The organism is Streptomyces sp. NBC_00250, assembly GCF_036192275.1.
Classification (GTDB): Bacteria; Actinomycetota; Actinomycetes; order Streptomycetales; family Streptomycetaceae; genus Streptomyces.
In genome coordinates this window covers 5,331,517-5,389,187 of the sequence record NZ_CP108088.1, presented here as the reverse complement: position 1 = coordinate 5,389,187, position 57,671 = coordinate 5,331,517, and the positions used below count along the sequence as shown (strand labels likewise).

At 70.9% G+C, this 57,671-nt stretch carries 46 protein-coding genes and 1 pseudogene (2 of these 47 only partly in view); 28 read left to right on the top strand and 19 right to left on the bottom strand.

Annotated elements, in window-relative coordinates; all coding sequences use genetic code 11:
• A protein-coding gene (galU, locus tag OG259_RS24495) for a UTP--glucose-1-phosphate uridylyltransferase GalU (protein WP_266892873.1) crosses the window boundary here: on the bottom strand, positions 1–38 show its 5' end (the start). It extends 874 nt beyond the left edge of the window; the window shows 38 of its 912 coding nt (coding positions 1–38); its start codon is at positions 36–38; its stop codon lies off the left edge, out of view.
• Between the two features lie 104 nt (positions 39–142).
• Here galU and OG259_RS24490 point away from each other — a divergent pair, with 104 nt between their 5' ends.
• Positions 143–736, top strand: coding sequence for a 5-formyltetrahydrofolate cyclo-ligase (locus OG259_RS24490; RefSeq protein WP_266892875.1), 594 nt, complete (start codon positions 143–145; stop codon positions 734–736).
• Here the strand turns inward: OG259_RS24490 and OG259_RS24485 are convergent, their stop codons facing one another.
• Positions 737–3,484 carry a penicillin acylase family protein gene (locus tag OG259_RS24485; protein ID WP_328944217.1) on the bottom strand — a complete coding sequence of 916 codons (2,748 nt, stop codon included), beginning with the start codon at positions 3,482–3,484 and terminating at the stop codon, positions 737–739.
• A 303-nt stretch (positions 3,485–3,787) separates the two neighbouring features.
• Here OG259_RS24485 and OG259_RS24480 point away from each other — a divergent pair, with 303 nt between their 5' ends.
• The 6 genes from OG259_RS24480 (at position 3,788) to mscL (ending at position 9,550) form a co-directional block, all read left to right on the top strand.
• On the top strand, positions 3,788–5,311 hold the full coding sequence (locus OG259_RS24480) for a potassium/proton antiporter (protein ID WP_328944216.1): 1,524 nt from the start codon (positions 3,788–3,790) through the stop codon (positions 5,309–5,311).
• 252 nt (positions 5,312–5,563) lie between these two features.
• A complete protein-coding gene (locus OG259_RS24475; RefSeq protein ID WP_328944215.1) occupies positions 5,564–6,835 on the top strand; it encodes an MFS transporter in 1,272 nt (423 codons plus the stop codon).
• Between the two features lie 68 nt (positions 6,836–6,903).
• Positions 6,904–7,236 carry an FmdB family zinc ribbon protein gene (locus OG259_RS24470; protein WP_328944214.1) on the top strand — a complete coding sequence of 111 codons (333 nt, stop codon included), beginning with the start codon at positions 6,904–6,906 and terminating at the stop codon, positions 7,234–7,236.
• Between the two features lie 135 nt (positions 7,237–7,371).
• Positions 7,372–8,217 (top strand): S-methyl-5'-thioadenosine phosphorylase, encoded by an 846-nt coding sequence (locus OG259_RS24465; protein WP_328944213.1) that lies wholly within the window; start codon positions 7,372–7,374, stop codon positions 8,215–8,217.
• 124 nt (positions 8,218–8,341) lie between these two features.
• Positions 8,342–8,917 (top strand): hypothetical protein, encoded by a 576-nt coding sequence (locus tag OG259_RS24460; RefSeq protein ID WP_443052006.1) that lies wholly within the window; start codon positions 8,342–8,344, stop codon positions 8,915–8,917.
• Positions 8,918–9,031: 114 nt separating this feature from the next.
• Positions 9,032–9,550 carry a large conductance mechanosensitive channel protein MscL gene (gene mscL, locus OG259_RS24455; protein WP_328944211.1) on the top strand — a complete coding sequence of 173 codons (519 nt, stop codon included), beginning with the start codon at positions 9,032–9,034 and terminating at the stop codon, positions 9,548–9,550.
• A 19-nt stretch (positions 9,551–9,569) separates the two neighbouring features.
• Here mscL and OG259_RS24450 read toward each other — a convergent pair whose 3' ends face one another.
• From OG259_RS24450 to OG259_RS24410, 8 genes and pseudogenes are all read right to left on the bottom strand, one after another.
• Entirely contained in the window at positions 9,570–9,791 is a 222-nt protein-coding gene (locus OG259_RS24450) for a hypothetical protein (RefSeq protein WP_266966588.1), read from the bottom strand.
• Between the two features lie 78 nt (positions 9,792–9,869).
• A complete protein-coding gene (locus OG259_RS24445) occupies positions 9,870–10,310 on the bottom strand; it encodes a hypothetical protein (protein WP_328944210.1) in 441 nt (146 codons plus the stop codon).
• Positions 10,307–10,966, bottom strand: a complete 660-nt coding sequence (locus OG259_RS24440; protein ID WP_328944209.1) for a Rieske (2Fe-2S) protein — start codon at positions 10,964–10,966, stop codon at positions 10,307–10,309. Before OG259_RS24440 ends, OG259_RS24445 begins: the two co-directional genes overlap by 4 nt.
• Positions 10,963–11,562 (bottom strand): 4Fe-4S dicluster domain-containing protein, encoded by a 600-nt coding sequence (locus OG259_RS24435; protein WP_328944208.1) that lies wholly within the window; start codon positions 11,560–11,562, stop codon positions 10,963–10,965. Before OG259_RS24435 ends, OG259_RS24440 begins: the two co-directional genes overlap by 4 nt.
• 7 nt (positions 11,563–11,569) lie before the next feature.
• Positions 11,570–13,882, bottom strand: coding sequence for a molybdopterin oxidoreductase family protein (locus tag OG259_RS24430; protein WP_328944207.1), 2,313 nt, complete (start codon positions 13,880–13,882; stop codon positions 11,570–11,572).
• Complete coding sequence (locus tag OG259_RS24425; protein ID WP_443052005.1) at positions 13,879–15,030, bottom strand: MFS transporter; 1,152 nt, start codon at positions 15,028–15,030, stop codon at positions 13,879–13,881. Before OG259_RS24425 ends, OG259_RS24430 begins: the two co-directional genes overlap by 4 nt.
• Positions 15,031–15,235: 205 nt before the next feature.
• A pseudogene (locus OG259_RS24415) lies at positions 15,236–16,699 on the bottom strand (pyruvate formate lyase family protein); the annotation flags it as partial.
• Positions 16,700–16,864: 165 nt separating this feature from the next.
• Positions 16,865–18,286, bottom strand: a complete 1,422-nt coding sequence (locus OG259_RS24410) for an MFS transporter (protein WP_328944206.1) — start codon at positions 18,284–18,286, stop codon at positions 16,865–16,867.
• A gap of 359 nt (positions 18,287–18,645) precedes the next feature.
• On the opposite strand from OG259_RS24410, the gene OG259_RS24405 reads away from it, so the two are divergent.
• The 3 genes from OG259_RS24405 (at position 18,646) to OG259_RS24395 (ending at position 21,957) form a co-directional block, all read left to right on the top strand.
• Complete coding sequence (locus tag OG259_RS24405; RefSeq protein WP_328944205.1) at positions 18,646–19,845, top strand: low temperature requirement protein A; 1,200 nt, start codon at positions 18,646–18,648, stop codon at positions 19,843–19,845.
• Between the two features lie 88 nt (positions 19,846–19,933).
• The gene (locus tag OG259_RS24400; protein ID WP_328944204.1) at positions 19,934–21,022 is read left to right on the top strand and encodes a P1 family peptidase; all 1,089 of its coding nucleotides are present in this window, start codon (positions 19,934–19,936) and stop codon (positions 21,020–21,022) included.
• Positions 21,023–21,105: 83 nt separating this feature from the next.
• A complete protein-coding gene (locus OG259_RS24395) occupies positions 21,106–21,957 on the top strand; it encodes a DUF6227 family protein (RefSeq protein WP_328944203.1) in 852 nt (283 codons plus the stop codon).
• Positions 21,958–22,002: 45 nt separating this feature from the next.
• Here OG259_RS24395 and OG259_RS24390 read toward each other — a convergent pair whose 3' ends face one another.
• Positions 22,003–23,094, bottom strand: coding sequence for a glycosyltransferase (locus tag OG259_RS24390; RefSeq protein ID WP_443052004.1), 1,092 nt, complete (start codon positions 23,092–23,094; stop codon positions 22,003–22,005).
• Between the two features lie 279 nt (positions 23,095–23,373).
• On the opposite strand from OG259_RS24390, the gene OG259_RS24385 reads away from it, so the two are divergent.
• Positions 23,374–24,633, top strand: a complete 1,260-nt coding sequence (locus OG259_RS24385) for a hypothetical protein (RefSeq protein ID WP_328944202.1) — start codon at positions 23,374–23,376, stop codon at positions 24,631–24,633.
• Between the two features lie 392 nt (positions 24,634–25,025).
• Here the strand turns inward: OG259_RS24385 and OG259_RS24380 are convergent, their stop codons facing one another.
• Positions 25,026–26,564 (bottom strand): MFS transporter, encoded by a 1,539-nt coding sequence (locus OG259_RS24380; RefSeq protein WP_328944201.1) that lies wholly within the window; start codon positions 26,562–26,564, stop codon positions 25,026–25,028.
• Between the two features lie 62 nt (positions 26,565–26,626).
• Here OG259_RS24380 and OG259_RS24375 point away from each other — a divergent pair, with 62 nt between their 5' ends.
• Complete coding sequence (locus tag OG259_RS24375; protein WP_328944200.1) at positions 26,627–27,586, top strand: helix-turn-helix transcriptional regulator; 960 nt, start codon at positions 26,627–26,629, stop codon at positions 27,584–27,586.
• Between the two features lie 74 nt (positions 27,587–27,660).
• On the opposite strand, the gene OG259_RS24370 is transcribed toward OG259_RS24375, so the two are convergent.
• On the bottom strand, positions 27,661–28,686 hold the full coding sequence (locus OG259_RS24370; protein WP_328944199.1) for a sigma-70 family RNA polymerase sigma factor: 1,026 nt from the start codon (positions 28,684–28,686) through the stop codon (positions 27,661–27,663).
• A 406-nt stretch (positions 28,687–29,092) separates the two neighbouring features.
• Here OG259_RS24370 and OG259_RS24365 point away from each other — a divergent pair, with 406 nt between their 5' ends.
• Positions 29,093–30,139, top strand: a complete 1,047-nt coding sequence (locus OG259_RS24365; RefSeq protein WP_328944198.1) for a questin oxidase family protein — start codon at positions 29,093–29,095, stop codon at positions 30,137–30,139.
• 51 nt (positions 30,140–30,190) lie between these two features.
• On the opposite strand, the gene OG259_RS24360 is transcribed toward OG259_RS24365, so the two are convergent.
• Complete coding sequence (locus OG259_RS24360; RefSeq protein ID WP_328944197.1) at positions 30,191–30,979, bottom strand: dioxygenase family protein; 789 nt, start codon at positions 30,977–30,979, stop codon at positions 30,191–30,193.
• Positions 30,980–31,166: 187 nt separating this feature from the next.
• Between OG259_RS24360 and OG259_RS24355 the strand changes: the two genes are divergently transcribed.
• Positions 31,167–31,655, top strand: coding sequence for a MarR family winged helix-turn-helix transcriptional regulator (locus tag OG259_RS24355; RefSeq protein ID WP_328944196.1), 489 nt, complete (start codon positions 31,167–31,169; stop codon positions 31,653–31,655).
• A gap of 37 nt (positions 31,656–31,692) precedes the next feature.
• On the opposite strand, the gene OG259_RS24350 is transcribed toward OG259_RS24355, so the two are convergent.
• Positions 31,693–33,222, bottom strand: a complete 1,530-nt coding sequence (locus tag OG259_RS24350) for an MFS transporter (protein ID WP_328944195.1) — start codon at positions 33,220–33,222, stop codon at positions 31,693–31,695.
• A 107-nt stretch (positions 33,223–33,329) separates the two neighbouring features.
• On the bottom strand, positions 33,330–33,992 hold the full coding sequence (locus OG259_RS24345; protein WP_328944194.1) for a TetR/AcrR family transcriptional regulator: 663 nt from the start codon (positions 33,990–33,992) through the stop codon (positions 33,330–33,332).
• 295 nt (positions 33,993–34,287) lie between these two features.
• Here OG259_RS24345 and OG259_RS24340 point away from each other — a divergent pair, with 295 nt between their 5' ends.
• Complete coding sequence (locus tag OG259_RS24340) at positions 34,288–35,559, top strand: M6 family metalloprotease domain-containing protein (RefSeq protein WP_328944193.1); 1,272 nt, start codon at positions 34,288–34,290, stop codon at positions 35,557–35,559.
• A 9-nt stretch (positions 35,560–35,568) separates the two neighbouring features.
• On the opposite strand, the gene OG259_RS24335 is transcribed toward OG259_RS24340, so the two are convergent.
• Positions 35,569–37,227, bottom strand: a complete 1,659-nt coding sequence (locus OG259_RS24335) for a class I adenylate-forming enzyme family protein (RefSeq protein WP_328944192.1) — start codon at positions 37,225–37,227, stop codon at positions 35,569–35,571.
• 139 nt (positions 37,228–37,366) lie between these two features.
• Between OG259_RS24335 and OG259_RS24330 the strand changes: the two genes are divergently transcribed.
• From OG259_RS24330 to OG259_RS24320, 3 genes are read left to right on the top strand one after another with little or no spacing between them, the layout of a single operon-like run.
• On the top strand, positions 37,367–37,972 hold the full coding sequence (locus OG259_RS24330; protein WP_328944191.1) for a winged helix-turn-helix domain-containing protein: 606 nt from the start codon (positions 37,367–37,369) through the stop codon (positions 37,970–37,972).
• A 58-nt stretch (positions 37,973–38,030) separates the two neighbouring features.
• Positions 38,031–39,284, top strand: a complete 1,254-nt coding sequence (locus tag OG259_RS24325; protein ID WP_328944190.1) for an MFS transporter — start codon at positions 38,031–38,033, stop codon at positions 39,282–39,284.
• 22 nt (positions 39,285–39,306) lie between these two features.
• Positions 39,307–39,996, top strand: a complete 690-nt coding sequence (locus OG259_RS24320; RefSeq protein WP_328944189.1) for a hypothetical protein — start codon at positions 39,307–39,309, stop codon at positions 39,994–39,996.
• 100 nt (positions 39,997–40,096) lie between these two features.
• Here the strand turns inward: OG259_RS24320 and OG259_RS24315 are convergent, their stop codons facing one another.
• On the bottom strand, positions 40,097–44,254 hold the full coding sequence (locus OG259_RS24315) for a NocE (RefSeq protein WP_328944188.1): 4,158 nt from the start codon (positions 44,252–44,254) through the stop codon (positions 40,097–40,099).
• A gap of 140 nt (positions 44,255–44,394) precedes the next feature.
• On the bottom strand, positions 44,395–44,943 hold the full coding sequence (locus tag OG259_RS24310) for an AMIN-like domain-containing (lipo)protein (protein ID WP_328944187.1): 549 nt from the start codon (positions 44,941–44,943) through the stop codon (positions 44,395–44,397).
• Positions 44,944–45,739: 796 nt separating this feature from the next.
• Here OG259_RS24310 and OG259_RS24305 point away from each other — a divergent pair.
• The 10 genes from OG259_RS24305 to OG259_RS24260 all read left to right on the top strand — a co-directional run.
• Positions 45,740–46,273 (top strand): hypothetical protein, encoded by a 534-nt coding sequence (locus tag OG259_RS24305; RefSeq protein WP_328944186.1) that lies wholly within the window; start codon positions 45,740–45,742, stop codon positions 46,271–46,273.
• 49 nt (positions 46,274–46,322) lie between these two features.
• The gene (locus OG259_RS24300; RefSeq protein WP_328944185.1) at positions 46,323–47,159 is read left to right on the top strand and encodes a DUF4097 family beta strand repeat-containing protein; all 837 of its coding nucleotides are present in this window, start codon (positions 46,323–46,325) and stop codon (positions 47,157–47,159) included.
• Positions 47,160–47,307: 148 nt separating this feature from the next.
• On the top strand, positions 47,308–47,898 hold the full coding sequence (locus OG259_RS24295) for a hypothetical protein (RefSeq protein WP_328944184.1): 591 nt from the start codon (positions 47,308–47,310) through the stop codon (positions 47,896–47,898).
• A gap of 120 nt (positions 47,899–48,018) precedes the next feature.
• Positions 48,019–50,271, top strand: a complete 2,253-nt coding sequence (locus OG259_RS24290) for an MMPL family transporter (protein WP_328944183.1) — start codon at positions 48,019–48,021, stop codon at positions 50,269–50,271.
• 367 nt (positions 50,272–50,638) lie between these two features.
• On the top strand, positions 50,639–51,670 hold the full coding sequence (locus OG259_RS24285) for an ATP-binding cassette domain-containing protein (RefSeq protein WP_328944182.1): 1,032 nt from the start codon (positions 50,639–50,641) through the stop codon (positions 51,668–51,670).
• Entirely contained in the window at positions 51,667–52,500 is an 834-nt protein-coding gene (locus OG259_RS24280) for an ABC transporter permease (protein WP_328944181.1), read from the top strand. Before OG259_RS24285 ends, OG259_RS24280 begins: the two co-directional genes overlap by 4 nt.
• Positions 52,501–52,867: 367 nt before the next feature.
• Positions 52,868–53,395 (top strand): AMIN-like domain-containing (lipo)protein, encoded by a 528-nt coding sequence (locus OG259_RS24275; protein WP_328944180.1) that lies wholly within the window; start codon positions 52,868–52,870, stop codon positions 53,393–53,395.
• 77 nt (positions 53,396–53,472) lie between these two features.
• Complete coding sequence (locus OG259_RS24270; protein WP_328944179.1) at positions 53,473–53,994, top strand: DUF2690 domain-containing protein; 522 nt, start codon at positions 53,473–53,475, stop codon at positions 53,992–53,994.
• An 8-nt stretch (positions 53,995–54,002) separates the two neighbouring features.
• Entirely contained in the window at positions 54,003–57,104 is a 3,102-nt protein-coding gene (locus OG259_RS24265; RefSeq protein WP_328944178.1) for a transglycosylase SLT domain-containing protein, read from the top strand.
• A protein-coding gene (locus OG259_RS24260; RefSeq protein WP_328944177.1) for a hypothetical protein crosses the window boundary here: on the top strand, positions 57,104–57,671 show its 5' portion. Its footprint extends 218 nt past the window's final position; the window shows 568 of its 786 coding nt (coding positions 1–568); it begins with the start codon at positions 57,104–57,106; the stop codon falls past the right edge of the window. Before OG259_RS24265 ends, OG259_RS24260 begins: the two co-directional genes overlap by 1 nt.

The window sequence follows — 57,671 nt, the reverse complement described above, 5'->3', positions numbered from 1 at the left end:
TTGCTGATCCGGCCCAGCCTGGGGAGCGAGTGATTCATGCCGAGCACTTTAGTCGTTCGGAATGAGAGAAAGATGTGGCTCCGATTAACTTCCTCCACATAAAGACAGTTACGAGAGTTTAGTGAATTCGCATGGGGCCGACATGACACCTGAGATGTCCGAAAAGACCGTGCTGCGCAGCCGACTTCTGGCCGCCCGCGCCGCGCTGAGCACCGATTCCCTGGCCCGCACGGCCGAATCCCTCGCCCGTCGGGGACTGGAACTGGCCGAACTCGCGGAGGCGTCCACGGTCGCCGCCTATGTGTCCGTGGGCCGCGAGCCGGGCACGCGCGCGTTGCTCGACGCGCTCCACGCGCGCGGGGTGCGGGTCCTGCTCCCCGTCCTGCTCCCCGACAACGACCTGGACTGGGCGGCGTACGAGGGTCCGGAGGGGCTCGCGAAGGCCGGCCGGGGCCTGCTCGAACCGGTCGGGCCCCGGCTCGGACCGGAGGCCGTGTGCGCCGCCGACGCCGTCCTGCTGCCGGGCCTCGCGGTCGACGGGCGCGGGATGCGGCTGGGGCGGGGCGGCGGCTCGTACGACCGGGTGCTCGCCCGGCTCACGCGCGCGGGGGCGGATCCCGCGCTCGTGGTGCTCCTGTACGCGGACGAGGTGGTCGCCCGGGTCCCGGAGGAACCGCACGACCACCCCGTGCACGCGGTGGTGACCCCGGAGGGGGTCACCCGTTTCCGGCCCTGATCAGGGCTTCAGCCTCAGCGTGTCCTTCGTCGCCGCGTCGACGGCCGCCTTGCCGTAGGCCCAGTCGTACAGGTCGCCCTTCGCCCACGCATCCGTCTGGTCGGTGTAGTGGGAGTTGAAGGCGTGGCCGGAGGCTCCGGTGAGGTTGATCCACCGGGACTTGTCCCAGTCGCCGACGTTGACGACCATGCGCATCGACGGCACCCAGATGACCTCGTAGCCGCCGGCCGCGTTCCAGCCGGTGGCGTCGACGGCCGCCTCGCCGCCGCCCAGGTTCCACGGGCCGCGGTTGAGGAGCTGCTGCACGACGCCGGGACCGGCGGTGCCGAGGGTCTGGTTCTTCAGGGTCAGCTGGTGCAGCCGACCCCAGCTCCAGGTGGAGACGTCCTTGCCGAGCTTGGCGGTCAGCTCCCAGCGCGCGTCCTTCATGGCGCGGGCGAGCAGCTGGTCACGGGTCTCGGTGGCCTGGTCGGTGCGGTTGCCGGGGGTGACCCACCACTCGCTCTTCTCCTGCTTGAGGAGCGGGCGGACCACCTCGTACCAGCGGTCGCCGCCGTCCGGCTGCGCCGAGTCGGGGTCGCGCTGGCCGCATTCCCGTACGAGCTTGTTCTGCTCGTCGACCGGGCCGGTGGCGTCGGCCGGGCGCACGTTGATGCATTCGCCCTCGACGCGGAGCTCCTTGGGCAGCTTGTCGCCGAAGGACAGCTTGAGGACGTTGCGCCAGACCGCGTTGAAGTAGGCGGCGGCGGCCGAGTCCGGCTCCTGGGTGTAGTCCCAGCCTTCGAGCAGTTTCTGCGCCTCGCGGACGTACGGGTCCGAGATGTCGATCTTCAGCAGCAGCGGGTTCAGCAGGGTCGCGATCTCGCTGCGGTTGTCCGTCTGCATGGTGCGCATGTCGTCCGGCGAGATCTTTCCGCCGTCCTTGATCTTCGACTCGATGAGGTCGTTGATCCGCTGGCTGCGCGAGCCGTATCCCCAGTCCTTGGTGAGCAGGTCGGGGTATGCCTTGGAGTCGATCACGGCCTGGTTGGCGGTGACGATGTAGCCGCGCTTCGGGTTGTACTCGTACGGCAGCCGGTCGAAGGGGATGTAGCCCTTCCACCGGTACGAGGAGTCCCAGCCGGGCGCCGGGAGGGTGCCGTCCCCCTTGCTGCGCTGCGGGATCTTGCCCGGGGACTGGTAGCCGATGTTGCCCTGGGTGTCGGCGTAGATCAGGTTCTGGGACGGGACCTCGAAGTTCTCGGCCGCGGCCCGGAAGGTGGTGAAGTCCTTGGCGCGGTCGAGGGCGAAGATCGCGTCCATCGACTTGCCGGGCTGGAGCGCCGTCCACTGGAGGGAGACGCCGTAGCCGGCGCCGCGGTCGGGGGCGGCGTTGCCGACGGGGGCCTTCTGGCCGACCTTCTCCAGCTCGGAGGAGCGGTCGGAGACGAGCGGGCCGCGGTCGGTGGCGCGGATGGTGATCGTCCGGTCCTCGCCGCCGGCGACCTTGATGATCTCGTCGCGGACCGTGAAGGGCTTGACCTTGCCGTCGACGAGGTAGCCGTCGGGGCCGATCTTCTCCAGGTAGAGGTCGGTGACGTCGGCGCCGAGGTTGGTGAGACCCCAGGCGATCTTGTCGTTGTGTCCGATGATCACACCGGGCATGCCGGAGAAGGTGTAGCCGGAGACGTCGTAGCGGCAGGTCGCCGAGACCGAGCGGCAGTGCAGGCCCATCTGGTACCAGAGGGACGGCAGCTGCGGCGCGAGGTGCGGGTCGTTGGCCAGCAGCGGCTTGCCGGAGGTCGTGTAGTCGCCGGAGACGACCCAGGAGTTCGAGCCGATGCCGTTGCCGTTGGGGCCGAGGAGGGCGGGGACGCCGTCCAGGACCTCGGAGAGCGCGCCGAGCTGGGACTCGATGCCCTGCGAGGAACCCGAGGAGCCGGAGGAACCGGAGGCCGGGGTCTCGCCGGTGGTCAGACCGTCACCGTCGCCGGGCTTCGTCTTCGGGTCGAACTTCCCGGTGGACTCGTCGACCGCACCCCGGTCGACGATCGGCTGGTGGAGCGCGTACGGGTACTCCGGGTACAGCGTCTTGATCTGGCTCGCGCTCAGCCGGCTCGTCATCAGCGAGCGGTCGATCTCGTCCTGCATGTTGCCGCGCAGGTCCCAGGCCATCGCCTTGAGCCAGGCCACCGAGTCGACCGGGGTCCAGGGCTCGATCGCGTAGTCGTTGGTGAAGGCCAGGGCCGCGTACTCGACGGAGATGTCGGCGGGGTCCCGGTCCTTCAGATAGGCGTTGACGCCCTCCGCGTACGCCTGGAGGTACTTCTTCGTCTCCGGCGTCAGGACCTTGTCGTACTCCTGCTGCGCGACCCGGCGCCAGCCGAGCGTGCGCAGGAAGGTGTCCGTCTCGACCTGGCTCTCGCCGAACATCTCGGAGAGCCGGCCCGCGGTCACGTGCCGCCGGACGTCCATCTCGTAGAAGCGGTCCTGCGCCTGGACGTAGCCCTGGGCGCGGAAGAGGTCCGTCTCGTTGTCCGCGTAGATCTGCGGGACGCCGTTGGCGTCGCGCTTGACCTCGACCTCACCGGAGAGGCTGTCGAGCCGGATCTCGCCCGTGGTCTGCGGGAACGAGGCCCGGACGGTGCTCACACCCCAGAACCCGCCGTATCCGACACCCGCGACCAGGGCGAGGACCAGGACGAGGAGGATCAGGCGGGCGCGCCGCCCTTTCTTCTTGGCGGGAGGCGCGGTCGTGTTGGAGGGCATCGCTGTCCTTCGAGGGGCAGGGTGGTCCTGGAGTACGGGAGCAACCTTAGGCGCAGCGTCCGGACGGCCCGGACGCGGTGTCAGGAAGACAACCGTGAGGAGAACCGTACTGGTGAGCGAGGTGCGCAAAGAGGGCGTCAAGAAAACGTTAAAGATTAGGTAAGGTAACGAAGTGTCGGCCGCTGGAGGAACGATCCAGCTGCCTGTGACGGCTGCCGGAAGAACGATCCGGCTGCACGTGAGGGGAAGGAACGGCCACTGACTGTCCACGAGCTCAACGAACTCCTGCTCATCAGCTCCCTCGTGCTGCTGATCGCGGTCGCGGCCGTCCGGATCTCGTCCCGGAGCGGGCTCCCCAGCCTGCTGCTCTACCTCGGCATCGGCGTCGCCATCGGCCAGGACGGCATCGGCAACGTCGCCTTCGACAACGCGGAACTGACGCAGGTCATCGGCTACGCCGCCCTCGTCGTGATCCTCGCCGAGGGTGGCCTCGGCACGAAGTGGAAGGAGATCAAGCCGGCGCTGCCCGCCGCGGTCGTCCTCTCCACCGTCGGCGTCGCGGTGAGCGTGGGCATCACCGCCGCCGCCGCCCACTACCTCGTCGGTCTCGACTGGCGACAGGCCCTGATCATCGGTGCCGTCGTCTCCTCCACCGATGCCGCCGCGGTCTTCTCCGTGCTGCGCAAGGTGCCCCTGCCCTCACGGGTCACCGGTGTCCTGGAGGCCGAGTCCGGCTTCAACGACGCCCCCGTCGTCATCCTCGTCGTCGCCTTCTCCACCGCCGGACCGGTCGACGACTGGTACGTCCTCGTCGCCACGATCGCCCTCGAACTGGCCATCGGCGTCGCCGTCGGTCTCGCCGTCGGCTTCCTCGGCGCCTACGGACTGCGACACGTCGCCCTGCCCGCCTCCGGCCTCTACCCGATCGCCGTCATGGCCATCGCCGTCGTCGCGTACGCCGCCGGTGCCATGGCCCACGGCTCCGGCTTCCTCGCCGTCTACCTGGCGTCGATGGTCCTCGGCAACGCCAAGCTGCCGCACGCGCCCGCGAACCGCGGCTTCGCCGAGGGACTCGGCTGGATCGCGCAGATCGGCATGTTCGTCCTGCTCGGCCTGCTCGTCACCCCGCACGAGCTGGTCCACGACTTCTGGCCCGCGGTCGTCATCGGCCTGGTCCTGACCGTGGTCGCACGGCCCATGGAAGTGCTGGTCAGCCTGCTGCCCTTCCGCATCCCCTGGCAGGAACAGGCCCTGATGTCCTGGGCCGGCCTGCGCGGAGCCGTCCCCATCATCCTCGCCACCATCCCGATGGTGTCCGACATCGACGGCAGCGAGCGGATCTTCAACATCGTCTTCGTGCTCGTCGTCGTCTACACCCTCGTCCAGGGGCCGACCCTGCCCTGGCTGGCGAAGGCCCTCAAGCTCGGCGACTCCGGAGAGGCCGCCGACCTCGGCGTCGAGTCGGCACCCCTGGAACGGCTGCGCGGCCACCTCCTCTCCGTCGCCATCCCGGAGCACTCCCGGATGCACGGCGTCGAGGTCGCCGAGCTGCGGCTCCCCGCCGGAGCGGCCGTCACCCTCGTCGTACGGGAGGAGACGAGCTTCGTACCGGGGCCCGCCACCGTCCTGCGGCGCGGCGACGAACTCCTCGTCGTCGCCACCGACCCGGTACGGGACGCCACCGAGCGGCGACTGCGCGCGGTCGGCCAGGGCGGCAAGCTCGCCGGCTGGCTGGGGACCGGGGGCGCCACGGCGGCCTCGACCCCGACGGACACGTCCCTGCGCTTCCATCGGCAGGGCGAGCATCACAAGCGAACATCCGGTTAATCCGAGGCATTAATTCAAGGGCAGGAGCGTTTTCCCAGGCAGGAAGACGATCCTCCCTGTAGCATGAAGGCACACCTGATCGAACCAACTCTGCCTGACGCAGAGCTGGCGCGACCGTATGGCGGCCGTGGCGCCCCTCCGCAGTGGGGCCGGCCCGGTATCTACCGCAGTAACGCGCATGAGGACAGCTCTCGGCGACACCCGCACCACAGTGCCGGGGGCGCGCTACCAGGCGGCAGAAAGGCCAGGACCGTGGCGTCCACGGTCATCTCGGACAAGCGGCCCGGCTACGGGCAGCTCCTGCGCACACCCGGTGCGTTGTCCTTCCTGCTTCCCGGCTTCGCCGCCCGGCAGCCCTTCGCGATGCTGACCATCGGCATCGTCCTGCTCGTCCAGCACACCACCGGCTCCTTCGGCAGCGCCGGCGCGGTCGCCGCCGTCACCGGCGTCTCGATGGCGCTGTTCGCTCCGCAGAGCGGCAAGCTCGCCGACCGCTTCGGTCAGCGCGCCGTGCTGATCCCCGGTGTCCTCGTCCACACCGCGTCCGTCTCCCTGCTCGTGGTGCTCGCCCTGAGCGGCGCCCCGCTGTGGGCGCTGTTCCTGGCCGCCGTGCCCGCCGGCGCCTCCGTGCCCCAGGTCGGCCCGATGGTCCGGGCCCGCTGGGCCGCCAAGCTCGACGGCACCCCGCTGATGCCGACGGCCGCGGCCTTCGAGTCCGTGACGGACGAGTTCACCTTCGTCGTCGGTCCCGTCCTCGCGACCGCCCTGTGCACCGGCGTCCACCCGGCCGCCGGCCTGATCGCCGAAGCCGCGCTCACGCTCTTCGGCGGACTCTTCTTCGCCGCCCAGCGCGCCACCCAGCCCGCGTTCGGCATCGCCGCGGCCGGCTCCGGCGAACCGCGCCGCTCGGCCCTCTCCATCCCCGGCGTCCGGGTCCTCGTCGTCGCCTTCCTCGGCATCGGCTCCGTCTTCGGCGGCATGCAGGTCTCCCTCACCGCCTTCACCGAGGAGATCGGCAACCCCGGCGCCAACGGTCTGCTGTACGGGATCTTCGCCGCCGGCAACATGCTCGCGGGCATCGCCATGGGCACCGTCGCCTGGAAGGTCGGCCCCCGCCGCCGACTGATCCTCGGCTACGCCGGCCTCACCGTCGCCGCGTCCCTGCTGTGGACCACGCACTCGGTGCTGCTCCTCGGCGCCCTGGGCCTGGTCGTGGGCCTGTGCATCGCCCCCGCCCTGATCACCGGCTACACCATCGTCGAGACCCTGATCCCGGCGTCCTCCCGCACCGAGGCCTTCACCTGGCTCACCGGCGCCGTCGCGCTCGGCCAGGCCGCGGCCGTCACGGTCGCCGGCCGCCTCGCCGACGCCCACGGCGCGAGCACCGGATTCCTGGTGCCGATGGTGGGCACGGCGCTCGCCCTGGCCACGCTCCTCGCCCTGCGTTCGCGCCTCAAGCCGCGCGAGACGAGCCGGGTCGCGGCGCGTGGTATCGGTCACCGCGTGCCGGTGGCGGTGGACTGAACCCGCGGAATACGTCAGTATGGATTGTCGTTAGCACTCGATGAGTGTGAGTGCCAGGAGGAAGACAAGTGCCGACCTACCAGTACCAGTGCACCGAGTGCGGCGAAGGCCTCGAGGCGGTGCAGAAGTTCACCGATGACGCGCTGACCGAGTGCCCCCAGTGCGAGGGCCGCCTGAAGAAGGTGTTCTCGGCCGTCGGCATCGTCTTCAAGGGATCCGGCTTCTACCGGAACGACAGCCGCGGCTCGTCGTCCAGCAGCTCGCCGGCCGCGTCGAAGTCCTCGACCCCGTCGTCTTCGTCGACGTCGTCCTCGACGTCGGACGCGAAGCCGGCCGCGTCGACCTCGTCCGCCTCCGCCTCCTCGACGTCCTCGTCGAGCACCGGAAGCTCGGCCGCCTGACGCCTGCCGCCCGACACGCAATGCCTGACGTCCGGCGCCTGTTTCAGGACAACGTCCGTACGTTCTTCACCGAGGGCCCCGTCGTTCACGACGGGGCCCTCGGTGTTTCCCCGCACCGCGCATAGGGTGATCGTCATGGCGACCCATGATGCGTACGCGGACATCGGCGTGATCGGCGGCTCCGGCTTCTACTCCTTCCTTGAGGACGTCACGGAGGTGTCCGTCGACACCCCGTACGGCAGCCCCAGCGACTCCCTCTTCCTCGGCGAGATCGCCGGCCGGCAGGTCGCCTTCCTCCCCCGGCACGGCCGCGGCCACAGCGTCCCGCCGCACCGCATCAACTACCGCGCCAACCTCTGGGCCCTGCGCTCCGTGGGCGTACGGCAGATCCTCGGACCCTGCGCGGTCGGCGGACTCCGCGAGGAGTACGGGCCGGGCACGCTCGTCGTCCCCGACCAGCTCGTCGACCGTACGAAGGCCAGGGCGCAGACGTACTTCGACGGGGAGCGACGGGCCGACGGAGCCGTCCCCCGCGTCGTCCACGTCACCTTCGCCGACCCCTACTGCCCGGACGGGCGGCGGGTCGCGGTCAAGGCCGCCCGGGGGCGCGGCTGGGAGCCGGTCGACGGCGGAACGATGGTCGTGGTCGAGGGGCCCCGCTTCTCCACCCGGGCCGAGTCCCGGTGGCACGCGGCGGCCGGCTGGTCGGTGGTCGGCATGACCGGCCACCCCGAGGCCGTCCTCGCCCGTGAGCTGGGCCTCTGCTACACCTCGCTGGCACTCGTCACCGACCTGGACGCCGGCGCCGAGACCGGCGAGGGCGTCTCCCACACCGAGGTGCTGCGGGTGTTCGGCGAGAACGTGGGACGGCTGCGCGAGGTGCTGTTCGACGCGGTGGGCGCGCTGCCGGCGACGGTGGACCGGGACTGCCTGTGCACGCACGCGCACGACGGATGGAACCTGGGGATCGAACTGCCGTGAACCCCCCGGGAGGGTGAGGGAGTTGTCCACAGACGGCGGGTGATCCCCAGGCCGGAGCGGGGAATCGGCGCGGCCCGGAGAGTGGGAGCCGATCCCACTCCCGACCAGGACGGCGGTACCCGCGATGACGCGTCTCTTCCCTTCCCCCGCGCCTTCCCTTTCCCCTGCTCCTCCCTCCGCCCTTCCCCCGTCCCCCGTCCCGGCGCCGTGCGTGGTGCCACCCTTCGAGCCCCTACGGGTACGGGGCACCCGGCACCGGCTGCGCAGGGCGCTGCGACGGGGACGGCTCGTACCGGCGGTGCTTCTGGCCCTGGTGGCGGCGGCCCTCGCCGTCGCGAGCGGCAGCCCGCCACCACCAGCGCCGTCGCCGGGTGCCCCGACCGCCACCGTCGCCGCTCGCGCGCGGCCGTCCGTCGCCGTCCGGCTGGTGTCCGCTCCGGTACGGATCGCCGACGCCGCGACCGTACGACTGCTGCGTCCCGGTGACCGGGTCGATGTGATCGCCGCGCCCAACTCGCCGCTCGGCGGGGAGGGTGAGGCCCGGGTGGTCGCCAGGGGCGCCCGAGTGGCCGAAGTTCCGCACCCGGGTGAGACTCGATCGGACGGAGGGGCGCTCGTCGTCCTGTCCGTGCCGCGGTCGACGGCGGCGGCGCTGGCGGGTGCCGGTGTCACGTCCCAACTGACGGTGACGCTGTGCTGATTCGCACTGACTCCCTGTCAAGTCACCGGTCCGTGTGTACGGATTGGACTGCTCTGCGCCGTTCGCGGCCTAATGGCACGGCACACAGCGACACAAGCGACGAAAGGCACCTTGGTGGCCGAGAAGAAGGAAAGTTTGCTGGGAGGCTTCAAGGCCTTCCTGATGCGCGGCAACGTGATCGACCTGGCCGTGGCCGTCGTCATCGGTGCCGCGTTCACCAACATCGTGAACTCGGTGGTCAAGGGCATCATCAACCCGGTCGTCGGCGCCTTCGGCACGAAGGACCTGGAGAGCTACTCGTCCTGCATCAAGGACTCGTGCGTGGTCGTCAACGGGGAGGTGCAGGGCATCCAGATCCAGTGGGGCCTGGTCCTCAGTGCGGTCCTGAGCTTCCTGATCACCGCGGGCGTCGTCTACTTCCTGATGGTCCTGCCGATGGCGAAGATCCTCGCGAAGCGTGCGGCGCACGAGAAGGCGAAGGAAGGCGTCGCGGAGACCATGGAGATCAGCGAGCTGGAGGTCCTCAAGGAGATCCGCGACCACCTCGTCGCCCAGCGCGGCCCCTCCACGGGAACGGGCACGGGTACCGGTGCGGGCGCGGGCGGCGGTTCGGGGACGCACCCCACCTCCTGACCGGCGCCTCATGCCGGTGTCAGAGGTGGTGCGGCGGCTTCTCGTCGAGGAAGCGCGCGAGGTCGGCGGCGCTGTCGCCGCCGGCCGGAGGCCGCTCGCCCCATCCACGGTCCGTGTCGTCCGCGGACTGCTGGTCCAGCGGATCGTCGAAGACGAGTGCCGGCTTCGGACTGTTCTCGGGGCTGGGATGGACGCCGGGCCGCTTCGCGTCTCGCGGTCCGTGGGCGGGGGCGGTACTCATACCTCAAGGGTACGCCCGCTCCCCCACCCCGAACCTCGCTGATCTGCGGTCTTCAGGACCTGTACGGCGTCTGCCGGCTCAACGGTCCTCCGGGTCGATCAGCCAGAGGCCGAGGACCACGAGGAACGACAGACAGAGGAAGCCCGCGCCCCACCAAGCGGTGCCGGTGTCGCCCGCCATCCACTCGTCCACCACGATCGTCAGCCCCCAGAGCTGGCCGATGACGACCGTGAGCGCCAGCGTGAGGCGGGCCGTCAGCTTCGAGGAGCGTTCCGGTTCCTGCTCCGTCCCGGCTCCCGGTCCCGGCCCGGTGTGGGTGACCCGGGGATCGCCGTACCCGCTGGTGGCGCGGATCTGCGGATACCTCTCGTGCACGCGCCGGTTGAGACGCGGCTGAGCGCTGCCGGGGGTGTACGCGGGGGGCCGGGGGGCCTCCGGAGCGGCCGGTGCCGCGGGGGCGACGGGGGGCTTCGCCGGCTCCGGGGCCTCCGGGTCGCGGGGGAAGGCGTCCTCGGTCATGTGCGTTCACTCCTCTCCGGCGCCGTGCCGCGCGCGGAGGCGCCGGGGCAGCCCAGACGGTCGGCGAGTTCGGGGCGGTCGTCGCCGAGCTGGCGGCAGAGGCCCTCGCGGGCGCTCTCGCCCGAGCGGGCGGTGCCGACGGCCCAGACACTGCCGTCGACCTCCTCCACGAGCACCACCTTCGGCAGTCCCCGGGGCGGCGGGCCCGCCGTGACCTCTCCCGTACGCGCGTCGAAGACGCCTTCGTGGCAGGGGCAGTACAGCTCGCCCTCGCTGCCCCGGTCCTTGCGCCAGAGCACGGCGCAGGCGAGGTGGGTGCAGACGGCGGAGTAGCCGGCGAGGGTGCCGTCCTCCAGGCGGACGGCGACGGCGCGGTCCTCGGAGCCGGGGTAGCGGAAGGCCAGGGACTCGCCGGGCAGGAGCACGTCCGCGATCTTCTTCGCCTCGGGCGGCCCGTCGCTGTCCCCGTGCCGGTGCAGGATGCCGGAGGCGACGGCGACACCGCCGACGGCGAGGCCGCCGGAGACGGTGGCGACGATCCTCAGGTAGTCGCGGCGGGTGGTGAGCGAGTCGGCGGCGATCCGGTCGTGGAGCGCTTCCCGGGCCGCGTCGGAGCGGGGGTCCGGCGCGGGCGGCTGGGGGTCGGTGACGCTCAACGGACATCCCTTCCATTGATCTCGACGACGGGAAGGCCGCCGGGGACCGGCCATTGGACCTTGTCGGCGGGGACGACCATCGCCACGCCCGTGGAGACGGTGGTGGACCCGAAGGTGAAGGAGTCGGCGACCTGGACGCCGGGGCGTTCGGCCTGGAGCTCTTCGAGGGTTCCGTAGAAGAGGGCGCCGGTGGGGCAGACGGTGGCGCACATCGGGGCGAGGCCGTAGGCGGTGCGGTCGTAGCAGAGGTTGCACTTCATCTGGAGCTTCGCCTGGAGGTCGATCTTGGGGACGCCGAAGGGGCAGGCGTTGACGCAGTTGGCGCAGCCGATGCAGCGGGTGGTGTCGGCCTGCTGCACGACGCCGTCGGGGGTGACGAGGATCGCGTCGGCGGGGCAGACCTCGGCGCAGGGGGCGACGGGGTCCTCGCAGTGCATGCAGACGGTGGGGAGGGAGGCGACGGAGTGGCCCTCGTCGGGGTAGTCGAGGTGGATCATCGACTTGCCCCGGTGGGAGTCGCATTCGCGGCAGGCGGAGACGCAGGCCTGGCAGCCGATGCAGCGGCCCGGGTCGATGAAGATCGTGCGGCCCATCATGTGCGGGTCAGCTCCTCTCCGCGGTGCCGCGGCCCTGGGGGGAGGTGGGGGGCAGCGGGTCGGTGCGGGAGACCTGGGTCTCCGGGTAGGCCTGGTGGCCGGGTGCGGTGGGTGGCGCGGGGACCTCGTCGACCTGCGGGGCGGCCTCGATGCGGGCGGCGCAGACCTTGTACTCCGGGATCTTGGAGCGCGGGTCGAGGGCGTCGATGGTCAGGGCGTTGGCCGCCGTGGGGACGGGCCAGTGGTACGGGATGAAGACGGTGTCGGGGCGGATGGCCTCGGTGACGAGGGCGGGGAAGACCTCGCTGCCGCGGCGGGTGACGACCCGGACGGGGTCGCCGTTGCGGAAGCCGTGGGAGGGGTGGACCTCGACCCAGGGGCGCGGCGTCTGTTCGACGAGGGCGCCCAGGCGGCGGGTCTGGTTGCCGGAGAGGAAGTGGGCCACGGTGCGGCCGGTGGTCAGCGAGAGGGGGAACTCCTCGCTGTACGGGTCCATGGGCGGGTGCCATTCGACGACCTGCAGGTGGATCTTGCCGTCGGGGTGGTACGTGCGGCCGTCCTCGAAGAGGCGGGGGGTGCCGGGGTGCTCGGTGCTGGGGCACGGCCAGGCGATGCCGCCGGTCTCCTCCAGGCGTTCGTAGGTGATGCCGTAGTAGTCGTTGACGGTTCCGGCGGAGGCGATGCGGAGTTCCTCGAAGACCGAGCGGGAGTCGGGGAACGCGAACTTGTCGCCGGCGCCGAGCCTCCGGGCGAGTTCGCAGATGACCCAGGTGTCGGTGCGGACGCCGGCCGGGGGTTCCTGGGCCTTGTTGTGCTTGACGACCCGGGCCTCGGCGTTGGCCATGACGCCCTCGTCCTCGGCCCACACGGTGACGGGGAAGACCACGTGCGCGTTGGCCGCGGTCTCGGAGAGGAAGAAGTCGAACTGGGCGTGGAATTCGAGGGTGTCGTAGCCGTCCTTGACGGTCGCGTAGTTGGGCAGCGAGACGAAGGGGTTGTTGCAGATGCCGACGAGGCCGCGGATCTCCTTGCGCTGCATCTGCCAGACCATCTCCATCATGGAGGTGCCGGCGGGCGGGAGTTCGGCCTCGTCGATGCCCCAGATCTCGCAGATCTGCCGACGGTGCTCGGGGTTGGTGATGGAGCGGCCGCCGGGGAGGAGGTCGGACTTCTGGCCGTGCTCACGGCCGCCCTGGCCGTTGCCCTGGCCGGTGATGGTGCCGTAGCCGGCGCCGGGCCTGCCGATGTGTCCGGCGGCGACGCACAGGTTGATGATGCTGAGGCAGTTCTCGACGCCCTGGGAGTGGTGCTCGACGCCGCGGGCGTGCCAGGCCATGGCCCGGTCCGCGCCCGCGAACATGCGGGCGACCTGGACGATCTGCTCCTCGGGGACGCCGCAGATCTGGGCCGACCGGGCCGGCGGGTACGCGGCGACGGTCTTCTTGACCTCCTCCCAGCCGGTGGTGTGGGCGGCGAGGTAGGCCTCGTCGGTGAGGCCCTCGGCGACGACGACGTGGAGGACGGCGTTGAAGAAGGCGGAGTCGGTGCCCGGCTTGAGGGCGACGTGGAGGTCGGCGGTGCGGGCGATCGCGGTCTCGCGCGGGTCGACGACGATGAGGGTGGCGCCCCGGTCGCGGGCTCCCCACAGGTACTGGGTCATGACGGGGAAGCATTCGCCGACGTTGGAGCCCGCGATGAGGAGGCAGTCGGTGAGGAGGATGTCGGAGAAGGGGTTGCCGGCCCGGTCGATGCCGAAGGCGAGTTTGTTGGCCCCGGCGGCGGAGACCATGCAGAGGCGTCCGTTGTAGTCGACGTGCCGGGACTTCAGGGCGACCCGGGCGAACTTGCCGACGAGATAGGTCTTCTCCGAGTAGAGGCTGGCGCCGCCGAGGAGACCGAACGCGTCGTTGCCGTACTCGCCCTGGATACGGCGGATCTCGGCGACGGTGTGGTCGAGGGCCTCGTCCCAGCCGACCTCGCGGAACTCCTCGTCGCGGTTGCGGCGCATGAGGGGCGCGGTGAGCCGGTCGGGGTGGTTGACCTGCTGGTAGGCGTTGATGCCCTTGGGGCAGAGCCGCATCCGGTTGATGTCGTGGTTGCGGGGTTCGACGCCGAAGACCTTGCCGCCGCGGTCGACGCGGAGGTACATGCCGCACTGGACGCCGCAGAAGCAGCAGTGGGTGGGGACGAGGGTCTCGCCGTTCTGGTCGGCGTGCCAGCGGTCGGCGGGGATGCCGCCGGCGTCGCGGAAGTTGCGGGTGCCGGGCGGGGCGAGGGAGGGGTCGAGCGGCAGCGCCCTGTTCGGGTCGGTCGCGGTCACTTGAACCCCTTCTTGACGTGGTCGAGGTAGGCGTTGCCGCGCAGGACGCGCTTGCAGCGGGGGCAGTACTCGGCCCACTCGTCGAAGCCGAGGTCGAGGTCGCGCATGGTGCCCTTGAGGTTCTCCACGTACGGGGCGGTGTCGATGGGCTCGTGGCAGCGGCGGCAGGCGAGCACCTCCTCGTCCTTGCGGCGGGCGGTGTACTTGAAGAGCTGCATGCCGACGGCGGCGGGCCGCTGGACGATGTGGAAGAACTTCCCGAAGGGGATGTAGATGAGGGTGAAGACGACCGACACCATGTGGAGGATCGCGAGGAACTCGTAGCCTCCGCCGTGCAGGAAGATCGACGAGAAGGTGAGCAGCAGCCCGGTCACGGAGATGACGATGAGGGCGAGCAGCGGCACCAGGTCGTAGGCGAAGCGCTGGCCGGTGATGGCGCCGCGGTCCCTCATACGGCGCCAGAGGAAGTAGCCCGCGCCGGGGATGACCAGGACGGCGGCGATGTCGAGGCCGTGGAACATCAGCCAGCCGACGACGTTGAGGGCGTCGAAGCCGATGATCTTGAAGCCCCAGATCCGCATCTCGTAGCCGGGGCCCGAGCCGGTGGAGGAGGTGAAGGTGAACCAGCCCCAGGTGAGGGGGAAGGTGATCGCCGCGGCCAGCAGACAGCCCCAGAAGATGAGCTGGTGGGCGGCCCAGCGGGCGTGCGAGCGGGCTCCGAGGAACTTCTGGAAGCCGAGGTAGGTGGCGATCATCTTCGGCAGCGCGGTGGGCGCCGTGCGGAAGTTCGCGACGGAGAAGAAGGATCCCCAGCCCTTGTGGAAGAGGCGGCGGGCGCCGGGGGCGGAGATCCAGACGGTGTAGCGGTAGGCGACGCCGAAGGCGAGGAAGACGGTGGCGACGGCGTAGGGCAGCAGGGCCGAGTCGAAGTCGCGGAGCAGACGGCTGCCGAAGACGATCGCGAGGATCAGCAGGACGGAGACGACGGTGCCCGCGAGGGTGGCGCGGCGGCGCACGGCGGCCGGGGTCTGCGGTGGGGGTCCGGCGGCCACCGGGCTTCCCGGGGCTGGGCTTCCCGGGCCATGGGTGCCGTGGGTGGGGTCGTCCGGCGGAGGTGTCGGCTCGGCTGTCTGAGGTGGCTCGGTCACGCGGCCACGGTAAGGCCATACGGGGCAGTTTGCCCGGTTTTGCGGGGCTGTGGGAGGAGGGCGTCGCTCAGACGGCGTTCAGACCGTGGGCGCGGAAGACCTCCCGGACCTCGGCGACCCGCTCGGGCGTCGGGGAGGGCGTGTCGTGCAGGGTGAACGGCATGGCGAGTGCTTGCCACTTCGCTTCGCCGAGCTTGTGGAAGGGCAGGATGTCCACGCGGGAGACGTACTTGGCCATGACCTCGTCGTGGTCGAGGACGTCCGCCGTGATGGCGCCCGTGTCGGGGCCGACCTGGGCGCCGGACTTCTCGTCCCGGCCGCCGTTGATCGCGTACAGGAGGGTCTTGGCGAGGTTCACGCGGGCGCCGAAGAACTGCATCTGCTTGCCGACGGGCATCGCGGAGACGCAGCAGGCGATGGCGGTGTCGTCGCCGAAGCGGGGGCGCATCAGCTCGTCCGACTCGTACTGGACGGAGGAGGTGTCGATGGAGACCTTCGCGCAGAACTCCTTGAAGCCCTGCGGGAGTCGGGGCGACCAGAAGACGGTCATGTTCGGCTCGGGGGCCGGGCCGAGGTTGTAGAGGGTCTGGAGGTAGCGGAAGGAGGTCCGGGTGACCAGCGGACGGCCGTCCTCGCCCATGCCGGCGAGGGACTCGGTGACCCAGGTCGGGTCGCCGGAGAAGCCCTGGTCGTACTCCGGGGTGCGCAGGAAGCGGACGATGCGGAGCTTGACGATGAAGTCGTCGACGATCTCCTGGGCCCGCTCCTCGGTGAGGAGACCGGCCTCGATGTCGCGCTGGAGGTAGACGTCGAGGAAGGTGGAGGTGCGGCCGAGGGACATCGCGGCGCCGTTCTGCTCCTTCACGGCGGCGAGGTAGGCGAAGTACAGCCACTGGACGGCCTCGCGGCCGGTGACGGCGGGGCCGGAGATGTCGTGGCCGTAGGAGGCGGCCATCGCCTTGAGTTCGCCGAGGGCGCGGATCTGTTCGGCGAGTTCCTCGCGGAGCCGGATGGTCTCCTCGATCGAACGGTCCCCGGCCGGGAGCGAGTCGAGCTCCTCCTTCTCCTCCTTCTTCACCTCGACGAGGCGGTCGACGCCGTAGAGGGCGACGCGGCGGTAGTCGCCGATGATGCGGCCGCGGCCGTAGGCGTCGGGGAGTCCGGTGACGACGCCGGCCTTGCGGGCGGCGCGGATCTCGGGGGTGTACGCGTCGAAGACACCGGCGTTGTGGGTCTTGCGGTACTCGGTGAAGACCTTCTCCAGCTCGGCCGAGACCGGGTAGCCGTAGGTCTCCAGGGCGCCGGCGACCATGCGCCAGCCGCCGTACGGCATGATCGCGCGCTTCAGCGGGGCGTCGGTCTGGAGGCCGACGATCAGGTCCTTGTCGCGGTCGATGTAACCGGGGGCGTGGGCGGTGATGGTGGACGGCACGTCGTACGAGACGTCGTAGACGCCCTTGGCGCGCTCCTCGGGGAACCTGTCCGTGATGGCCTTCCACACGGCGGTGGTCCGCTCGGTGGGTCCGGCGAGGAAGGAGTCGTCACCCTCGTACGGCGTGTAGTTCTGCTGGATGAAGTCGCGGACGTCGATGGCGTCGCGCCAGAGTCCGCCCTTGAAGCCCTTCCAGGCCCGCTCGTTCACCGTTGCTTCAGCAGGTGTCGCAGTCACTGCCCGCACCGCCTTCTTCGATTCGTTCGATCGCGTCGTTGCCTGCCTCCATTCCACTCCTTTCGATCGATCGTCCCGGTCGGCATTGGTCACCTCGGGGCGGCCTTAGGTCCCGTTCCGGGTACGCGAAAAGACCCCGCCTCGCGGGGTCTTTTTCCGGATGGCTCAGCTGGGCGCCTCGGCGTTCCTGCGGGCGTAGAACCACCAGGTCACGACCATGCAGCTGATGTAGAAGGCGACGAAGCCCCACATCGCGCTGGTCACGGCCACCGATCCGAACAGGGCCGGGATGAAGAAGAAGCCGTAGGCCGCGATGGCCGAGGTGAATCCGGTGACGGCGCCGGACTCCATCTCCGCCTGCTTCAGCGCCCTGGTGTATTCCGGGGTGCCTTCCGTGAGGCCCTTCAGGTGGGTGCCGCGGAAGATGACCGGGATCTGACGGAAGGTGGAGCCGTTGCCGATTCCGGAGAAGAAGAACGCGGCGAGGAAGCAGAAGAAGAAGCCGTAGAACGAGCCGCCGTCACCGCCCGAGGGCAGGAAGCCGATCACGCCGACGATCGAGACGGCCATGCCCACGAAGGACAGGAGGGTGACCCGGGCGCCGCCCCACTTGTCGGCGATCCAGCCGCCGCCCCAGCGGGCGAGCGCGCCCACGGCGGGGCCCATCCAGGCGTAGGTGGCGATCGAGTAGTCCGGGAAGGTGGTCTTGATCAGCATCGGCAGGGCTGCGGCGAAGCCGATGAAGGAGCCGAAGGTGCCGACGTACAGCCAGGTCATCAGCCAGTTGTGCTTGCGCTTGAAGATGATCTTCTGCTGCTTGAACGGGGTCGAGGCGACCTTCAGGTCGTTCTGGCCGAACCAGGCGACGGCCGCGAGGACCAGCAGGACCGGGACCCAGAGGAACGCGGCGTTCTGCAGGTAGACCGGGGTGCCGTCGGCCTTGTGCTGGGCCGAGCCGATGGCGATGGTCGACCAGGTGATGACGATCGGGGTCAGCAGTTGCACGACGGAGACGCCGAGGTTGCCGAGACCGCCGTTGATGCCGGTCGCGGAGCCCTTCTTCGCCTTGGGGAAGAAGAAGCCGATGTTGGCGAGCGAGGAGGCGAAGTTCGCGCCGCCGATGCCGCAGAGGGCGGCGATGGCGACCATCACGGCGTACGGGGTCGTCGGGTCCTGGATGGCGATGCCCAGCCAGATCAGCGGCACGATCAGCACGACCGTCGACAGCGCGGTGAAGCGGCGCTGGCCGACCATCGGGCCGAGGAAGGTGTAGAGGATCCGGGCGGTGCCGCCGGTCAGACCGGGGATGGCCGTCAGCCAGAACAGCTGGGAGGTCGAGAAGCCGAAGCCGACGTCCTTCAGATTGGTCGCGGTGACCGACCACACCTGCCAGACGACGAACGCCACGAGCAGCGCCGGCACGGCGATCCACAGGTTGCGGGTGGCGACCTTCTTGCCGATCGACTTCCAGAAGAGCTCGTTCTCCGGCTCCCAGTCGGTGATCGGCTTGCCGGGGCGGTACTGCTCCGTGTCGTACGAGGCGGCGGGCCGGCCCGTCCTTCTGCTGTCCTGGACTACGGAACTCATGGCGCTTCCCTGACTTCCCTGTTCGGGCTGACCTCGGGCTGTCCTTCGAGGACTTCCTTGCTCTTCCAGGCTGCGCCGCGGGGCAGAGGGGACGTGAGTGCCGATGGTCGTCGGGTGTGCGGGCCCAGGTCGGGCCGTCGGGCGGGCCTAGGTCCCCTCAGGGACGGGTCGTAGGCACCGGCAGGACCGGAAGGGTCACCGCGGGGTCGTCGAGGCAGGCGCCGGTCCGCCGGCATCGAAGGGGGCACGGGCCGCCTGACGTCCCCGGCACCGGCATCGGCCCCGGCCCCGTCCCCGGCGGTACCGGCCTCCGCGTGGCATGCGAGCGGGAGCACCGCCCGCTCTGCTGTGCTGGGGCCATGACACAACCGTTCCTCCCCCTCACCGCACGCTCCCGCGACGAGTCGCACCGGGCGGCCACGCCCCTGGAGCTCTTCTTCGACCTGTGCTTCGTCGTCGCCGTCGCCCAGGCGGGCGCGGAGCTGGTGCACGCGGTCGCCGAGGGCCACCCGGGCGAGGGGATCATCAACTACGCGATGATCTTCTTCGCGATCTGGTGGGCGTGGATGAACTTCACCTGGTTCGCCTCGGCCTACGACAACGACGACGTCCCGTACCGCGTCGTCACCCTCGTCCAGATCGCGGGCGTCCTCATCCTCGCGGCCGGGGTCACCCGGGCCTTCGAGGACCACGACTTCCTCGTCGTCTACATCGGCTACGTCGTCATGCGGCTCGCGCTCGCCTCCCAGTGGCTGCGGGCCGCGCACCACGCCACCGACCCGGCCGAGCGGACCATGTGCCGGCGGTACGCGGGCGGGGTCGTCGCCGTGCAGATCGGCTGGCTCGCGCTGCTCCTCGTGCCGGAGTCGGCCCGCCCGTGGGTCTTCCTCGTCATGGCGCTGGCCGAGATGGCCGTACCGCTGTTCGCGGAGAGGAACGCGCCCAGCACCTGGCACCCGCACCACATCGCCGAGCGGTACGGCCTGTTCACCATCATCGTGCTCGGTGAGACCGTCGCCGCCGCGACCGTGGCCGTGAAGACCGGCATCGCGGAGAACGACGCCCTCGGCGAGGTGCTGCCGATCGCCGCCGGCGGTCTGCTGCTCGTCTTCGCCGCCTGGTGGATCTACTTCGTCGTCCCCGCCCACGACCGGCTGACCTCCAGCCGCGAGGCCTTCCGGTGGGGCTACGGCCACTACGTGATCTTCGCGGCGGCGGCGGCCGTCGGCGCCGGCCTGGAGATCGCCGTGGAACAGGCCGTGGGCAAGGCCCACATCTCCACCCTCGCCGCCTCGGGGGCGGTGACGATCCCGTCGGCCGTCTTCCTGCTGTCCGTGTGGCTCCTCCACGCCCGCTACTTCAAGGTCGGCATCGCACAGCAACTCGTCCTGCCCGTCTCGTCGCTCGCGATCCTGCTGTGCTCCTTCGCGGGCCGCTGGGCGGTCCTGGCCGCCGGCCTCGTCGCGGCGGCCACGGTCGCCGTCGGTGTGACCCTGACGGCGCGGAACCCGGCGACGCGGCCGGGTCCGGGCACGGGTCCGGGTACCGCGACCGGCTGAACCGCCGTGCCGTGCGCGAGAATCCGGCCGTGCTCTTCCGCGTCCTCGGCCCGAAGCGCTGAGCCAAGCAGCGTGGTAGGCAGGGAACATGACACAGGCCGAGCAGACGCGCGACCGCGACCGCGACCGCGACGGAATCACCGATGTGAGGGGTCTGCGCGTAGGTCACGCGCGCGTGGACGGGGACGGGGCGCTGAGCGGGACCACCGTGGTGCTCGCTCCGGCCGGCGGGGTCGTCGCCGCCGTGGACGTACGGGGCGGCGGACCGGGTACGCGGGAGACCGACGCGCTCGACCCGCGCAACGTCGTCCAGCGGATCGACGCGGTCGTCCTGACCGGCGGCAGCGCGTACGGCCTGGAGTCCGCCGCCGGGGTGATGGCCTGGCTGGAGGAGCGGCACCGGGGCGTGCGCGTGGGTCCCGATCCTTCCCACGTGGTGCCCGTGGTGCCCGCCGCCTGCGTCTTCGACCTGGGCAGGGGCGGTGACTTCACGGCCCGGCCGGGCCCGGCGACGGGACGGGCCGCGGTGGAGGCTGCCGACGCGAGCGGGGACCACGCGCGCGTGGAGACGGGCGCGGTCGGCGCGGGCACGGGCGCCGTGGTCGGCGGCCTCCGGGGCGGGGTGGGCACGGCGAGCGCCGTTCTGGAGTCGGGGATCACGGTCGGCGCCCTGGTCGTGGTGAACGCGGTCGGCTCCGCCGTCGACCCCGCGACGGGTGCGCTGTACGGGAGTCTCTACGACGGCGGGCGGCCCGCCTTCCCCGACGCGGCGGTGCACGAGGCGGCGGTGCTGCGTCTCGCCGAGGCGCGGGCGGCGGCCGCCCCTCCCCCGCTGAACACCACGCTCGCCGTCGTCGCGACCGACGCCGCGCTGACCCGCGCACAGGCGCAGAAGGTCGCGGGCACGGCGCACGACGGCATCGCGCGCGCCTTGCGTCCGGTGCACCTGATGAACGACGGCGACACCGTCTTCGCGCTGGCCACCGGGGCACGCGAACTGCCGGAGCGGCCCGGCCCGCTCGCCCTGAACGAGATCCTGGCGGCGGGCGCGGACCTGGTGACCCGGGCCATCGTCCGGGCGGTGCTCGCGGCCCCGGGCGGCCTGCGCGGTCCGGGCGGGGACTTCCCCTCGTACAGTGAGCTCTACGGAACGCGTTCGGAGCCGTACTCCCGGTAAGCTCAAGGGAGTTGGGCGAACGGGGCTCCGACAGGGCGGGAACTTCCCCCGGGCGCCCTTCGTTTTCCGGAACCCCGGACACGATGTCAGACCCAGGGACTACGTTAAGCAAGCACCAAGTGACATGCGGCGACGGCCTGGAGACCCTCTTGAACGATCCGCAGGATCCTCACGATCCCTACGAGACGACCGAGACGCACGTTGAGCGGCTCCTCGGCCGGGCGCTCAACTCCTTCGACCTGCCCGACTCGACCGTCGAGCGCCTCGGCACGGCGCTCGCGCACTCCAGCGCGCTGCACTCCTCGCACCACAGCGCGTCGCTGCACCGCACCACCTACCGCCACACGTATCTGCTGAGCGACGGCTCCGCGCTCAGCCTCTGGGAGCTCACGCACAACGCCGGCCGGGACGGCGCCGAGCAGCACGAGCTCTACGCCGAGGAGTCGGAGGCCAGGCTCGCCGCCTCCCGCCTCCCCAGCGGACCGCTGCCGGGCTGGACCGTCGAGCGCTCCGACGGCCGCGCCCTCGACGAGGACGATGACGACGACGACATGGCGCTGCTGAGCGCCCTGCTGGCCCGCCCGATACCCGCCCAGCCCCGGATGTACGTGCCGGACAACTCCGCCGACCACGCGCGGCGCGTCCTGCGGCGCGCGGAGAACGCGGACCGGCCCGGCGAACGGACGGCCCGCCGGCTCCGGCTGGCCTTCGCCCACCACATCACCCAGGCCTTCGGCCGCCACTGCCCGGTGGACGGAGGCCGGGACGCCGGCTTCACCCTCTACGAGCACCAGTTCCTGCTGCTCGACGGCAGCGAGGTGAGCCTCTGGGAGGTCGAGCACACGGCGACACCGGACGGACGCCACATGTGCGAGGTGTACGAGGACGAGCGCGCGGCCCGCGGGGCGATGGAGTCCCGCTCCCGGGTCCGCTGACGCCCGTCGCCCCCCGCGCCCGTCGGCACCGCTCCGGGGCGGTGCTCAGACCAGCGCGGGGACGGCGGCGGCCTCGGCCAGCCGGGCGATGGCGAACGCCCGGTTGGCGCGGGTCTGTTCGCGGTACGTCTCCGGCAGGTCCGGCAGCGCGAGCAGCCGGTCGCAGGCGGCGAGCGAGGCGGCGTGGTCACCGACCCAGTACGCGGTGATCGAGTACTCGAAGAGCAGCCCCCACCGGTACACCCAGGGATGCATGAACAGCAGGTCACCGGGCTGCTCCCGGTCCTGGACGGTGGAGACCACGGCATGGGCGGTCCGGTAGCGGCCCAGCTTCCGCAGCCGGCCCGACAGCTCGTAACAGGCCTCCAGCCGCTCCGGCCGTGACTCCCAGGCCCGCGACAGCGCGTCCATCCCGGCCGGCCAGTCGCCGGAATCGGCACGGAGGACACCTGACTGGAGCAGGGAGTAGTAGACCTCCTCGCCCCAGCCGCCCATGGCCGCTCGCCGCTCGTAGAGGTCGGCCGCCTCCTCGGTGCGGCCGAGGTCGCGCATCGTCTGCGCCAGATAGAAGACGGTGCGCGGATTCGACGGGTCCCGCTCCAGCTCGGCGCCCAGGAGCCGGGCGTCACGCTCGAACTTGTCGTGGCGTGAGCCTCCGTCGGCGTAGTCCTCGATGACCAGGGCGTCGAGGTGCTCCTGGACGAGGTCCCCCTCGGCCGTCAGGTACTCGTGCGTGACGCCCTCGTAGCGCCACGGCAGATCGCCCCTGACCAGGCGTTTGATGCGGTACTCCAGGGCCCCCTCGTGGCGGATCATGTAACCGTCGGCGGTGAGCGCGGACAGCGGTCCCTCCTGGCGCAGGACATGGTCGGCGTCGAGGAGCAGGAGATAGTCGGCGCGGCCACGTGCGTGCGCGATGTTCAGGCTGCGGTTGTGGCCGAAGTTCACCCACGGCTCCTCGCGCAGCTCGCCGGGGATGCCGGCGAGGGCGGTCCGGATCAGCTCCTGGGTCCCGTCGGTGGACCCCGTGTCAGAGATGACCCAGGTGTCCACGAGGCCGCGGACGGAGGCGAGGCAGCGCTCGATGACTGCGGCCTCGTTCTTGACGATCATGCACAGGCAGATGGACGGCTTCACGGCAACACCACCTCCGGCGGTTCGGTCGGGGGGCGACGGTACGCAGAGCCCCCGGGGAACCGGCGGCGGCACGCCGAAAGACCGCCTCACGTTCGCCGTCACGCACGCAGCCATTCGACTGGTGGGACTACGCCATGGCGGCTCATCACGCCCCGAACCCATCAAGTCCCCGCAGCTGCGGCCCGATGATCCGATTGGAAGCTCATCACTGCTTCCGCCTTCGTCCCACCCCCACATCGTGGCGCCGGCGTACGAAGCCGGCGGAGGAAAGGAGCATGCATGCGTCCTGATCCCAGGACTCTGTCCAAGTCCAAGCTCGGCCCGCTGCCCCGTCGGCGTGTCTGGGTAGGCGGCGGTGCGTTGGCCTCGGTCGCACTCGTCCTCACGGGCCTCGCGCCCACGGCGTCGGCATTCGCCGTCCCGACGACCGCCTCCGACCCGGTCGGCGACTGCAAGCCCAGGTCCGCGCAGGAGCAGGCCGGCCCGCAGCAGCACGACGAGCAGGGCAGGCCGGCGACCGCCGCGCTCCAGGAATACCTGGACCAGGAGGTCGGACGTCTGGTCGACGAGCCCCGGGCCGTCGCCGCCCCGGACACGGAGGCCGGCGACTGCAAGAAGGGCCCGACCGGCCCCAAGGGCCCGAAGGGCAACACGGGCCCGACGGGACCGACAGGGCCTAAGGGCAACACGGGAGCGACTGGGGCGACGGGCGCCACTGGGGCGACGGGCGCGACCGGAGCTACGGGCGCGACTGGAGCTACGGGCGCCACTGGGGCGACCGGAGCCACGGGAGCCACCGGAGCCACGGGCGAGACCGGAGCCACCGGCGCCACGGGGGCCACGGGAGCCACGGGTGAGACCGGAGCCACCGGAGCCACGGGAGCGACGGGTGAGACCGGAGCCACCGGAGCCACCGGAGCCACCGGGGCGACGGGCGAGACCGGAGCCACCGGAGCCACCGGCGCCACCGGCGCCACCGGAGCGACTGGTGAGACCGGAGCCACCGGAGCCACGGGAGCCACCGGAGCGACGGGCGAGACCGGAGCCACCGGAGCCACCGGCGCCACGGGCGAGACCGGCGCGACCGGAGCCACAGGCGCGACAGGCGCGACTGGAGCCACCGGCGCCACCGGGCCCACCGGGCCGTGCTCGGACATCGACATCTACGCCCCGAACAGCACCGAGGACGCCCAGGCGGTGCTCACCAACGGCAAGGTGTTCGTGGGTCGCGCGCCGTCCCTCGGCGGGACGATCGTATGGACCGACCTCACCAACCCGACCACAGTCGGCACGGATCTCGGCAACCCCAACTACCCGGCGGGCGTGTGCGCTGTCGGCTACGAGTCCAACGGCGACGACGCGTACGTCAAGGTGCTCACCGTGGGCGGACAGGTATGGCAGACCCACGGTGACGTGAACGGAACCGACTTCATCTGGGACGAGGGCTGGCTCCAGCAGTCGACACCGACACCGGTGGCACTGCGCGCGAGCAAGTTCTCGCGCGCCCTGCCTCCCGGCGCCGTCCCGAACCTGAAGTGACCCTGACGGATCGGTGAAGAACCGAGGGGTGGTGCGTCCACCGATGCCGCACCGCCCCTCGCGACCGGCCCCGCGCCGGGACCGGGTCAGGCCACCACGGCCACCCCGGTCCCGGACGGGGTCTGTTCGCTGTCCGGCGCCGCCTCCGGGGCCGGCTTGCGGAGGCCGAGCGACGGGCCGGAGGTGTCGAGTGCGATCCGGTGGCCTCGGCGCCATGCGCGCGGGTGACAAGCCGGCGTCGTCCGCCCCTGCCCGGCACGTCGTCCGCCCCTGCCCGGCTACGCCGAAGGGCCCCGCCCCCGGGACGAATCCCGGGACCAGGGCCCTGCCGCAGCCGTACTCCGTGCGTGAGCGTCGAAGACGTACTCCGTGCGTGAGCGCCGAAGCCGTGCTCAGTGCGCGAGCGCCGCTTCCGTCCCGACGATGCTGTCGTCGGCACCGTCGTCGCCACCCTCCAGGTGCTGCTTCGGCTTCGCCGGAAGCGCGAACATCACCAGGAAGATCACGGCGAGCACGCCCGCCACCCAGCCCATCGCGTTCTGGAAGGCGTCGGCGAACGCCAGGCCCGCCTCCGTCTGAGACTTCGGGGCGGGCTTGCCGTCGATCACGCCGAAGAAGACCACCGACACCAGGCCGAGGCCCAGCGCGTTGCCCATCTGGCCCGTCGTGTTGATCAGGCCCGAGGCCGAACCGGCGTGCTCGCGCGGGACGTCCGAGAGCACCGCGTCCGTCAGCGGCGCCACGATCAGGCCCATGCCGAGACCCATGACCACCAGCGGCGGAATCATCTGCCAGGACGTGATGTCCGTGCCGTACCGGCCCGCCTCGAAGAGGTAGAGCAGCACGCCCGCGATCATCGTCAGCGCACCCGTCTGGAGCACCTTCCGGCCGAAGCGCGGCACCAGCTTCTGCACCGAGAGACCGGCGGCCGTGGAGACCGCGATCGAGAACGGCACACCGGTCACACCCGCCCGCAGCGGGCTCCATCCGAGGCCCATCTGCATGTACATCGTCCAGACCAGGAAGAAGATGCCCATCACGACACCGAAGGTCAGCTGCACCGCGATACCCGCCGCGAAGCTCTTCACCTTGAACAGCGACAGCTCGATGAGCGGCGAGCCGTCCTTCTTCGTCTTGTACTTCTCGTACGCGATGAGCCCGCCGAAGACGACCAGGCTGCCGGCCATCATCAGGTGGCCCCACAGCGGCCAGTCGAGCTCACGCCCGCGCGTCAGCGGGTAGATCAGCATCAGCAGCGCGGCCGTCACCAGGAGCACGCCCACGATGTCGAGGCGGAGCGCCTTCGGGGCCTTCGACTCGGTGATGAACTTGCGGCCCAGAAGCAGGCCCGCGATGCCGACCGGCAGGTTGATCAGGAAGATCGGGCGCCACTCCAGGCCGGCGATGTTCCACTGCGTGAGCAGCGCGCCGAGCAGCGGGCCGGAGACCGCGCCCAGACCGATGATCGCGCCGAACAGACCGAAGACCTTGCCGCGCTCGTGCGCCGGGAAGGTGACGTGGATGATCGACAGGACCTGCGGCACCATCATCGCCGCCGCCGCGCCCTGGAGGAGGCGGGAGCCGACCAGCATCTCCTGGTTGGCCGCGAAGCCGCAGAGGGCGGAGGCGAGGGTGAAGCCCGCCGTGCCGAGAAGGAAGAGCCGCTTGCGGCCGAAGATGTCACCGAGGCGTCCACCGGTGATCAGGCCGGCGGCGAACGCGAGCGCGTACCCGGCGGTGATCCACTGGATGGCCCCGAAGGAGGCGCCGAGGTCCCGCTTGATGCTGGGGATCGCGATGTTGACGATCGTGGCGTCGACCAGGTCCATGAAGGCGGCCGTCATGACGATGGCCAGGGCTATCCAGCGCCGCTTGTCGCTCGTATCCGTGGGAGCCGCGTCCGTGGTGGCGCCGGCGTCGTGTGCACTCATACGAAGAAGATAGAGGCCATCTAGGTCAAATAAAGGCCTAGATGACCCTCATCCTGGAACGCATGACGGACACCCCGGTACGACTCCTGAATCTGCTCTCGCTCCTGCAGACCCCTCGCGAGTGGCCCGGCAGCGAGCTCGCCGAACGGCTCTCGGTCTCCCCCCGCACCATCCGCCGGGACATCGACCGGCTCCGCGACCTCGGCTACCCCGTCGAGGCGACGCTCGGCGCGTTCGGCGGGTACCGGCTCGTCGCCGGTACGGCCATGCCACCGCTCCTCCTCGACGACGAGGAGGCCGTCGCCATCGCGGTCGGCCTGCGGGCGGGGGCGGGGCACGCGATCGAGGGGGTGGAGGAGGCGTCCGTACGGGCCCTGGCGAAGCTGGAGCAGGTCCTCCCGGCGCGGCTGCGCCACCGGGTCTCCACCCTCCAGAACGCGACGATCCCGCTGACCCGGGGCGACGGCGCGACGGTCACCCCGGCGACCCTGACCGCCCTGGCGGGCGCGGTGACCGGCCGGGAGAAGCTCCGCTTCGGCTACCGGGCGGGCGACGGGGCCGAGTCGAAGCGCCTGGTCGAGCCCTACCGGCTCGTCTCCACCGGGCGCCGGTGGTACCTCGTGGCGTACGACCTGGGGCGTGAGGACTGGCGCACCTTCCGGGTGGACCGGGTGAGCGATCCGCTCGCCACGGGGGCCCGCTTCACGCCCCGCGAGCTGCCGGCGGGCGACGCGGCGCAGCTCCTGGTCCGCTCCATGTCGCGGGCGCAGCCGGAAGTCGACCTGGACGTGTCCTTCGAGGCGCCCGCCGACTTCGTCACGGCGCGGCTGCCGTCGCACCTGGTCCCGACCGCGACGGGACCGAAGAGCTGCCGCCTGCGGACCCGCTCGACGGACTCCGTCGAATGGCTGGCCATCCGGCTCGCCCTGGTGGACGCCCCCTTCACGATCCGGAGCCCGGCGCCGCTGCTCACGTACGTGGAGGACCTGGCGACGAGGCTGGCGGCGGCGACACACGGCTGAGGGCGCAGCCGCACGGCGAGGGGGAGCGGGTACCGGGGGCTTGCCCCGGTACCCGCGCGCCTCGGCCGGCCGCTCTAGGCCACCGCGTCGAAGCCCGTGTCGTGGGCCATCTTCTTCAGTTCCACGAGCGCGTGCTTCTCGATCTGGCGGATCCGCTCGCGCGTGAGGCCGTGCTGCTTGCCGACCTCCGTCAGCGTCCGCTCGCGCCCGTCCTCGATGCCGTACCGCATGCGGATGATCGACGCCGTCCGGTGGTCGAGCTTGTCGATGAGGTCGTCGAGCTCCTCGCTGCGCAGCAGCGTGAGGACCGACTGCTCCGGCGAGATCGCCGACGTGTCCTCCAGGAGGTCGCCGAACTGCGTCTCGCCCTCGTCGTCCACCGACATGTTCAGCGAGACCGGGTCACGCGCCCAGTCGAGGACGTCGACGACGCGCTCGGGCTTCGTGTCCAGCTCGGCGGCGATCTCCGCCGGCTCCGGCTCGCGGCCGTGCTCCCGGTTGAACTCGCGCTGCACCCGGCGGATCCGGCCGAGCTCCTCCACCAGGTGGACGGGGAGCCGGATCGTGCGGGACTGGTCGGCGATCGACCGGGTGATGGCCTGGCGGATCCACCACGTGGCGTACGTGGAGAACTTGAAGCCCTTCGCGTAGTCGAACTTCTCGACCGCGCGCACCAGGCCCGCGTTCCCTTCCTGGATCAGGTCGAGCAGCGGCAGCCCGCTGCGCGGGTAGCGCCGGGCGACGGCCACCACGAGCCGCAGGTTGGACTTGATGAAGAGGTCCTTGGCACGCTCGCCCGCCTCGTAGAGGGCTTCGAGCTCCTCGCGGGACGCGCCGCCGGCCTCGGTCGACCCCGCCGCGGCAGCGGCTGATGTCACAGCTCCGTCGAGTATCTGCCGGGCGTACACCCCGGCCTCGATCGTCTGGGAGAGCTCGACCTCCTTGGCGGCGTCGAGCAGGGGCGTGCGCGCGATCTCGTCGAGGTACATGCCGACCAGGTCGCGGTCGGCGATCTCCCCGCCCACGGCGCGAACGCTGCTTGCCCGTGCGGCCCCGCTCTTGGCGGAGGTCTGACGACGGGCGACGGCACGGGTTGCCATGCGTGCTCCCTTGCTGAGTAGGTCGCGACACCTTTTCGGGTGCCCTGCATCCGACGGAAACAACGACTGGAATCAGGACAGAATTCCCACCCGGCACATGGATTTTCGCGATCATGCAGTATCCTGCGGCGCTGCCGCCCCTGCGGGCATGCCGCGGGCACCCATGGAGGTGCAGGTCAGACCGGGCACGGAGGGTGTTCCGGCGCCGCTCGCGGGTCCCACGACCACACTGTCGGTGAGACCGCGATCACAAGCGGCGTCACCCCTCAAGACGCTCGGACGGGCCATCGGGTTGCCCACCCGGAGGCCGAGCCTCCTCGGCCTCGCGGACTAGGTCCGAGCGGCCTCCCGGACTAGGTCCCGAGTCCGTTACGCGCCGCCCCTCCCTCGCCCTAGCGTCGGCTCCATGAGCGACGCACGCGGCACCGACGCATCCGGCACCCTCGCATCCGGCACCCTCGACGAAGCCCTCGAACGCCTCCACACCGCAGGACCCGAGCGCAACGGCTGGCTCACCAATCACGCCCCCATGGCCGTCGAGGCCCTGGTCCGCAACGGCCAGGCCTCGACCGTGCACCGCTGGCTCGACCGGTACGCCCACAAGCTGGAGGAGCTGCCGCCGCCGTCCCGGCCCGTCACGGCCGACGACTGGTGGGAGGCGCTCGGCGACCCGGCCCGGATCACCGACTGGACCCGCTTCTTCACCCGCGAGCTCGACGGGCGCCCCTGGCGGGAGGTCCTCGCCGAGTGGTGGCCCCGGCTGCTGCCGGGGATCGCGGCCTCGGCGACGCACCCCGTGATCCGCACCGGTCATGCCGTGCGCACCCTCCTGGCGTCCGGGGACGAGGGAGTGACCGCGCCCCGCCGCGCCGAGCTGGCGCACGCGCTCGGGTACTGGGCGGCCCGCAGTCTGCCGCTTCCCCCGCTGAGCCCGCTGGCCGCGGCGCCGACGGCGGCGGCCGCACTGGACGCCGTACCGCCGGTTCCGGTGCAGGACGGCGGGATCCGGGACCGGCTCGCGCAGCTGACGGCGTTCCCGGTCTGGGGTACGGCCCCGGACCCCGACACGGCGAGGGACCGGCTCGTCGAGCTGGTCACGGCAGCCACGCACCGGTACGCGACCCATGGCCACGGCGAGCCGATCATGCTGGTCCACGCGGCGACCGCGCCGAACGCGGTCCTGCGCGCCCTGCCCGCGCTCCCCCGCGGGCTGTGGGCGCCGAGCTTGGCGGCGGCGTGGTCGGCGTCGGCCGCGGTGACCGCCGCGTACACCCCGCCGGAGCCCGCCGCGTACACGCCGACCGCCCTCACCGCCGAGGAGGTCTTCGAGCGGGCGGCGGCACACGGCGACGACCACACGATCAAGTTCACCGACACGGCGCTCGACGTCGGCGGCCCGCTCGCCCTCGCCGCCGCCACGCGCTCGATCGAGCTGAACCCACCGGTGTTCTAGCCCCGGGCGGGCCGGGGCGGGCCGGGGCGGGGCAAGCCGGGCCGGGGCGGGCTACCCGAACTGCACCGACCGCTTGGCGAGCCCCATCCAGAAGCCGTCGATCACCGACCGCTCCGCATCGAGGTCGCCGGCCGCGTCCGCCGCGCCCATGGTGACGAAGAGCGGGGCGAAGTGTTCCGTGCGCGGATGGGCGAGGCGCCCGGCCGGCGACTTGTGCTCGAAGTCGAGGAGCGCGTCGACGTCCTGCGCGGCGAGGGCCTCGTGCCCCCAGGCGTCGAACTCGGCCGACCAGCCCGGCACACCACCGCCGGTGTGCCGGAGGGCGGCCAGGTTGTGGGTGAAGAAGCCGCTGCCCACGATCAGGACGCCCTCGTCGCGGAGCGGGGCGAGCCTGCGCCCGATGTCCATGAGGCGGCGCGGGTCGAGGGTGGGCATCGAGATCTGGAGTACGGGGATGTCGGCGCCCGGGAACATCTCGACGAGCGGCACGTACGCGCCGTGGTCGAGGCCCCGGTCGGGGATGTCCTGCACGGGATGGCCGGGTGCGCGGAGCAGCTTGCGGACGGCCTCGGCGAGCTGCGGGGCGCCGGGGGCCGCGTACTGGACGCGGTAGTAGTGCTCGGGGAAGCCCCAGAAGTCGTAGACGAGGGGGACGGTCTCGGTGGCGCCGAGGGCGAGCGGGGCCTCTTCCCAGTGGGCGGAGACCATGAGGATCGCCTTGGGGCGCGGGAGGTCCGCGGACCAGGCGGCGAGTTCGCCGGGCCAGACGGGGTCGTCGGCGAGCGGCGGGGCGCCGTGGGACAGGTAGAGGGCGGGCATCCGTTCGAGCGTGGCGTCCATGGCGACCACCTCCGGTTTCCGACGTAGACAGCGAACTGGCGCGTGGACCGGTTCCGTACCGGCTCAGGGGCCGGTTCCGTACTGATTCACGACTGGTTCTTGAAACTTCAAGCGTTCTGTCCTACACCGTAGACCTATGTAGTTCAACTTTCAAGAATGAGTCGTACGATTGGGCATCATGGGAGACATGACCGAACCCCGCTGGCTCACCGACGAGGAGCAGCACGTCTGGCGCGCGTACCTGCACGCCACCACGCTCCTCGAAGACCACCTCGACCGCCAGCTGCAGCGCGACGCCGGAATGCCGCACATCTACTACGGGCTGCTCGTCCAGCTCTCCCAGGCCCCCCGCCGCCGGCTCCGGATGACCGAGCTGGCCAGAAGCGCCAAGATCACCCGCTCCCGGCTCTCCCACGCGATCGCCCGCCTGGAGAAGAACGGCTGGGTACGGCGGGAGAACTGCCCCTCCGACAAACGCGGCCAGTTCGCCCAGCTGACGGAGGAAGGCGTGGAGGTCCTCCGTCAGAACGCCCCCGGCCATGTGGCGGCCGTGCGCCAGGCCCTCTTCGACCGACTCGCGCCCGAGCAGGTCGAACAGCTCGGCGCGATCATGCGCGTCATGGCCGAGGGCCTCGAACCCACGGACGCGGACGCGGACCTGCCCTGGCTCCGCTGAGCGGAACCAGGGCAGGTCCTGACGGGAACGGCGCGGGTCAGTGCGCGATGACCGGCACCTTCACCTCGTCGTCCGCGCCCTCGCCGGAGGCGGCGACGGCCCCGGTGTCCGGCTTCCCGGTGGTGATCAGGGTGAAGGCGATCACGGCCGAGGCGACCAGGATGCCGACGGCCCACCAGATGGCCGCGGTGTAGCCCTCGACCATGCCCTGGAGCTGGAGCATCTTCTGGGCGGCCGGGGTGGTCGCGCCCGCCGCGTTGTCCACCAGGTACGCGGTGGTCGCCGAGGCGGCGATCGTGTTCAGCAGGGCCGTACCGATGGCGCCGCCGACCTGCTGCGAGGTGTTGACCATCGCGGAGGCCACACCGGCGTCCCGCGGGTCCACGCCGTGCGTGGCGAGCGACATGGCCGGCATGAACGCCGTGCCCATGCCCAGACCCAGCAGCAGCTGCGCGGGCAGGATCAGACCGGCGTACGAGGTGCCGACCTCCAGCTGGGTGAGCAGCAGCATGCCGACACCGGCGGTCAGGAAGCCGGGGGCCATGAGCAGCCGCGGCGGGACGCGGGTCATGAGCCGCGTACCGATCTGCGTCGAGCCGATGATCATGCCCGCGATCATCGGGAGGAACGCGAAGCCCGTCATGACCGGCGAGTAGCCCTTCACGACCTGGAGGTAGTAGGTCAGGAAGAGGAACAGGCCGAACATCGCGATGACGGCGAGACCCAGCGACAGGTAGACACCACCGCGGTTGCGGTCGGTCAGGACGCGCAGCGGCAGCAGCGGGGACTTCACCTTCGCCTCGGTGAGCACGAAGGCGCCGAGCAGCACGACGGAGCCGACGAACAGGCCGATCGTGCCGGCGTCGCTCCAGCCCGCGGACTCGGCGCGGGTGAAGCCGTAGACGAGCGCGACCAGACCCAGGGTGGACAGGATCACGCCGGGGATGTCGAGGGTGGAGCGGTTGCGGCTGCCCGCGGGCTCACGGATGACGAGGTACGCGCCGACGGCGGCGACGATGGCGAACGGGATGTTGACGAAGAAGGTCCAGCGCCAGTTCAGGTACTCGGTGAGGAAACCGCCGAGGATCAGGCCCACGGCGCCGCCACCACCGGCGATCGCGCCGTAGATGCCGAAGGCCTTCGCGCGCTCCTTGGCGTCGGTGAAGGTCACGGCGAGCAGCGAGAGCGCGGCGGGCGCGAGGAGCGCTCCGAAGGCGCCCTGGAGCGCGCGGGCGCCGAGCATCATGGCCTCGCCGGTCGCGGCTCCGCCGAGGGCGGACGCGAGGGCGAAGCCGATCAGGCCGACGACGAAGGTGCGCTTACGGCCCCACAGGTCGGCGATGCGACCGCCGAAGAGGAGCAGACCGCCGAAGGCGAGGGCGTAGGCGGTGATGACCCACTGCCGGTTGCCGTCCGATATCCCGAGGTCCTGCTGGGCGGAGGGCAGCGCGATGTTCACGATCGTCGCGTCGAGCACGACCATCAGCTGGGCGAGGGCGATGAAGACGAGCGCTTTCCAGCGGCCCGGGTCGGGGTGGGTCAGGGTGTTGGCGGGGACTTTCGGCATGGGGGTAGCCACCTCTTGGCGCGTACTGGTGAAAAAAGGACGTAAAGGTGAGTCAGGCGGGCGGAGTGCCGGTTACGTGAGTCGGGATCCCCCGGAGAGGACGGCGCTCACGAGCAGGAGTCGCGTCGCAGGTCCTCCAGGGTCGCGGCCTTCCCGGGCAGCTCGGAGCGCGCGGGCGCCTCCAGGCCGTCGAGGAACAGCAGCAGGTGACGGCGGACGAACTGGTCGAAGGACGCGCAGCCCGAGCCGGGCAGCGGTCGGGTCAGCTGGGAGAGCGCCACCATCAGGTCCCCGACGCCCACGTCGGTGCGCAGTCGGCCGGCCCGCTGCGCCCGCTCCACGAGGCCCTGGACGGCCTCCTCCAGGCGGTCGCGCTCGGCGACCAGGTCGGGGTGGTCCTTGTCGAAGGCGCCGTCGAGCATCGGGCACAGGGCACCGACGCGCTCGTCGGCGGCGCCGAGGGTGAACCGGCGGAGCGCGGCGAACGTGTCGCTCTCCTCCTCGGCGGCCCGTTCGGCGACCTCGGTGACGCGGGCCATGAGCGAGAGGACGACCTCGTGGACGAGGTCGGTGCGCTCGGGGAAGTTCCGGTAGAGCGTGGCGTTCCCGACGCCGGCCCGGCGCGCGATCTCGTCGTAGGGCACCTGGGACCCGAACTCGACGAACATCTCGCGGGCCGCCGTCACGATCCGCTCGCGGTTGCGCAGGGCGTCCGCACGCGGGCGGGGTACGCGGCGGGCGGACGCGGAATCGGTGACGGTGCTGGTCACGCCACGACCTCCTCTGAGGGTCATCTCGGGGATATCCGGGGAGGGACTCCCCACTTCGCTGAACACAGTCATAAACGGGGACCGAGTCCCCGGTTATTTCCCCGGCGACATGTGACCTGGGTCACATCGCCCGCCCCTCCCGGGAGACCCGCGCTCCGGCCCCCGACCGGTCCACCGATCGGGCCACCCGGCGCGCGCCTCGGAACCACTCGCCACAGGCTGATCGCACAGCGCGGCCCCGCGCGTACCGGAAGGGGCCGCGGCGCCGACCTGCCCCCACCGGAGAGGCGACCGTATGCAGCACCCCCGCCGACGGATACGCAGACCCGTCGCCCTGGCCGCGACCACGGCGCTCTCCCTCACGCTGCTCGCCTCCGCGAGCACCACGCTCCCCGGGCCGGCCCCGGCCTCGGCCGGCCCCGTGGCCGCCGCGCCCGCCGGCGCCCAGCTGGGGCCCTGCCGGATCGCCACCACGATGGGCGTACAGATGTCGGAGGGGCTGCCCACGGCCCCCGGGTACGTGCGGTCCACGGGCCAGGTCAGGGCGCTGAACCTGATGGTCGACTTCCCCGACGCCCCCGGGGACGGCGCGGCGATGGGCCGCTTCCGCGAGTTCTTCCCGCAGACCGCCGACTGGTTCCGCACCAGCTCGTACGGGCGGCTGCACTACCAGGCCGAGGCCCCGATACCCGACTGGCTGCGGATGCCCAAGGCGTTCTCGGCGTACGGGATCGAGCGCGGCTCACCGTACGAACCCGGATACCGCACCCTCGTCGAGGACATCGTGAAGACGGCCGACCCGAAGGTGGACTTCAGCGCGTACGACCTGGTCAACGTCCTGGTCACGCCGAACGCCGGGCCCTCCGCCCTGGACACCGTCCTCTCCGTGACCTTCTCCGGAAACGACGACGCTCCGTACGCGGACGGCGTGCCCCTCGCCAACACGTCCTTCGTCTACAGCCGCCAGGACGACGGCTCCGGCAGCTTCGCCGAGACCGGCTACCGGGTCCTGCCGCACGAGAACGGCCATGTCTTCGGGCTGCCCGACCTGTACACCTCGGACGGCGGCGGGACCGTCGGACACTGGGACATCATGTCCGAGGACTGGGGCGCCAACAACGACCTGCTCGGCTGGCACAAGTGGAAGCTGGGCTGGCTCGACAACGACCAGGTCGGCTGCGCGTCCGGCCCCGGCACCGGCGACTACACCCTCACCCCGCTCGCGGTCGCGGGCGGCCCCAAGCTCGCGTTCGTCCCGCTCTCCGACACCTCCGGGTACGCGGTCGAGGTCCGCAGCAAGGACGGCAACGACGAGGCGGTCTGCGAACAGGGCGTCCTGGTCTACCGGGTGGAGTCCGACGTGGACACCGGCCACGGCCCGGTGACCGTCTCCGACAGCGAGCACGCGAGCGGCGGCTGCACCCGGCGCGCGAACGTCCACGCGGAGCTGTCGGACGCGCCGTACCGCCCTGGCGAGACGTTCACGGACCGCGCCAACGGCATAAGGATCAGCGTGCTGGAGGAGGACGAGAGCGGCACGTACCGGGTCCGGATCACCCGCCGCTGACAGGACCGGTCACCCGCCGCCGAACAGGCCGCCCCGCAGCTCCCGCTTGAGGATCTTCCCGGTCGGGTTCCGGGGCAGTTCCTCCTCGCGTACGAGGACATGGGCGGGCACCTTGAAGGCGGCGAGCCGCGCGCCCACGTGCGCGCGCAGCTCGTCGAGGGCGACGGCGGCGCCGGGCCGCAGCCGGACGACGGCCGCGACCTCCTCGCCCAGGAGCGGGTGCGGCACACCGAGGACGGCGGCGTCGACGACGTCCGGGTGCTGCTGCAGCACACCCTCGACCTCGACGCAGTACACGTTCTCGCCGCCCCGGACGACCATGTCGGTGAGCCGGTCGACGATGCTGACCCGCCCGTCCGCGTCCACGCGCGCGAGGTCCCCGGTCCGGAACCACCCGTCCTCGGAGAACGCGGCGCGGGTCGCCTCCTCGTCGCGCCAGTAGCCGCGGACCAGGGCCTGCCCGCGCAGCCACAGCTCGCCGACGCCCTCGGCGTCCGGCCGGTCGATCCGCACCTCGGTGGTGGGCGAGGGCCTGCCGACGCTCCCGGGGTGGGCGCGGTACTCGGCACCGACGTTGGACAGGACCCCGCCGCTGGTCTCGGTCAGCCCGTAGCCGTTGCGGGGTTCGAGCCGCTCCCCGTACCCGGCGGTGATGCCGTCGACGATGCCGGGCGGGGCGGCGGCGCCCCCGGTGCTCAGCAGGGCGAGGCTTTCGAGCCCGTCGCCGGTGGCGCGGGCGAGGTCGAGCAGTTGGAGGGCGGTGGTGGGGACGCCCGCGTAGTGGGTGACGCGGTGCTCCCGGATCAGTTCGAGGGCCCGGCCGGCGTCCCACTTCCGCATCGTCACCAGGGTCCCGCCGGCCGCCATCACCCCGTAGAAGGAGGTGAAGGCGGCCACGTGGAAGAAGGGGAAGGTCGTCAGCGACACGGGCACGGGCCCCGTCCCGGGCACGTCCCCGCGCGCGAGGGCCGCCGCCGCGGCGAAGTACCGCGGATTCATCGCGGCCCCGGCCTGGGCGAGATGGGTGGCGACGGCGCCCTTGGGCCGCCCGGTGGTGCCGGAGGTGTAGATGATCGTGGCGTCGTGCTCGGGCAGGACGTCGACGACGGGCGGCCCGAGGTACGGATCGGTGTCGGGGACGTACGCCTCGAAGCCCTCCCCCGTCTCCGTCTCCGTCTCCGTCTCCGTCTCCGTCTCCGGGTGGAAGACGATCCCGGGCACGCGGTTCCGGGCGGCCCACTCCCGCACCCGCCCGACCCGCTCCCCGTCCACGAGCAGCACGCCGGGAGCGCAGTCGTCCAGGGCGTACGTGAACTCGCCCTCGGTCCACCAGGCGTTGAGGGGTACGGCGACGAGCCCGGCGAGCTGGGCGGCCCAGAAGGCGACCTGCCACTCGGGATGGTTCCGCATGGCCACCACGGCCCGGTCCCCCGGCCGCAGCCCGTACTCCCCGACGAGTCGCCGGGCGAGCCCGCAGGCGGCGTCGAAGAACTCGCGGTACGTCGTCCGCCCGCCGTCCTCGGAGACGAGGAACACCTGATCCCCGTATCCCCAGACGACCTCGACGAACTCCCGCAGGGTCCGCGGCCCCGACGCGTACACCCCGTCGCTCACCTCGAAGGGAGCGCCGGGCGCGGTCAGCCGGGATTCCGGGCCGGGCGTTTCCATGACGAGGACCTCCTGCGCGCGTGCTCCCGGTGCGCGGCGACGCTATGTCGCGCCCACGGTCAGGTCAATCCCGCCCTGCCGGGAAAGCTGTCGAGAGATATCTATTGACAGATTTCTATCGAGAGAACACTCTCATTACATGGAGCAGCCGAACGAAGCCCCCCGCAAGGACCCCAGGACCTCCGAGCCCTCCGAGATCTCCGAGGCATCCGGAGGTGACGACCACGCCCCCCGCCGCCTGACCGACCCCGCCTCCATGCGGGCGCTCTCCCACCCGGTCCGCCTCGCCCTCATCGAAGTCCTCACCCTTCACGGGGCACTGACGGCCACTCAGGCGGGCGAGCTGATCGGCGAGACCCCCACCACCTGCTCCTTCCACCTCCGCCAGCTCGCCAAGTACGGCTTCGTCGAGGAGGCCGGCCCCATGCCGGGGCGCTCGCGCCCCTGGCGCATCACACGGCTCGGCTGGTCCACGGAGAACGACGCCCCCGCCGACGCCGCCGTCGCGGCCCGACACCTCGGCGAACTGACCCTGGAACGCCAGCTGGACCGGCACCGGGCGCACGAGCGCGACGCCCACCGCGCCCACACCGTCTGGTGGGCCACCCCCGACGAGGCGGCCGAACTCCAGGGCGAGATCGACGAGTTGGTGATGCGCTACCGGGACAGGCTCCAGGACCCGTCGAAGCGCCCCGAGGACGCGGAAGCGATCGAAGTGGTGATCCTCACCCACCCGTTCGCCTGACCACCACCGACACGCACCGGACGACAGACCGGACCACAGACCGTTCTCAGGGGGAGACATGACCATCCAGGCACTGACCGCGCCGGAGGCGACGCCCGACGCGACGAAGCCCTTGCGGAAGAACAGGGACTTCACGCTGCTGTGGAGCGGCCAGACCGTCTCCCAGCTCGGCACCTCGGTCTCCGTCCTGGCCTTCCCCCTGCTCGTCCTCTCCCTGAACGGCTCCGCCGTGCAGGCGGGCGCACTCGGCACCCTCCAGGCGGTCATCCGCGTCGCCTTCCAGCTGCCCGCCGGCGCGTTGGCCGACCGCTGGAACAGGAAGCGCGTCATGCAGGTCTGCGACGCGGGCCGCGCCGTCCTCTTCGCCGGCCTGGCCACGGCGATCCTGCTCGGCCGGGCACCGCTCGCGGTGATCTTCGCGGTCGCGGGCGCCGCCGCGGTCCTGGACGTGCTGTTCGGCGCGGCCGAGACGTCGATCGTCAGCCAGCTCGTACCGCGGTCGCAGCTCCCGGAGGCCTTCGCCAAGAACGAGGCCCGCGCCTACGGAGCCTCCCTGGCCGGTCCCCCGCTGGGCGGCTTCCTCTATGCGCTCGGCCGCTCGGTCCCGTTCCTCTTCGACGCCCTGAGCTATCTGCTCTCCCTCCTCGCGGTCTCGTTCATCCGCAGGCCCGCCCACCCCACGGAGGAGGAGACCGGGAAGACCTCGCTCCGGCACGACATGCTGGAAGGCCTCCGCCATGTCGTCGCGAGCCCCTTCCTCCGGGCGGTGATCCTGATGGCGGCGCCGGTCAACTTCGCCCTCACCGGCGCCCAGTTCTCGGCCGTCCTGATCCTCACCGACGCGGGCCACAGCCCCCGGGCGCTCGGCATCGCGCAGGGCTGCATCGCGGTCGGCGGTCTCCTCGGCGCCCTCTTCGCCGCCCGCGTCCAGCGGCTCCTGCCCTTCCACCGCCTGCTGGTCGTGGCCCTGGCCGTGCTGCCCGCACTGCTCACGGCGAGCACCGTCCTGAACGGCAGCCTGGCGATGGTGGCCCCGCTGGCCACGGGCCTGTTCCTGGCGCCCGCCGTCAACTCGATCCTCTTCGGCCGGATCGCCGCGACCACCCCGGCCCGCCTCCAGGGCCGCGTCATCAGCGTCGTCGCCCTCTCGGCCACCGCCGCCGCCTCGCTGGCCCCGATCGTCGTCGGCACGGTCGTGGAGCACAACGGCGGCACGGCGGCCATGACCACGGTCCTCGCGGCCGCCTGTCTCTCCCTCGTGGCGGCCCTCCTGAACCGCCGGACCCTCCGCGACAACCAGGACGTTCGCTGAGGGCGTGCGGCAGACTCGGACCATGACGTCACGGATACGCCGTCGATCCGCCCAGGCCGCCTCGCTGCTGTTCGCCCTCCTGCTCGCCGGCGTCAGCGGGTGCTCCCACGGCCCGAGTGAGAGCGAACTCAAGGGAATCGCCACCTCCGACGAGGTCCGGCAGAAGCGGGAGCGCACCGAGCGCGAACTACGGGCGCGGGCCGACGAGATCGGCAGGACGTCCCCGTGGGGCCCGGCCCTGCGCACCACCGTGGTGGACACGTGCGCCCGGGGCGGGGGCAAGAACCACCTCGACCAGAACGCGCCGAAGCAGCCGGCCATGTACTGCCAGATGCGGCTGCACCTGTACTTCGTCGTCGACCGTCCCGTGCCCGACGTCCTCGCGGACCTCCGGTCCATGAAGACGCCCGCGGTCTGGAGCGAGGACTCGATCAGGAGCGCGCTGCGGTACCACGAGACCAGGGTCTACGAGCAGCCGCACGCCTACCGGCCGTCGATCGCGAGCGTCACCGGCGGGATGCTGCTGTCCTGGGACCCGCCCGGCGACGAGGCGCGGTTGCAGGTCCCGGAGCCGTGCCCCGGGCGCAAGGCCGTGTTCGGCACCTGCGCGTCCGATCCCGCCGACGTCACCCTCTCCGCACTGCGGGAGCGGCCGGGCACGCTGTTCGAGTGGACGCTCACGACGGGCTATCACACCGTGCCGGCCGCATAGACAGCCGCGCGGGAAGAGGAAAAGGGCCGGCCGGTGTCGTACTCCCCGGCCGGCCCTCTCTCAGGTGCTACGTACGCTCCTGCATCCGTCTACCGACGGCCTACCATCCGTCGATCGTCGCCTCCATGGCGTCGGCGTACGCCCGTGCGCCGGCGATCTTCGGGTGGAAGGACTGCGCCGAAAGGCCGTAGGACTTCAGGAGCGGCCAGTCCTTGATCGTGTTGTCGCTCTCGACCAGGGTCTTGACCATGCCGTGGATCTTCTCCGGGTTCCCGCACACGCCCTTGCCCTCGAAGGCCCAGGTGGGGTCCGAGAACCGGATGTCGATCCCCTTGCTCCGGCCGATCACGCCGACGTCCCGCATCTCGCTGGTGAGGTGCGCGGCCACCGTGTTGAGCCAGTCGTTGGACTCCTTAGACAGGCCGAGCGGCCCGAGCCGCAGACAGCTCGCGTCGTTGGAGATCAGCTTCGGGTAACCCATGAGCAGGATCTTGGCGTTGGGCGCCTTCTTGTGGATCAGCTCGACGGCGGCGAGGATGTCCGTCTTCACGACCTGGGAGATCAGCTGCGGCAGCGCCGTGCTCATCGGAACTCCCTGGTACGGCCCGTCCCTGTTCGTCTCGATGGTGCCGTTCCCGTCCACGTCCCGGTCGATCTGCGGGTTGTGGTCGTCGAACGGCTTGTCCTGGCAACTGCCCGAGCCGAAGGCCAGGAGGCACTTCTGGACGACGAACGTGAACCGTGAGTCGTTGCCTCCGATGGACATCGTGACCATGGTGGTGTTCTGGTCCAGGTACCCCTTCTGGATCTGGGCCAGTTCGCCGTTCTCCGGGTCCCTCAGGACGTTGTACGTACGGGCACCCGAGCAGGCGATCAGGTGGTAGTCCATGGCCGGGTCCCAGCGGTCCGCCTGCTCACCGATCGACTCGAACGCCCCCGTCCTCGCCTTGGACTGGCGCGACCACGCCTTGTCCGAGCGGTGACAGGCGTTGCGGGTCGTCTCGTCCTGGGAGTCCCGGTAGTTGGTCTCCTTGTAGTAGTTCGCGTTGCCTTCGGAGGCGCCCTCTCCCGAGGAGAAGGAGTCGCCCATGGCCACGATCTGGTCCTTGGGCTTGCCCGGCAGCTTCTGGAACGCGACGGAGTCCCAGGCCACGTCCTCGCCGTTGCCGCCGTCCCCGGTGTGGGTCGAGAGGGAGACCGTCGGCCTGCCGGTGAAGTTGAAGACTCCCAGGCTCACCCAGCGGTTCTCACGGGTGCGCTGCGGGACCACGCGAACCTTCGACGTGGAGTCCGTTCCGCCCACGACGTACGCCGCCTGACGGGTGTGCGCGCCGTGGTCGGGCATGTGCACCAGGACCCGGGACCAGCCGATGTTCGACTCGTTCAGGGTCCACTTGCCGGTGATCAGCAGCCGGGCGCCGTCGTACGTGGAGCTGTCCCTGGTGTGGGAGAACCAGAAGTGGTTGTTGTCACCGGCCCCGATCTGGTGCAGGTCCATCTTGCCGGGATAGGTGCCCTGCCAGTCGGTGAACTGGAAGTCGAAGGTTCCCGCGGAGGTGGAGCCGCCGCACGTTCTCGCCGTACTGCCGGCCGGCGTGGCGCCGTAGGGGATGTCCTCGACGATCTGCGCCCCGAGGGGCAGGGAGCCCAGACCGCATTGGGGCGGATACGAGTTGACGTCCGGCTGTTCCGGATAGGTGTCGTTGAACCGGTGCACCGCGTTTCCGCACTGCGCCAAGAGGACGCAGTCCTTCCACTGCACCGAGGTGTTCCACCAACAGTGCAGCCAGTGCGGGTTGCTGTCCGAGTTCCCGTAGTCGAGGGTGCAGGCACCCTGGCCCGGGTCGTTGGAGTCGTTCTCGCCGATGCGGCCCGAGTAGCAGTCGTTGTTCTCCATGGTGCAGAACAGGTCGAGCGGCGGCTTGACGCGCGTACGGTCCGAGTTGCTGTTCCACCACGCCGCCACGTAACCGGCCTTGATGTCACCCGGCGTGAAGAGCGCGGCGATGGGGCGGGCGGCCCAGCCGATCACCTTCTCCTGGTACGGCCAGTGCTGCGGGTTCGCGGCGTGGGAGTAGTCGTCGCTGCCGTCCGCCTTCTCCAGGAACGGGGTGCGGTTGAACTTCCACAGCGGGTTGGCCGGGTTGTTGGTGAAGCCGACACCCCAGTGATCGTCGCCGCCGGAGGGGTCGCCGCCCTTCTCGTAGAAGCCCGCGTTGTAGGCCCAGAGGGCGAAGAACCAGTTCTCGATCCACTTCGGGTGTCCGTTGTTGACGGTCAGCCCGGCCTTCGCCGTCTGGTTCCACTTCTCGACGAGGATGTTCGCGCCGGCGGCGATGTTCGCCGTGTAGTCGAGCGCGATGGCCTCCTGCTGCGTCTTGCTGAGCTTGACGCCCTGGTCGGAGACCCGCATGCCGTCGGTGACCTGGGTGATGCCGTAACCGCAGTCGGCCTTGGCCCAGTTGATCGACCAGGGGTCGGCCTGCGAACCGTCCGCGGAGTACTTGACTCCGTAGTAGTTGCCGATCAGGGAGTTGGCGGTCACGCCCGGAACGGCGAAGCGGGTGGCCTGCCACATGTTGGATTCCTGCGCGGTGATGCCGAGCAGGACCTGCGACGGGATGTGCCAGTCGGCCACGCGGTCCGGGATGCCGTTGGTGTCCCCGTACATCAGGTCAAGCGGGAAGAGCGACTGCGGCTGGTAGGCCGGCATGCCCATGTTCTTCCAGTTCGCCGGCCGCGAGACCTGCTTGTTCAGCGTCCCGGCGACCGCCTGGTCCACCGCCCACTCCACCTGGCGGGGAGTCGGCTGGAAGGCCTGCTTGCGGATGTCGTTGCGGGGCACGGCGCAGGTCCGCTCGGACTCGACCGGGTCGGAGGGCGAACCGGCCGCAACCGACGCCGTGGCCGACGTCTTCGACGACGCCGCTGTCTTCGACGAGCCGGCCGTCTTGGACGACGGGTCCGTCTTCGACGCCTTCGGCGTGCTCGACGCGCTTCCGCCACCGGGCAGCGCCGGGGACATGGCGTTCCCCGAGGACCGCTGCTTCATGTTGCCCAGCGGCTTGCCGCCCGGCACCGCCTCCAGGACCTCGGTCTTCCCGGTGCCCATCAGACGCAGCTCGGTCCGGACCGGGCGGGCCTCGCCCTCGTCGGCGGCGATGAGGGGGGAGTTCCTCCCCGGCGCCCAGGCCGACCCGACGGCGGCTTCGCCGCGCGTGGAGATCCGGGCGTCCTTCGCCAGGTCACCCCGGTTCCTGACGCTTCCCGGCAGCGCGCCCAGCGACTTCGCCTTGCCGGTGACGTACACGGTGCCGTCGGCCGAGGACGCGAGGTCCCACTGGGTGAGGGCGCCGCTGACCAGCGTCGCCGGCGTGGCGCCGCCGCTCTTGATCTGCCCGGCGGTCACCCGGCGGGCGCGGCTGTCGCCCTCGGACGAGGTCTTCGCCGCCGCGGGACCGGGGGTCCGCTCGATGAACGTGACTCCCCCGTCCTTGTCGGCCCGGAGCTGGAAGGGAACGCCGTGCGTCCGCGCGATCGTCTTCCGCTTCCCGTCCTTGCCGACCCGGACCAGCCGGCCGCCCTCGGCCGCGACGATGCCCTGCGTGGTCGGTACGGCGGAGGTCACCTGCCCGTCGAGCAGGAGCGGCTTTCCGGTCTTGCCGGCGACCGCGTCGACCGTGATGAGCCGGGTGCCGGTCTTCTTGTCCCCGTCGTAGGACAGCTGACTGAAGACCGCGTCCTCGCCCTCACCGCAACCGGGCGAGAAGTACGCCAGGGACGCCTGGTGGGGAAGCTTCGTGACCTGCCCCGTCTCCAGGTCCACGACGGCGGTGAACGCCCCTCGCACCATCAGCTCGGGCTTGTTGGTGAACGTGCGGGGCGCGTAGGCCACCGCGGCCCGCTTGCCCGACTCGGTCACGCAGGCGTTCCCGATCCAGGCGTCCGCGTCGAACCCCGGCTCGGACAGGGTGGCAGCGGTCTTCCACTCGTAACCGTTCGCCGCGTCCGCGACCAGGAGGTGGAACCCCTCCGCGTCACCGGACGTGGTCCAGGCGACGTCCTTGGAAGCGGCGTATCCGCTTCCCTGTACCGACGCGCGGCGCTGGGCCGGAATCGCGCCCTCGGGCCCGTCACCGCCCTTCGCCGCCGAGTCCGCCGACCAGCCCTGCGCCGACTTGCCCGGCCGTACCGGATCCGCGGCCATGGCCTGCGCGGGAAGTGCCGCCACCAGCGCCACCGCGGTGGAGAGCACCACGGGTATGCGTGTCGTCCGCCGTCGTCTCATCGCTCGGCCCCCGGTGCGAAACCCGTTCTTCCACCGGGTCCGCCTGAACTGTGTGTCATCAACTGCCCTTTCGTGTCTTCGAATGCGCCGAAATCAGAGGCTCGGCGGCTTCAGCGGTAGACGTCGACGACCAGGCGGTTCGGCTGGGTCAGCTGGAACACCTGGTGGCTCGTCGACGGCCCGAGCGTGATGCCGAACTCGACGCGGCCCTCGAACTCGCCCAGGACCTGTACGCCCTTGACCGAGGGGAGGTTCAGCGCCTGCAGGGCCGGGCTGGTGAAGGCCAGGTTCCCGGCGTCGTCGTAGAGGTGGGCCCGCTCCATCGTGATGAACAGGTACGACGTGCCCTTGATCTCCAGGTACTCCGTCTTGCCGCTGTTCGGGACGTATGCGCCCGTCGTGTTCGTCGTCGTCGTGACCCGGGGGCTCGACGACAGGTCGAACACGAGCCGGTCGTAGCCGGTGTGCGTCGCGGCGCGCGTCCCCAGGACACAGGTGTCGGAGCACGTGGCGGACACGCTCGCGCTCCCCGCTTCGACCGCGGTCCCGGCTTCGACCGCGGTCGCGGCGGATGCCTGGGGCAGGGCGAGCACCGAGGCGACTGCCAGGGCGGCGAGGGGCGAGGCGATGCGGGCCCACGTACGGCGTGAATTGCGCATGAGGTCGGGTTCCTCCGGCTTTCCAAGATCGGCGCTGAATAGAGTCGCTCAACCCAAGAGGCATCCCCCCGCCCCTGCATAGCGAATTTCCTGACATTGACCAGAACCCATGACTTCGGCGACTCGAATCACCGCCCCGACACGACCCCTCGACATTCACCCTCACTGCACCGATATCGGCCCTCAAGCCTTCGAAATGGGCGAATTAATTTTCAGACACCCGCCTCCCGCCCCGGAGCTGGAGGCGAGGGGGACACTCCCCGCCCCATCGACCAAAGCCGCACGTGAAAGCGGTTACTGCCAGGTAGGAGAAGGTGACCCGGACGGGTAGGTGGAATCACTTCCGGCCGTTCCACATCGTTTTCCGCCTCACCACGCCCCCGTCGTGCCCACAGTGACGCCCGCAGTCGAATGGCCGGATTTCACTTCACCATTCACGGTAAATCCGGACAGGCCGAGGCCATATCAGATTTGGGTCGGACATAGGGCGGATACGCCTTGGATATGGGTCACACCTGAAAGGCGGCACAGGTGGCCGGTTTCCGCCCCTCGCAATGAGGGGGAACACCTGGAGCCGGGACCGGACGTGGACCTCCCGAACGACCGCCGGGGACGCCGGCGCATGCTCACCTCATGAGGCCCATCCCCCTGAGGCTCATCTCCTGGGGCTCATCTCCTGAGACCTGCCCTTCGAGACGCATCCCATGACACCCCGTGGCGCCACCCCGGCAACACTCTGGCGCATCATGGCGCCAGAGAACTTGCAATGGCGCCACGGTGGTGCCACTATTGCGTCATGGACCTCACCCCGTACGTTGACAACCTCCGCCATGAGCTCGGCGTGGCCGCCGAGGCGGGCGGCGACGAAGCGCGCGCCCTGGCCGAGCGGCTCACCGGCACGCTCGAGTCGGCCGCCCGACTGACGCTGCTCAACGCCCTGTCCGACGCGATGGACGAGGTCACCCGTGACCTCGCGCCCGGCTCGGTCGACCTGCGACTGCGCGGCCTGAACCCCGAGTTCGTGGTGACCGCACCGCCCACCGCCGACCTCTTCGACGAGCCCGGCACTCCGGCGCAGGCCCCGCCGCCCCCGGCGCCGGCCCCCGTGGAGGCCGAGGACGGCGCCACCTCGCGCATCAACTTCCGGCCGCCGGCCCAGCTCAAGACCCGGGTCGAGGAAGCCGCGAGCCGCGAGGGGCTCTCGGTCAACGCCTGGCTGGTCCGGGCCGTGGCCGCCGCCCTCGAACCCGGCACGGCGGGCCGTACCCGGCAGGGCACGACGGGCCTCGGCCCCGCCGTCGGACAGGGCTTCACCGGCTGGGTCCGCTAGCCGCACGTCACCCGAGCACACACTCACCGAGTCGAAGGACGGCACAGCCATGCCCACGTTCGAAACCCCCGAAGCCCTCACCGCCACCGTCGAGGTCGAGATCGGGCGCGTCCGGATCATCGCCGGCAAGCGCACCGACACCGTGGTCGAGGTGACACCGAGCGACCCCGGCGACAAGCTCGACGTCCAGGCCGCCGCGGACACCAAGGTCACCTGCGCCGCCGGGAAGCTGCTGGTCAAGGGCCCCAAGAAGCGTTCGCTCTTCGGCAAGGTCGGCGCGGTCGACGTGACCGTCGAGCTCCCCGCGGGCTCGGACCTGACGGGCAGCACGGGCCTCGGCGAGCTGATCGGCGAGGGCCTGTTCGGGAACTGCCGCCTCACGACCGCCGCCGGCGACATCCAGCTGGAAGAGGCCGCGGACGTACGGCTGAAGACCTCGCACGGCGACATCCTGGTGGCCCGTACGACGGGTGAGGCCGAGATCCACGGGTCGGGCCGCGTGCAGGTCGGCCGGATCAGCGGTGCGGCGACCGTCAGGAACCTCAACGGCGAGACCGTGATCGGCGAGATCGGCGGGGAGCTGCGGGTGAACTCCTCGAACGGACCCATCCGTGTCGGGCAGGCGGAGTCCTCGGTCACCGCCAGGACCGCCAGTGGCGCCATCCGCCTCGAACACGTCGTACGCGGCAGGATCACGCTGGACTCCTCCGCCGGGGGCCTCGAAATCGGCATCGCCGAGGGGACCGCGGCCTGGCTCGACGTACGGTCCACGGCCGGGCGCGTCCGCAACGAGCTGGGCACGACGGACGGCCCGGGCCAGTCCGAGGAGACGGTCGAGGTCCGCGGCCGCACGAGCGTCGGCGACATCGTCATCCGCCGCGCGTAACCGCGCGTACCGGCGAAAGCCGCGCAGCACACCGCACCGAACCGCACCGCACGACACCGCATCGCACTGCACCACATCGCATCGCATCGCATCGCATCGCATCGCATCGCATCGCATCGCATCGCATCGAGGGGGGACGGAGAGCACGATGGAACGCGGCTTACAGACCAGCACCCCCGGCGCCTTCGCCTCCTTCGTGCGCTTCGTGATCTTCGGCGGCGGAGTCGGCCTCGCCTCCAGCGCGGCCGTCGCCCTGCTCACCGCCCTCCTGCCGTTCGCCCTCTCCAACGCCCTGGTCACGGTGGTCTCGACGATCCTCGCGACCGAGCTGCACGCCCGCTTCACCTTCGCGTCGAAGCCCACGCCGGGGCCCACATCGGGGCCCACATCAGGGCTCGCGTCGAAGCCCGCGTCGAAGCCCGCGTCGGAGCGGCGCCCCGCCTGGCGCCGCCTCCTGCGCTGCGGCCTCCGCCACCACCTGCAGTCCGCCGGGACGGCCGCCGCCGCCTTCTCCGTGACCACCCTCGCGATGCTCGCCCTGCACACCTTCGCGAGCGCACCGGGTCTCGCCGTCGAGCAGACCGTCTACCTCTCGGCCTCGGGCCTCGCCGGCATCGGCCGCTTCCTGGTGCTGCGCCTGTACGTCTTCGCCACCACCCGCAGGCAGCAGCCCACCCCGGTCCCCCTCGACCTGCACCGGTCGCCGACCCGCCGCGAACTGCTCACCACCGCGTCCTGACGCGGGCCTGAGCGCACCCACCCCCGCACCGCCCCATGCGCCGCATGCGCCGCCGTGGCGCCATGCCGCCATGCCGCGCCGTGCCCACTCGACCATCACCGACCCGACGGGAGCCCCACCGTGGCTACGTTCCTTTCCAGACTGGGCCGCCTCGCCTTCCGCCGCCGGGGGGTGACCCTGCTGCTCTGGCTGCTGATCTTCGGCGGCATGGGCTTCGCCGCCTCGTCCGCACCGGCGCCGCCCGCCGACACCTTCTCGATGCCGGGCACCGAATCGCAGGAGGCCTTCGACCTGCTGACCGAGAAGTTCCCGGACGCGAGCGTCGACGGCGCCAGTGCCCGGGTCGTCGTCCGGGCCCCCGAAGGCGCGAAGATCACGACGCCCTCGACGCGGACCACGGTCGAACGCCTCGTCGCCGAGCTGGGGACCTCGTCCCCACAGGTGGTGGGCGTCGCAGACCCGTACGAGTCCCCCGCCGTCAGCATCAGCGAGGACGAGACGACCGCCTACATGGTGGTGACGTACAAGGTCCCCGCGATGGAGGTCGACGACAAGGCGCACGACGCCCTCGACGCGGCCACCGAGCAGGCCCGCGAGGCGGGTCTCACCGTCGAGGCCGGCGGTGACGCGGTCAAGATCGAGCAGGCCATGGGCGGCACCGGCGAGCAGATCGGCATCCTGATCTCCGCGATCGTCCTCGTCCTGACCTTCGGCTCGATGATCGCGGCCGGAATGCCGCTGATCACCGCGCTGATCGGCGTCGGCATCGGCATCTCGGGCATCACGGCGCTCGGCTCCACGCTGGGCCTGTCCGGCACCACCTCGACCCTCGCGATGATGATCGGCCTCGCGGTCGGCATCGACTACGCGCTGTTCATCGTGTCCCGTTTCCGCGCCGAGCGGGCCGAGGGACGTACCCCCGAGGAAGCCGCGGGACGGGCGGTCGGCACCGCGGGCTCGGCCGTCGTCTTCGCCGGTCTCACGGTCATCGTCGCCCTCGCCGGGCTCGCCGTGGTGAACATCCCGATGCTCACCAAGATGGGCCTCGCCGCGGCCGGCACCGTCGCCGTCTCCGTACTCGTGGCGATCACCCTGGTCCCCGCGCTCCTCGGCTTCGCACCGGTCAAGGTGATGGCCCGCAAGGGGCGCCTGCGGTACGCCGTGAAGCCGCTGTCGGACCGCAAGCAGCGCAGGGCCGCCAAGCACGAGGCGAAGCTCGCCGGGAAGACCGGGCCCAACCTGGGCTCGCGCTGGGCGAGTTACGTGCTGCGTCACCCCGTGGTCGTCCTGCTCGTCGGGGTGATCGGCCTCGGCACGATCGCCGTACCGGCCATGAACCTGGAGCTCGGCCTGCCGGGCGAGGGCCAGATGTCGACGCAGACCACCCAGCGCAAGGCGTACGACCTGCTGTCGGAGTCCTTCGGGCCCGGGTTCAACGGCCCCCTGATGGTCACCGTGCAGGCCGAGGACGCCAAGGCCGCCGGCGCCGAGATCGGCAAGGCCCTCGCGAAGACGGACGGCGTGGCCGCGGTCTCCCCGGCCACCGCCAACAAGACGGGCGACACCGCGATCCTCAACGTCGTCCCGGAGAGCGGCCCGACGGAGAAGAGGACCGAGGAACTGGTCCACGCCCTCCGCGACACCGCCGACGACCTGGAGAAGAGCACCGCGTCGCGGATCCTCGTGACCGGCCAGACGGCCATGTTCATCGACTTCTCCCAGACCCTCGACGACGCGCTCCTGCCCTACCTGGGCCTGGTCGTGGGCCTCGCCTTCCTGCTTCTGATGGTGGTCTTCCGCTCGGTCCTGGTCCCGCTCAAGGCCGCCCTCGGCTTCCTGCTCTCGGTGGCCGCGGCCCTCGGTGCCGTCGTCGCGGTCTTCCAGTGGGGCTGGCTCGCCGATGTCTTCGGCATCGACGCTCCCGGCCCGATCATGAGCACGATGCCGATCTTCATGATCGGCGTGGTCTTCGGCCTCGCGATGGACTACGAGGTCTTCCTGGTCAGCCGGATGCGCGAGTCGTACGCCCACGGGGCACGCCCGGCCCAGGCGGTCGTCGACGGCTTCCGCTACGGCGGCCGGGTGGTCGGCGCGGCCGCGGTCATCATGATGAGCGTCTTCTCCGGCTTCATCGTGGAGGACAACGACTTCGTCAAGATGATCGGCTTCGCCCTCGCGATCGCCGTCCTCTTCGACGCCTTCGTCGTCCGCATGGCGATCGTGCCCGCGCTCTTCGCCCTGCTCGGCAAGTCCGCCTGGTGGCTGCCGAAGTGGCTGGACCGGATCCTGCCGCGGGTGGACGTCGAGGGCGAGAAGCTCGGCCGGGTGGAGGAGACTCCGCGCTCGCACCAGGAGCGCACCCTGGTCGGCTGAGGCCCTCTCGCAGTCCCGTCGAAAGGCGCCCCCGTACCGGCACAGGCCGGCGCGGGGGCGCCTTTCCGCTGCCCGGGGCGGACCGGGAGGCCGGCCCGGCGGCGTACCGGAGGCCGGCCCGGTGGCGTACCGGAATCGCATCAGCGCAGGCCAGAGCAGCGCGGCGCCACATGGTGACACCCAAGGACATCCATGGCGCCACAATGACTCGACATGGCGCCATCCATGTGCCACGATGATGGCGCAAGCACGGCACCACTTGGCGCCACTTCAACGCCACGCCCGGTCGCCCTGCCGGCCCCGCCCCATCAGCCCCACCGCATCGGCCCCGCCCTCGGACTCCCCGCAAGAGAAAGGTCCGCCCACCATGAACACCGCGACCACAGCGGCCACCAGCACGCGCACCGCGGCGATCGCCGCGATCGGCCTTCGCAAGTCGTACGGCGACAAGGTGGTGCTCGACGGCATCGACCTGCGGATCCCCGAGGGCACGATCTTCGCCCTGCTCGGCCCCAACGGCGCCGGCAAGACCACCACCGTCGAGATCCTCTCCACGCTGATCACGGCCGACGGGGGCGAGGCGCAGGTCGGGGGTCACGACGTGGCGACCGACGCCGGCTCGGTACGGCGCCGGATCGGCGTCACCGGACAGTTCGCCGCCGTCGACGGGCTGCTCACCGCCGAGGAGAACCTGATCCTCATGGCCGACCTGCACCACCTGAGCCGCGACGAGGGCCGACGCCGCACCGCCGAGCTCCTGGAGCGGTTCGAGCTGACCGAGGCCGCCCGCAAGAACGTCGCCACCTTCTCCGGCGGCATGCGCCGCAAGCTCGACCTGGCGATGACGCTGGTCGGCAGGCCGCAGATCATCTTCCTCGACGAGCCGACCACCGGCCTCGACCCGCGCAGCCGCCGCGTCATGTGGGAGCTGATCCGGGACCTGGTCACGGATCAGGGCGTGACCATCTTCCTCACCACGCAGTACCTGGAGGAGGCCGACCACCTCGCCGACCGCATCGCGGTCCTCGACCACGGCAGGCTCGTCGCCGAGGGCACCGCGGAGGAGCTGAAGCGGCTGATCCCCGGCGGCCACGTCCGCGTCCGGTTCGCCGACGAGGCCCACCTCGCCACGGCGGCCGCGATCTTCGGCATCGCCACCGGCGACGAGGAGTCGCTGACCCTGCAGATCCCCAGCGACGGCTCGGTCACCAACCTCCGCGCCATCCTCGACGCCCTCGACGGCTCCGGAGCGCGGGCCGAGTCGCTCACCGTGCACACCCCCGACCTCGACGACGTCTTCCTCACCCTCACCGGCAGGCAGAACGCCCCCGCCGTCCCCGGCCGGTCCGCCACCGCCGCGTCCACGTCCGCCACCGCCCAGAAGGAGTCGAACCGATGAGCACCACGAGCCCCGTCACCCTCGCCCCGGCCAAGGCCGCCGAGCCCACCCGCTCGTACGCCTTCCGCGACTCCAGGACGATGCTGCGCCGCAACCTCAAGCGCCTGCAGCGCTACCCCTCCCTCACCATCACGATCGTCGTGATGCCGATCGTGATGCTGCTGCTGTTCGTGTACGTCTTCGGCGGGGCGCTCGGCACCGGCATCGGGGCCGGCGGCGACCGCGGCGACTACACCAACTACGTGGTGCCCGGCATCATCCTGATGGCCGTGACATCGGGGGCCATCACGACGGCCATCTCCGTCTGCACCGACATGACGGAAGGCATCGTCAACCGCTTCCGTACGATGTCGATCTCCCGCGGCTCCATCCTCACCGGTCACGTCCTCGCCAGCGTCATCCAGGTCGCGGTGATCCTCGTCCTCGTCACCGGCGTCTCCTTCGCGGTGGGCTTCCGGCCCGACGCCTCGGCCGTCGAGTGGCTGGCCGCCCTGGGTCTGCTCCTCTTCCTGTCCTTCGGCCTGAGCTGGCTGTCCGCCGCGATGGGCATCGGCGCCAAGACCGTCGAGGCCGCGAGCAACGCCCCGATGCCGCTGACCTTCCTGCCCTTCCTCGGCAGCGCGGTCGTCACCCCGGAATCCATGCCCACCGCCCTGCGCTGGTTCGCCGAGTACCAGCCCTTCACCCCGATCAACGAGACCCTGCGCGGCCTGCTGCTCGGCACCCCCATCGGCAACGACGGCTGGATCGCCCTGGCCTGGTGCGCGGCCTTCGCCGCACTCGGCTACCTGTGGTCCCGCTCGGCCTTCGAGCGCGAGGTCACGCGCTGACCACGGCGGGGCGAACACGACGTAGGGGCGACTCCCGGCCGGTGCCGGGAGTCGCCCCTTTCGTCGTGGGCGCCGGCGACTCGCCCGCATCACCCGGATCCCCCTCAAGGTGAGAAAAATGGGCCCGGGGCAACACGAACGACGATTCTTACGGATTGACCCGACACCTACTCCGCCCCCTTCGTGAACGTCCCGCCGAATTCGGCGGGAAATCCTTCACCCCGAATTCACAACCGGGCGGGGAGGGCCTGCCGCGGCGGCGTTCACCGGGGCTACTCAGACATGACGTACTCGTGAAAATCGCCGCACAGTGTGTCAGGTCCATGTCGTAACCTGCGCCCTTCCGTCATGAAGGGAATGAAGCATCATGCACGCCACGAGACGCGCCCTTTCGCGCCTGATCGCCCCCGCCGCGGCCGTCCTCGCGACGGTCACAGCCGCCCCCACCGCCTCGGCGGCGCCGCCCCGCGCGGCGGTCGAGGTCTGCGACGACATCTGCGTCGACGGCGTCCGCGCCGCCACCCACGCCGACCACGACCGCGTGGTGTTCGACCTGGGAGCGGGCCCGCTGCCGACCGTCGAGGCCCACCACTCCCCGTACAGCGAATTCATCACGCCGGGCGGTGAGCCGAAGTACCTGACCACCCCCGGGGACTCGTACCTGTTCCTCAGCCTCAAGAACGCCGGAGACGGGGACTTCGCGACCACGAACCCGCGGGTCGAGACGTTCAACCTGCCCACGGTCAAGGCGAGCCAGTTCCTCTTCGACACCGACGCCATCCTCGGGTTCTCACCCGCGATCGACTTCGGGATCACCCTCAACGGCCCGGTGAGCAGTTACCGCGTGTTCACGCTGACCCAGCCGAACCGTGTCGTCGTCGACATCTACCGGTAGCCCCAGCACTTTCTGCTGTCGAATCTCTCCGATTTCTCGAACCTCTTTCATCTCTCGCCTTTTTCAAGGAGATTGTCGTGCGTAAGAGAACATGGGGCAGGGTGGGAGCCGCGGTGGTGCTCCTCTGTCTGTCCCAGACACTGACGACGCCACAGGCGTCGGCAGACGCGAACGCCCCCGGCTGCTACGCGGAGACCTGTGCGGGCAAGGACCCGTACAGCGAGGGCTGTGACCAGAGCTCCGAGCGGATCGCGCAGCTCAACGAGGGCGACGAGGTCGAGGTGCAGCTGATCTACTCGTACAGCTGCAACTCGGTCTGGGCCACCGGCGCGATCGACCCGACCTCGCCCTCGCAGGCGTCGTACTACGTGGCGCTGTGGTCCACCCCGACGATCGGCGGCGCCCAGTGGCCCCGGGGGACCACCAAGTGGCTCACGCCCGAGCTGCCGACGGGCCACACCACGATGGGCGACTGGCAGGGCACCAACAAGGCCTGCTGGAACACCAACGGCACCCACTGGGATCCGGCGCCCCTCGACTACGAAGGAACCGGAGGCAGCATGCCCCGGTCGACCGGCGCCTGTACGGCCTGGCAGTGAGAGGGATCATGCTGAAGCACCTACGGACGCCACGACGGCGCCTCACCGCACAGGTGGCCGCGACCGCCGTGCTGGCGTCCTCGATCGCCCTGATCCCGTTCGCGGCCCCGACGACGCCCGCCGAGGCGGCGGACGCCACCACCAACGTCCTCTTCGGCGCGCCGGAGAAGGCCCTCGGCAAGGAGTACCGGAACTCCGGCGACCAGATCGTCAGCGGGACCGGTGACTCCGAGGGCTTCCACATCGTGGCGGCCTCGGAGCGGGAGGGCTACACCTTCCGCGAGGTGGCCTCGCTGCGGCGCAAGGACGTCGACGCGGGCCCCTGGACGGGCTACGTCTGCACCACCGGCTCCGGCAAGTACGCCGCCGCCGTGTACATGCCCTCCCTGTGGACGAACAAGCCGGGAGCCGTCTACCGCGGCGCGTTCGCCGCCGTCGTGCGGCTGAGCGACGGCAAGGTCACCGAGGTCGCCCAGGGCGTACACCTCTCCTACTACTCGCCGGGCTGCGGCGAGGACGACCGGGTCCTCTTCTCCACCAGCTCGGCCACGGACGCCGGCCCCGGGAAGACCACCGTCATCGAGGCCGACGCGGCCACGGGCAAGGCCACCGCCGACCGCACGGTCGACGGACAGCTCACCCACATGCTGCCCACGCCGCGCGGAGACTACGGCGTCCTGAACGGCGATCTGGTGAAGCTGACCGGCCGCGGGAAGACGACGCGCGCGCAGAAGCAGACCAAGCTGGACGGCCCGGTCTTCGCCCTGACCTCCTCGGCCGGCGGCGACCTCGACCTCGGCCACGTGAAGGGACGCAAGAGCGTCATCAGCCGCTGGCACGGCGGAAAGCTCTCCGCGCTCGGCTCCGGCGAGATCGGGAAGGTCAAGCTCTTCCCGCGCAAGGGCGGCTCCCTCGTGGTGGGCGACGTCGCCGAGATGGACACCTCGCGCGCGCCCGGCCTCAAGGCCCAGCCCTTCACGGGCCGGCCCGAAGCCGTCTCCCGCGAGGGACGGCTGATCGCGACCTCCGTCGTCTCTGACGAACTGAAGGGCGTCAGGGCGCCCCTCGGCACGCCCGAGTCGAAGGCCACGGAGGACGGTCTGGCCGCCGGCCTGATCCGCCTCCAGGCGACGGCCGTCGCCACGGGCACCAAGGCGGCTATCGCCTTCGACACCGACGCCCACCCCGTCGAGAAGCCCGCGTCCTCCGCGGGCAGCCCCGCGATGGGACCGGCGGCGCACACCGTCTCCGGACCGGTCGCGAGCGGGGCCGTGGCCCTCGGGGCCACGGCGGACCCGCGGGACGACGTGGAGCCGCTCAGCTGCGGCGAGGGCTCGCCGGAGGCGCTGTGCCTCTCCGCCGGTGTGGAGACGTACGAGCATCCCGTCGTCCGGGGCGATCCCGAGGACGAGAGCGACCCGTTCTACGAGATCCCCTGCCTGGTGAAGCGGAACGACCCGAAGCGGCAGGCGCAGCAGCCCAGCGCCAACCAGGTGGAATGGGCGGTCGACCAGGCCGTGCACGGCGCGCTCACCCTGCAGCGTCCGGCCAACTGGCACGACACCGGCCTGCCGGCGTACTCCCCGCAGGGGCTCTTCCCGAAGCCGGGCCTGACCGGCGGAGGTGACATCCCCGCGCAGGTCGTCCTCGGCATCCTCGCGCAGGAGTCCAACTTCAAGCAGGCGTCCTGGCACTCCGTGAACGGTACGGCGGGCAACGTGCTCCAGGCCGACTGGTTCGGCAACGGCGCGAGCATCCACTACTACCCGAACTGGCGGGATTCGGACTGCGGCTACGGCATCGCCCAGGTCACCACCGGCATGTCCGAGAGGCACGCGGAGACGTTCAACCCGACCGAGGCCGGTGCCATCGCCACCGACTACGCGACCAACATCGCGGCGGGCATGCAGATCCTGGCCGAGAAGTGGAACCAGCTCAAGGCTCTCGGCATGGAGACCAACGACGGCAGCCCGCAGTGGGTCGAGAACTGGTACATGGCGCTGTGGGGCTACAACAGCGGCGTCTACACCGACCCGACCAAGCCCCGTGGTCTCGGCTTCTTCAACAACCCCGCCAACGCCACCTACCCGCCGGACCGCCAGGGCTTCCTGCGGGCGACGTTCGACGACGCCGCGCACCCCGCCAAGTGGCCGTACCAGGAGAAGGTCCTCGGCTGGGCGGAGACCCCGCACAAGACGTGGAACTGGGAACCCTCGTACATGGTGGCCGACTTCCCCGGCGCCACGGCCCTGCTGAACCTGCCGACGAACTACGGCATGTTCTGCTCGCCCTCGATCAACAACTGCACGCCGGGCACGGCCAACCCCTGCCCGCCCATGAACGAAAGCTGCCGCTGGGCCGGAAGCGCCTCCTGGATCCCGGGCCAGAGCGAGAGCAACTCCTCGCGTGAGCAGCTGCGGTTCCCGGTCGGCTCCCCCGAGTCGGAACTCGTCGCCAAGTACCCGTCGGGCCCGTGCATGACGACGCCCGACGGCACGCCGGGCACGATCGTCATCGACGACCTCAACGGGCGTGAGAACGTCTACGGTTGCGGGGCCGTCCCGAACGCCGATCAGGGCAAGTTCTCGCTCCAATTCGGCGACAACCTCATCGTGGACCGCGGTAACAAGAACTTCCGCGCGAGCCCGTACATCGCGCAGATCGACGTCCACCAGCTGGGCGCGGGCTACAACGGCCACGTGTTCTTCACGCACAGCTATCCGACGGCCGACTTCTTCCACAAGGTCACCGGGCGCTGGAAGCTCAACCCGGCGCTCCTGCCGGGCCCGGACCAGCCCGGCAGGCGGTTCAACGTCTGGATCCACCTGCCGAACCACGGCGCCGAGGCCACCGTCCGGTACACCACCATCCCCGGCCCCAACAAGGGCGGCCTGGGCACGGACACCTGCAACATCAGCCAGGCGAACCGGACCCTGGGCAAGAACTCCTGGTTCAAGCTGGGTTCGTGGCAGTTCTGGAAGGGCGGTGGCGTCGAGATGGACAACGTCCACCCGTCCGGCGGCACCGGAGACGCCAACGTCGCCTTCGACGCGGTCGCGTTCGTCCCCGTGGGTGCTCCTGACAAGGGCAACTGCAACATGGGGAAGTGATGGGAACGGCACACGACTCGTGCCGCCGGTTCGTGGCGGCAGTCGCTCTCGCGGCTGCCGCCGGCCTGGCCGGCTGCACACAGCACGAAGGTACGACGGATCCGGGCGCCCGCCCCGCCGGAGCCCCGACGTCGACCACCCCGGGCAAGCCGGCCCCGTCGTCCTCGGCGGCGTCCCCGGCGTCGTCGGCGACGGGCGCGGGTACGGGACCGGGTACGGCGGTCACCGAGCCGCCCGCGGCCGCGGACTGGCCGGACCGGGCCGTGACGGCCGACCGGGCGCCCCGGCTGGGGAAGAGCGCGGTCATCGCTCCCGGCTACCGTGCGGACGACTTCCTGACCGGCCTCGCCGGGCGCTGGAAGGTCCCGCTCGGCAAGCCGCGCCTGATCGACGCACCGGGCGGCCGCAAGGTGTGGCACCTCTCCGGGGGCGTGCCCCGTGACGGGGAGCGGGAGCTGGCCCTGTCGGGCGTCCCGACGGAGCAGGGCGACCTCATCACGTTCAGCTGCATGGTGAAGGCCGACCGGGCGAAGGCCGGGGCGTTCCTTGAGGACTGCGTCGGCACGG

Excerpts from the sequence above, each read along its gene's own strand:
- OG259_RS24300 (WP_328944185.1), top strand. The coding sequence starts at position 46,323 with ATGCCCACGTTCGAAACCCCCGAAGCCCTCACCGCCACCGTCGAGGTC.
- OG259_RS24465 (WP_328944213.1), top strand. The coding sequence starts at position 7,372 with ATGGCGACCCATGATGCGTACGCGGACATCGGCGTGATCGGCGGCTCC.
- OG259_RS24370 (WP_328944199.1), bottom strand. The coding sequence starts at position 28,686 with ATGGCAACCCGTGCCGTCGCCCGTCGTCAGACCTCCGCCAAGAGCGGG.
- OG259_RS24395 (WP_328944203.1), top strand. The coding sequence starts at position 21,106 with ATGTCAGACCCAGGGACTACGTTAAGCAAGCACCAAGTGACATGCGGC.
- OG259_RS24325 (WP_328944190.1), top strand. The coding sequence starts at position 38,031 with ATGACCATCCAGGCACTGACCGCGCCGGAGGCGACGCCCGACGCGACG.
- OG259_RS24335 (WP_328944192.1), bottom strand. The coding sequence starts at position 37,227 with ATGGAAACGCCCGGCCCGGAATCCCGGCTGACCGCGCCCGGCGCTCCC.
- OG259_RS24285 (WP_328944182.1), top strand. The coding sequence starts at position 50,639 with ATGAACACCGCGACCACAGCGGCCACCAGCACGCGCACCGCGGCGATC.
- OG259_RS24485 (WP_328944217.1), bottom strand. The coding sequence starts at position 3,484 with ATGCCCTCCAACACGACCGCGCCTCCCGCCAAGAAGAAAGGGCGGCGC.
- OG259_RS24490 (WP_266892875.1), top strand. The coding sequence starts at position 143 with ATGACACCTGAGATGTCCGAAAAGACCGTGCTGCGCAGCCGACTTCTG.
- OG259_RS24265 (WP_328944178.1), top strand. The coding sequence starts at position 54,003 with ATGCTGAAGCACCTACGGACGCCACGACGGCGCCTCACCGCACAGGTG.
- OG259_RS24385 (WP_328944202.1), top strand. The coding sequence starts at position 23,374 with ATGCGTCCTGATCCCAGGACTCTGTCCAAGTCCAAGCTCGGCCCGCTG.
- OG259_RS24355 (WP_328944196.1), top strand. The coding sequence starts at position 31,167 with ATGACCGAACCCCGCTGGCTCACCGACGAGGAGCAGCACGTCTGGCGC.
- OG259_RS24305 (WP_328944186.1), top strand. The coding sequence starts at position 45,740 with ATGGACCTCACCCCGTACGTTGACAACCTCCGCCATGAGCTCGGCGTG.
- OG259_RS24320 (WP_328944189.1), top strand. The coding sequence starts at position 39,307 with ATGACGTCACGGATACGCCGTCGATCCGCCCAGGCCGCCTCGCTGCTG.
- OG259_RS24400 (WP_328944204.1), top strand. The coding sequence starts at position 19,934 with ATGACACAGGCCGAGCAGACGCGCGACCGCGACCGCGACCGCGACGGA.
- OG259_RS24330 (WP_328944191.1), top strand. The coding sequence starts at position 37,367 with ATGGAGCAGCCGAACGAAGCCCCCCGCAAGGACCCCAGGACCTCCGAG.
- OG259_RS24445 (WP_328944210.1), bottom strand. The coding sequence starts at position 10,310 with ATGACCGAGGACGCCTTCCCCCGCGACCCGGAGGCCCCGGAGCCGGCG.
- OG259_RS24360 (WP_328944197.1), bottom strand. The coding sequence starts at position 30,979 with ATGGACGCCACGCTCGAACGGATGCCCGCCCTCTACCTGTCCCACGGC.
- OG259_RS24350 (WP_328944195.1), bottom strand. The coding sequence starts at position 33,222 with ATGCCGAAAGTCCCCGCCAACACCCTGACCCACCCCGACCCGGGCCGC.
- OG259_RS24435 (WP_328944208.1), bottom strand. The coding sequence starts at position 11,562 with ATGATGGGCCGCACGATCTTCATCGACCCGGGCCGCTGCATCGGCTGC.
- OG259_RS24280 (WP_328944181.1), top strand. The coding sequence starts at position 51,667 with ATGAGCACCACGAGCCCCGTCACCCTCGCCCCGGCCAAGGCCGCCGAG.
- OG259_RS24460 (WP_443052006.1), top strand. The coding sequence starts at position 8,342 with ATGACGCGTCTCTTCCCTTCCCCCGCGCCTTCCCTTTCCCCTGCTCCT.
- OG259_RS24405 (WP_328944205.1), top strand. The coding sequence starts at position 18,646 with ATGACACAACCGTTCCTCCCCCTCACCGCACGCTCCCGCGACGAGTCG.
- OG259_RS24310 (WP_328944187.1), bottom strand. The coding sequence starts at position 44,943 with ATGCGCAATTCACGCCGTACGTGGGCCCGCATCGCCTCGCCCCTCGCC.
- OG259_RS24450 (WP_266966588.1), bottom strand. The coding sequence starts at position 9,791 with ATGAGTACCGCCCCCGCCCACGGACCGCGAGACGCGAAGCGGCCCGGC.
- OG259_RS24275 (WP_328944180.1), top strand. The coding sequence starts at position 52,868 with ATGCACGCCACGAGACGCGCCCTTTCGCGCCTGATCGCCCCCGCCGCG.
- OG259_RS24380 (WP_328944201.1), bottom strand. The coding sequence starts at position 26,564 with ATGAGTGCACACGACGCCGGCGCCACCACGGACGCGGCTCCCACGGAT.
- OG259_RS24340 (WP_328944193.1), top strand. The coding sequence starts at position 34,288 with ATGCAGCACCCCCGCCGACGGATACGCAGACCCGTCGCCCTGGCCGCG.
- OG259_RS24410 (WP_328944206.1), bottom strand. The coding sequence starts at position 18,286 with ATGAGTTCCGTAGTCCAGGACAGCAGAAGGACGGGCCGGCCCGCCGCC.
- OG259_RS24375 (WP_328944200.1), top strand. The coding sequence starts at position 26,627 with ATGACGGACACCCCGGTACGACTCCTGAATCTGCTCTCGCTCCTGCAG.
- OG259_RS24365 (WP_328944198.1), top strand. The coding sequence starts at position 29,093 with ATGAGCGACGCACGCGGCACCGACGCATCCGGCACCCTCGCATCCGGC.
- OG259_RS24295 (WP_328944184.1), top strand. The coding sequence starts at position 47,308 with ATGGAACGCGGCTTACAGACCAGCACCCCCGGCGCCTTCGCCTCCTTC.